This is a genomic window from Microbacterium sp. NPDC056044, from assembly GCF_042267145.1.
Classification (GTDB): Bacteria; Actinomycetota; Actinomycetes; order Actinomycetales; family Microbacteriaceae; genus Microbacterium.
The window spans coordinates 228679-284020 of the sequence record NZ_JBHJWZ010000006.1 but is presented as its reverse complement, the minus strand read 5'-3'; the positions used below and the strand labels follow the sequence as shown (position 1 = coordinate 284020).

The window sequence follows — 55342 nt, the reverse complement described above, 5'->3', positions numbered from 1 at the left end:
GAACTGCTCGATGCGGGGCTGCTCGCGCTCGAGGATCTGCGCGATCTTGCCGGGGACGGCCTCGAGCTCGCGCACGTGGTCGGCGGCCGCGTCGGCGCTGATCGCGCCGCGGACGCGACCGATGTGCAGGGCCATCAGGTACAGCGCCGTGATCTGCGCGACGAACGCCTTGGTCGAGGCGACGGCGACCTCGGGGCCGGCGTGCGTGTAGACGATCGCGTCGGACTCGCGCGGGATCGTCGCGCCCTGGGTGTTGCAGACCGACAGGGTCTTGGCCCCGTGCTCGCGCGCGTACTTGACGGCCATGAGCGTGTCCATGGTCTCGCCCGATTGGCTGATCGAGACGACGAGGGTGTCGGGGCCGATCACGGGGTCGCGGTAGCGGAACTCGTGGGCGAGTTCGACGTCGACCGGGATGCGCGTCCACTGCTCGATGGCGTACTTGCCGACCTGGCCGGCGTACGCCGCCGTGCCGCAGGCGATCACGATGATGCGCGAGACGTCGGCGAAGAGCTCGTCGAGTCCGTCGAGCTCGGGGATGACGACCTCGCCGTCGTGGATGCGGCCGCGCAGCGTGTTGGCGACGGCCTCGGGCTCCTCCGAGATCTCCTTGGCCATGAACGACGACCAGCCGCCCTTCTCGGCGGCGGACGCGTCCCACGTGACCTCGAACGGCTCGACCTCGACCGGAGTGCCGGCGAAGTCGGTCACGGTGACGGCATCGGGCGTGATCGCTACGATCTGGTCCTGGCCGATCGCGAGGGCGTTGCGGGTGTGCTCGACGAACGCGGCGACGTCCGATCCGAGGAAGTTCTCGCCCTCGCCCAGCCCGATCACGAGCGGCGAGTTGCGGCGTGCGCCGACGACGAGGCCGGGCTGGTCCTCGTGCATCGCGAGAAGGGTGAAGGCGCCCTCGAGGCGCGACACGACGGCGCGGAAGGCCTTCTCGAGGTCGCCGGCGCGCCGGTACTCACGGCCGAGGAGCACGGCCGCGACCTCGGTGTCGGTCTCGCTGCGGAACGTGAAGCCGTCCGCGAGCAGCTCGTCCTTGAGCTCGGAGAAGTTCTCGATGATGCCGTTGTGGATGACGGCGAGCTTGTCGTCGTCGGCGAGGTGCGGGTGCGCGTTGCCGTCGGTCGGGCCGCCGTGCGTCGCCCAGCGGGTGTGGCCGATGCCGGTGGTGCCGTCGGCGAGAGGGCGGGCGGCGAGGTCGTCGCGCAGCACCTTCAGCTTGCCGGCGCGCTTGCGCATCCCCAGTTCGCCGTCGCCGTCGATCACGGCGATGCCGGCGGAGTCGTAACCGCGGTATTCCAGTCGCGAGAGACCCGAGATCAGCACGGCCTGGCTCTGGCGCGGGCCCACGTATCCGACGATTCCACACATGCGGTCCATGGTAGGCGGCGGGTTTCGCAAGGAGCCCTTACGAATCGGGATCCCCGTTCGCCTGCCGCCGACGCCATTCGCCATTCGCCGGCCGCCCGCCGCCCGCCGCCGGCAGACCTTCTCCTGAAAACCCATGTGAGTTCCGGTTCACACACCTCACCAGTCGCGTCCGAGCAGCGCTTGCACCGCGCAGAACGCCGTGTGAACCGCAGGTGCAACCGTGTGAACCCCAGGCGCAGCCGTGTGAACCTCAGGTGCAGCCGTGTGAACCTCAGGTGCAGCCGTGTGAACCGGAACTCACATGCCGTGTGGAGAGTATCCCTGCCGCCGGACGCCGTTCGCCATTCGCCATTCGCCGGCCGGGGGCGGTCGTCGCGAGCGACTGATCGACATCGCTGGGCGACGCCACACGGCTCGGACGAGTGCGCGCCGCCCCGGCGGTCAGCGATGCGGGAGGCAGAGCGCCCCGAACGCGGTCTCGAGCCCGGGTCAGAGCTTGCGGAGGAGCACCGTCTCGACCGTGTGGTCCGCCGCCTTCTGCAGCACGAGGTTCGCGCGGTGGCGGGTGGGGAGCACGTTCTCCTCGAGGTTGGGGAGGTTGATCGAGTTCCAGAAGCCGAGCGCGCGTTCCACCGCCTCCTCGTCCGACAGCTGCGCGAAGACGTTGAAGAACGAGTTCGGGTTGCTGAACGCCGCGCGGCGCAGGGCGAGGAAACGGTCGACGTACCACTGCGTGATGTGCGCAGCATCCGCATCCACATAGATGGAGAAGTCGAACAGGTCGCTGACGGCGACGTCGTTCGGGGTGGGCGGCGGCTGCAGCACGTTGAGGCCCTCGACGATGACGATGTCGGGGCGGCGCACGGTCACGACGGCGTCGGGCACGATGTCGTACCGCATGTGCGAGTAGAACGGAGCGCGCACCTCGGGGGCGCCGCTCTTCACCTCGGTGAGGAACGACACGAGAGCGCGGCGGTCGTACGACTCGGGGAAGCCCTTGCGCTCCATGAGGCCGCGGCGTTCGAGCTCGGCGTTCGGGTAGAGGAAGCCGTCGGTCGTGACCAGCTCGACGCGGGGCGTTCCGGGCCAGCGCGAGGTGAGCTCGCGCAGCAGGCGCGCGATCGTGGACTTGCCCACGGCCACCGAGCCCGCGACGCCGACGATGAACGGGGTGGTCGAGTCCGCCTCGCCGAGGAACGCCGACTCCTCGCCGCCGAGCCGCTTCGTCGACTCGGCGTACAGCGACAGCAGGCGCGACAGCGGCACGTACACCTGCGCGACCTCGGCCATGTCGAGGCGGTCGCCGAGCCCGCGGATCTGCACGATCTCGGTCTCGGACAGCGGCTGCGTCATGCCCGATGCCAGCCGCGCCCAGTCCGCGCGGTCGATCTCGCGGTACAGCGACAGGGCGGGCGCTACAGTGGCGGCGTCATCGGCGAACATCGCGCCCATCGTAGTCCGCCTCCCCCGCTACTCTGAACGTCGTGCGCCTCGGAGTCCTCGACATCGGCTCGAACACCGTCCACCTGCTGGTCGCCGACGTCCGCCCCGGCGGCCGGCCTCTCGCCACGACGAGTCAGCGCACCGTGCTGCGACTCATGCGCTACCTCGCGCCCGACGGCTCCATCACCGAGGAGGGCGTCACGGCGCTCGTCGCCGCGGTGACCGAGGCGCGCAGGATCGCGGCGTCCGAACGGGTCGACGAGCTGCTCGCCACCGCGACGAGCGCGGTGCGCGAGGCGAAGAACGGGCCCGAGGTCATCGCACTCATCGAAGAGGCCCTCGGCCAGCCGCTGCAGGTGCTGGGCGGCGAGACCGAGGCGCGCTACACGTTCCTCGCGGTGCGCCGCTGGTTCGGGTGGGCCGCCGGGCAGATCCTGCTCTTCGACATCGGCGGCGGCTCGCTCGAGATCGCAGCCGGGGCCGACGAGCTGCCCGAGCAGGCAGCATCCGTCCCCCTCGGCGCGGGGCGCATGACGGTGCAGTTCCTTCCCGACGACCCGCCCGGCGAGGCCGCCGTCGAGAAGCTGCGCGACCACGCGCGCGCGACGCTCGCCCCGGTGGCGAAGTCGTTCGGCTCGCTCGCCAAGCCCGACCACGTGGTGGGCTCGTCGAAGGCGATCCGGTCACTCGCGAAGCTGGTGGGCTATCCGGTTCCGGGCTGGTCGGGGATCGAGCGGATGCTGCTCCCCCGCGCCGCCCTCGGCTCGTGGATCCCGCGTCTGGCGCGCATCCCCGCGTCCGCGCGGCAGGAGCTGCCCGGCATCACCCCCGACCGCACGTTCCAGATCGTCGCCGGCGCCGTCGTGCTGCACGAGGCGATGCGCGCGATGGACGTGGACGAGCTCGAGGTCTCGCCGTGGGCGCTGCGCGAAGGCGTTCTGCTGCGGTACATCGAGTCGCTCAGCTGGAGCGCGCCGAGCGCTTGACGATCGGGCGGTCGGCAGGTTTCCCCACTCCGCTAGTATTCATACTAATCGTTTATGTGATTAGGAGCCGCGGATGACCGAGCCCGAGAACAGCGCCCCCGTCGAGGAGCGCGTCGACACGCAGCACACGCTCGATCTGCCCTCGGGGCCGCTCGCGTACACCGCGACCGCCGGCACGGTGATCGTCCGCGACGACGACGCCACGCCCCTCGCGAGCATGTTCTACCTCGCGTACGTCGCCGAGCGCGCCGAGAACGCCCCGCGCCGCCCGGTCACCTTCCTCTTCAACGGCGGTCCCGGCTCGGCGAGCCTGTGGCTGAACATCGGCGGCTTCGGCCCGCGCCGCGCCCCCACGTCGACCCCGCACGCGACGCCGCCGGCGCCGTACACCGTCGTCGACAACCCCTACACGCTGCTGTCCGAGAGCGACCTCGTGTTCCTCGACGCCCCGGGCACCGGGTACTCACGCCTGCTCGGCGACACGCGCCCCGACCAGGTGTGGGGCGTCGACCAGGACGTCGACGCGTTCGCCCGCGCGATCACCCGCTACCTCACGATCACCAACAACTGGAACGCCCCGCGCTTCCTGTTCGGCGAGTCGTACGGCACGACACGCGCGTCGGCGCTCGTCCACAAGCTCCAGAACCAGGGGCTCGACTTCAACGGCGTCGTCCTGCTGTCGACGATGCTCAACTGGGCCGAGAACAACCTCGGTCTCGACCAGGAGCACATCAACCTCCTCCCCTCGTTCGCCGCGACGGCCTGGTACCACGGCCGTTCCCGCACCGGCGCGGCAAGCGTCGACGACGCGATCGCCGAGGCGAAGGAGTTCGCGCAGGGCGACTACGCGCGGGCGCTGCAGCTCGGCGACCGCATCTCGGCAGAAGAAGAGGACGCCGTCGCCGAGCGCTTCGCCGCCCTCACCGGCCTGCCGAAGGAGGACGTGCTCGCGAAGCACTTCCGCATCGGCATGGAGCCGTTCCGGTACGCGCTGCTCAAGGACGAGGGCCGCGTCGTGGGCCGCTTCGACACGCGGTTCGTCGCCGACCACCAGTACGTCGTCGGCAACGGCTCGCACGACCCCGCCACCGACGACGCGGCGACCGCGGGCGTCAACAGCGCGCACCTCTCGACGTTCCGCGAGATCGTCGGCGGAGAGCTCGGCTACCGCAGCGACCTGCACTACCGGCACCTCTACAACATGCCGATCTCGCGCGCGTGGGACTGGAAGCACAAGGCGCCCGGCATCGACGCCCCGACGCCCGTCCCCGACGTCAGCCTCGACCTGTCGGCCGCGCTCCGGCGCAACCCGAACCTGCAGGTGGCCGTCATGGGCGGCGTGTACGACCTCGCGACCCCGTTCTTCGGCGCCGAGGTCGACATCGCGAAGCTCTACCTCGCGCCCGCGCTGCGCGGGAACATCGCGTTCCGCTTCTACGAGTCGGGTCACATGACGTTCGTCGACGAGCAGATCGTCGCGCGCATGCACGACGACCTCCGCGTCTTCTACGCCCGCGCGACGGACCACACCCCGGTCTCGTTCGACTGAGCTCTCACACAGAAGGCCCCCTCCTCGGAGGGGGCCTTCTGCTCGTGCGGGCGATGGCATCCGGAGAATGGATGCTGCGCCCCGGGGCGTCAGCCGCGCAGGAACGTCCGCAGGTCCCCGGCGAGCGCGGCGAGGCTCGCGGGGTCGGTGTACATCATGTGGCCGGCGGGGTACCGGCCCTCGGCGATGCGCTCGCGGGGCAGCCCGTACTGCGTGAGCAGGTGCTGCAGCGAGCCCACGGTCGTGAGGGTGTCGAAGTGCCCGGTGCCGAAGAAGAGCCGGCCGGCCGGGTTCGCGCGCAGGTACGCGGCGAGATGCGCGGGGTAGTCGAAGATCGCGAACGGCGAGGGCAGGGCGCTGCCGCCGAAGCGGCCGATGGCCGAGGCCTCGAGGTAGTTCCAGCGCTCGTGCGCGGGCGTGGCGAACCGGTACGGCGCGGACGGCAGGCCGAGCTCGTGCGTGAGCAGCGCGTGCACGGCGGCCGAGAACACCGCGTCGATCCGCACGTCGGCGGCGTCGAGCGGCGGCTGCCACACGCCGGGCGGCGGCCCGGGCAGCGTGTACCGCGCGTCGGTGAGACCGAGCACCTCGCCGCGGTCGGCGAGCAGCAGCGTGCGGTACTCCTCCTTGTCGATGCGCAGGCGCCGGGCGCGCAGTGCGTCGGGCGCGAGCCCCGTGAAGCCGGCAAGCCGATCGACGACGTCGGCGGGCTCCGTGCCCCGGCTCAGCGCCGCCGCGTAGTCGGTGACGGCGAACTCGTGCGCCGCGTCGACGACCTCGTCGAGCGAGAGCCCGGGGTGGGCGCTCAGGCCGTGGTGCCAGGCGACGGCGGCGAACAGGGGTACCGCGGCGACGAAGCCGGCGGCGTTGCCGGCGCGCTGGGTGGTCTCCTGCGCGTTCACGCACTGGCCGAGCATCGCGACGCCGGCGACGTGCGTGCCGCGGTCGCGCAGCGCCGTCGCGGTCAGTGACGCGCGAATGGTGCCGTAGCTCTCCCCCAGCAGGAACACCGGCGACGCCACCCGGTCGTGGCGGTCGAGCCAGCCGCGCACGATCTGCGCCGTGAGCTCAGCGTCGCGGTCGGCGCCCGAGATGAGCGCGGGATCGACGTCGGCGGGCAGCCGGCTGAAGCCGGTGTCGACGGGGTCGATCACGACGAGATCGGCCGCGTCGATGAGCGAGTCGGCACTGGGCTGCAGCGCCGAAGTCAGATCGGGCGCGGCGTCGAGGCGCTCGGGCACGGCCGCGCGCCAGGGCGCGAGTCCGCTCAGGTGCAGCCACGGCGACGCGCAGCCGGGACCGCCGTTGAAGAGGAACAGCACCGGCCGCGACGCATCGACCGGTTCGCGCACGTACGCGAAGGTCCAGGCGTCGCCGAGGGGCGCAGCATCCCGTTCGTCGATCAGTGACACCCGCTCGGCGATCGCGGCGAACGCGACCTCTTCGCCGGCGGCGGTGACGCGGTGCCGGCTGGTGTGCACCGAGACAGCGTCGAGGACGGGCGCCGCGGTCACGCCTCCGCCCCGCCGAGGTGCGTGAGCGCGAGCGCGGCGAGCGCGGCGGCCTGATCGGCGAGCACGGCGTCGTCGAACACGACGCGCGGCGAGTGATTGGGCGCGGCCGTCTCGTGGTCGATGCCGGGCGGGGTCGCGCGGAGGAAGAGGAACGCGCCCGGCACCTCGCGCAGCACGTGGCTGAAGTCCTCGGACCCCATCACCGGCGACGAGGTCAGGAGCACGCGGTCGTCGCCGAACAGTCCGCGGAGCGTGTCGAGGGCTCCGGTCGCAACCGCGTCGTCGTTCACCGTGGGCGGCACGATCGTCTCGACGACGACGTCGGCACCGCAGCCGTGCGCCTCGGCGATACCCGTCACCAGGGGCGGCAGCTCGGCCTGCAGCTGCGCGAGGGCGTCGGCAGACAGCATCCGGATCGATGCCACCAGGCTCGCGTCGTCGCCGATGATGTTGCGCGCACCGCCGCCCGCGCTCAGCTGGGTGACCGTGAGCACCACCGGGTCGAAGACGTCGAAGCGGCGGGTGACGTACGACTGCAGGGCGGTCACGAGCTCGGCGAGCACGGGGACCGGGTCGCGCGTCAGGTGCGGCGCCGAGGCGTGGCCGCCGCGTCCGCGCACGACGACCTCGAGCTCGGCGCAGCCGGCCATGAGCGGACCGGGCTTCGTGGAGAAGACGCCGAACTCGCCCGGGACCACGTGGATGCCGTAGGCGGCGCTCGCACGCCGGCCCGCAGCATCCAGCACGCCTTCCTCCACCATGCGGGCAGCACCGTCGCCGAGCTCCTCGCCCGGCTGGAACATGAACACGACGTCGCCCGCGAGGTCGGCCGCGCGCGCGGCGAGCACGCGGGCGGCGCCGACGAGCCCCGCGACGTGCAGGTCGTGCCCGCACGCGTGCATGGTGTCGCCGGTCGCGCGGTACGGCACGTCGGCGAGTTCGCGGAGCGGCAGGGCGTCCATGTCGGCGCGCAGCAGCACGACCGGCCCCGGCCGGGCGCCCCGCAGCACCGCGACGACCGAGCCGATCGTGTCGGACTCGGTGATCTCGAGGGGCAGGCCGTCGAGCGCGGCGAGCACTCGCGCCTTGGTGCGCGGCAGCTCGAGCCCGAGCTCGGGGTCGGCGTGCAGGGAGCGGCGAAGCGCGACGAGGTCGGGCAGGATCTCGGCGGCGTGACTCCGGAGGTCGGCTGCCGCGGCCGCGACGCTCGCCGCGGGCTCCACGCTCACCCCGCTCACGAGGCCAGCCCCGCGTGCAGGAGGTGGTCGGTGCCGGCGTGCTCGATGCGCGGGATCGCGGCGACGAGCGACTGCGTGTACGGATGCGTCGGGCTCTCGACGATCTGCGCCGCCGGGCCGTGCTCGACCACGCGCCCGCGGCTCATCACTGCGGTGGTGTCGGCGATGTAGCGAACAGCCGCGAGGTTGTGCGTGATGAACAGCACCGAGAGCTCGAGCTCGCGCTGCAGCTCCCTGAGCAGGTTGAGGACCGCGCCCTGCACCGAGGCGTCGAGCGCCGACGTGATCTCGTCGGCCACGATGAGCTTCGGCCGCACGGCGAGGCACCGGGCGATCGCGACGCGCTGGCGCATGCCGCCCGAGAGGTGCGAGGGGTACTGGCCGGCGACGTCGGGCTTCAGCCGCACGAGCTCGAGGAGCTCCCGCACCCCGGCCGCGCGCTCCTTCGCGGTGCCGTCGCCGTGGATCGCGAGCGCTTCGTCGAGCGTCTCGCCGACCGACATGCGGGGATTGAGCGAGGAGTACGGGTCCTGGAAGATCATCTGCACGTCGCGGCTGCGGGCCAGCCGGTCGGCGCGCCCGCGGGCGAAGAGGTCGCGCCCGTCGAGGCGGAGCGACCCCGAGGTGGGCTGCTGCAGCCCGGCGATGGTGCGGGCGACTGTCGACTTGCCCGACCCGGACTCGCCGACGAGCCCGACGATGGTGCCGTGCGGCACGCGCAGCGAGACGTCGTCGACGGCGCGTACGGCGGTGCGCCCGGTTCCGAACACGACGACGAGGTCGTCGATCAGCAGCTCGGCCATCAGACGTGGACCCCTTCCAGCTCCGCGACGGTGACGGTGCGCCCGTCCTGCGGGTTCCAGCACGCGACGCGGCCGCCGTGGTGGGCGACGAGGCCCGGCGTCTCGGTGCGGCACTGCTCAGTCGAGAACGGGCACCGCGGCGCGTACCCGCAGCCGATCACCGGAAGCGACAGGTCCGGCGGCTCGCCGGGAATCGTCGCCAGCGGCTTGGTGGTGTCGGTGTCGAGGTCGGGGAGCGCCTCGGCGAGCGCGCGGGTGTAGGGGTGCGCGAGTAGCTCGGGGGTGGCGAGCAGACGCACGTCGACGTCTTCCACGATGCGCCCCGCGTACATCACGAGGATGCGCTGGCACAGCTCGGCGAGCACCGCGATGTCGTGCGAGACGACGATCGCCGCGGCTCCCGTCTCTTCGCACTCGCGGCGGAGCAGGGCGAGCACGCGCTGCTGCACCGTGACGTCGAGGGCCGTGGTCGGCTCGTCGGCGATGATCAGCCGGGGCGATCCGATCTGCGACATCGCGATGAGCGTGCGCTGGCGCATGCCGCCCGAGAACTCGTGCGGGTACTGCGCGGCGCGGCGCTCGGGGTCGGGGATCGACACCGCGTCGAGCGCCTGCACCGCGGCGGTGTGGGCCTCGGCGCGCGACGCCTTGCCGTGCACCCGCGGCACCTCGGCCAACTGCGTGCCGACCTTCAGTGCCGGGTTGAGGGCGGTGAGGGAGTCCTGGAAGACGACGCCGATGTCGGTGCCGATCTTCGCGCCGGCCTCCTTCTGGCTGAGCCCCTTGAGGTCTGCGCCCGCGAAGCGCAGGCGCTGTGCGGTGACGACGGCGCCGGCGGGAGCCAGTTGCGCCACCGACATCATCGTGACGCTCTTGCCACTGCCGGACTCGCCCACGACGCCGACGATCTCGCCGGGCGCGATGCTGAACGACACGTCTTGCACCGGACGGATCCAGCCCTGCGGGCCGGGGAACGCGACAGTGAGACCCGACACTTCGAGCAGGGGCTCGACCTCGGCGTTGCGCGCCAGCGTGGTGGCGGCCGCCGGGATCGGGGCGCCCTCGACGCGGGGCGCAGGGCCCAGCTTCTTCGGCTCGAGTGCCCGCGCGCGACCGCGTCCGCGCATGTGCGACGCGAACGCCTCGCCGAGCATGCCGAACACGATGCCGGCGGTGACCACCATCACACCGGGGCCGAGCACGGCGGTCGGCTGCTGGTACACCTGGGCGAATCCCTCGCTGAGCAGGCGCCCCCAGTCGTACTCGGGCGGCTGGACGCCGACGCCGAGGAAGCTGAGGCTCGAGAGCGCCAGGAGGCCGCCGCCGATCGAGATCGTGACGTTCACGATGACGGGCTCGGCGATGTTGGGGACGATGTAGCGCGTGAACTGGCGGGACTTCGAGACGCCCATCATGCGGGCGGCCGCGAGGTACTCCGACCCGCCGACGCGGGCCGACAGCGTCTGCGCGAGACGCGCGAACGACGGCGTCATCGTGAGGGCGAGCGCGAGGACCGCGGTCGTGGCACCCGTCCCGAGGAGGATCACGGTGAGCATCGCGACCAGCAGCACGGGGAACGCCAGCCACGTGTTGATGACCGACGAGAACGCGCGCTGGGTGCGCGGGCCCCCGACGATCGGCAGCGCGCCGAGCAGCAGGCCCGCGACCGCACCGATCAGCGTGGCGCTGAGAGCCATCACGAGCGAGAGGCGGGTGGCCACGAGGGTGCGCAGCAGGATGTCGCGGCCGAGGCTGTCGGTGCCGAGCGGGTGCTCGGGGCTCGGCGGCTGGAGCAGCTGGTCAGGATGCGGGGTGTTGGCCTCGACGCCCCACAGCGGCGGCGCGAACACCGCCAGCAGGAGCAGCAGGGCGATCACCGTGAGCGAGATCAGCGCCATCGGCGAGTGCAGGATCCACGAACCGCGACGCGGCGGTCGGGTGGGGGTGGTGGCGCTCACGCGGTCTCCAGGAGGGTGGTGCGGCGGTCGAGCAGAGCGAGCACGACGTCGACGAGCAGGTTGACGATCAGGATGATGACCGCATAGACGATCGCGAGGCCCTGGACGATGCCGTAGTCCTTCGTGACGATGGCCTGCACAAAGGCGCTGCCGAGGCCCGGCCAGTTGAACACCTGCTCGACGAGCACGCTCGCGGTGATCATGGTCGCGAGCAGCGCGCCGCCGAGCGTGAGCGTCGCGGTGAGCATGTTGGGCAGGGCGTGGCGGAAGTAGATCATCCACGACGGCAGGCGCTTGGACCGCCCGGTGCGGATGTAGTCGTCGCCGAGCACGTTGAGCGCCTCGATGCGGGCGATGCGGGCGAGCGCCGCGGAGGCGCCGATCGAGAGCGCGAGCACCGGCAGCACGAACGACTGCGGGCCGTCCATGCCTGCGACGGGGAACACGCGCCAGGTGATCGCGAACGTGATGAGGAGCACGACGCCGATGAGGTACTCGGGGACGGCGGCGAGGAAGCCGGTCACGCCGGTGAACCCGACCTCGACGTCGCGGCGCTTGCCGCCCTGGGTAAGGATCGCGATCAGGAGCCCGAGCGGAATGGCCACGAACAGGATCACGAGGAACGCGACGCCCGCCAGCTGGATCGTGGGAGGCAGGCGGTTCTCGACCAGCTCGTTGACCGAGCGGCCGGTGATGAGCGAGACGCCGAGGTCGCCGCGCAGGAAGATGCCGGTGAGGTAGTTCCAGAACTGCACGATCAGAGGCTCGTTGAGCCCCAGCTGCTCCCGGCGCGCCTCGACCACACTGGCATCCGCGGTCGGCCCGAGGGCCGCGCGCACCGGGTCGCCGCCGGCCGCGCGCAGCACCAGGAACGCGGCGGTGACGATGACGAACAGCGCGACGAACATCCTTCCGATGCGCCGCGCGAGGAACGCGAGCCAAGGGCTGCCGCCGCCGTGGCGGCCACCCCGAAGGGTGGCCACCACGGAGGTCTTCGGTCGCGTCGGGACCACTGACGTCATTCGGTCACTCTGCCACGCGCAGCGCCGTCGGCGAGAGCACGCCCTTCGAGAGCGCGAACTCCGCGCCGTCGCCGTAGATCGTCTCGGTCGACGACCAGAACGGCAGCACCTCGAGGTTCTGGAACAGCGAGTCCTGCGCATCCTGCCATGCGGGGCACGACTCGGCACCGGCGAAGCCCTGCGCCACGCCGACCAGGTCGAAGTACTCCTGGTTGGTGTTGTAGGTCCAGTTCCCGCCGTCCGGCGGGAACTCGCCGCCGAGGATGCCGGCCCAGTCGCTCGGGAGGCTGGTGTAGATCGGCGCCCACACCATGTCCCAGTCGCCACCCGAGAAGATCACGTCGGTGTACGACGGCGACGGGGTCGGCACCGCGTCCACGCCGATCTTCTTGAGTTCGACCTGCATGAGCTCGATCGCGGCTGTCACACCCTGGCTCTCGTTGGCAGGGTAGAGCATGAGCACCTTGAGCGGCACGCCGTCCTTCGCACGGATGCCGTCGGCACCTGCCGTCCAGCCCGCCTCGTCGAGGGCGGCCGAGGCCGCGTCGACGTCGTAGGCGTAGAGCGCCGACGAGCTGTCCATCGCCGTGCACGCCGCGCCGAACTCCGATACCAGCGTCACCAGCTGCTCACCGCGGCCGGACGAGGCGACCTTGCCGACGGCGGCCGAGTCGAGCGCCTGGGCGAGGGCCTGGCGCACGACGAGGTCGTTGCCGACGCGTCCCTCGGCCTGGTTGAAGAACACCAGTCCCGGACGCAGTGGAACATCGAGCGTCTGGGTGTACTCCTGGCCGTCGAGGCGGTCGCGCTCGGTGCCGCCGACCGTGGCGATCTGGACGTCGCCGGTCTGCAGCAGGTTCGCCGACGTCGCGTCGCTCTCGACGATCTGCACCGCGACCTTGGCCGGCAGGCCCTTGGTCTCGCTGGTCACGTCGCCCGGGCCCCACGTGTAGTCGTCGCGGAGCGCGTAGTCGTAGGTCTGGCCCGGCGAGAAGTCCTCGAGCGTGTACGGGCCGGTGCCGTGGAACTCGCTGTCGAGCAGGCTCGGGTCCGCGAGACCGGACGCGCACACGATCGGCAGCGAGCCGATCGTCTCGGCCAGGAAGCTCTGGGCGTTCTCGGCCGTGAAGGTGACGGTGCGCGCGTCGTCGTCGGCGGCGATCGTGAGGCCGGAGGCCGGGAAGTAGACGCCCTTGAACGGCGAGCCGGTCTCCTCCTCTGCCGCGTACTCGAAGGTGCCCTTCACGTCGGAGGCCGTGAGCGGCTCCCCGTCGGCGCAGACGATGCCGTCCTTGAGCGTGAACACCACCTCGGTCGTCGTGGACTCCCAGCTCTCGGCGAGGATGCCCTCGGGCTCCTTGCCGGCCGGGTAGGTGAGCAGCGACTCGTAGCCGAACGCGAGGACGTTCTGCCCGGCGTCGGTCGCGTTGGTGATCGGGTTCAGGCTGCCGGGATCGGTCTGGATCGCGATCCGGACCGTGTCGCCGCTCGCCTCGGCCTGACCGCCCGCACAGGCGGTGAGGACGAGGGCAGTGGCACCGAGTGCGGCGACAGCAGCGATGCTTCGCTTCATGGTGATCCTCTCTGGGTGTCTCTTGCTGGAAGGTGCTGTCTCGACTAATTGATTGCTATCAATACTGTCGATTCGACGTTTCCGGAATGTAACGAAGGGATTGTGATTCGGGTTGTTTCAGGGCGCGGCGTCGCGTCGGGTCTCCGCGAGGCCCGCCGCCCCCATGACGGATTTGAACTCGAGGAACTCCTCGAATCCTCGCGATCCCGCCTCGCGACCCAGTCCGGACTGCTTGTAGCCGCCGAACGGGGCGCCGACGTCCAGTCCGGCACCGTTGATCCCCACGCTTCCGGTGCGCAGGGTGAGCGCGACCTCGAGCGCGTGGCGTTCATCCGACGACCACACCGCGCCCGACAGCCCGTAGTCGCTGTCGTTCGCCAGGGTGATCGCCTCGTCCAGCGTCGCGTATTCGGTGATCGCGAGCACCGGACCGAAGACCTCCTCACGGAAGATCCTCATCTCGGGCGTGACTCCCGAGAAGATCGTCGGGCGCACGTACGCCCCGGGCAGGTCGAGCGGCTCCGCGCCGCCGACCAGCAGGCGCGCGCCGTCGTCCTCGGCCGCGCGGATGTGCGCGAGCACGCGCTCGCGCTGCAGCTCCGAGGCGACCGGGCCGATGGCCGTGCCGGGCTCGGTCGGGTCGCCGGGAACCCAGTGCGCCGCCGCGGCGACGGCCGCAGTCTCCCACTCCTCGCGCATCCCCGCGGGCACGAGCACGCGGGTGAGGGCCGCGCACGTCTGTCCGGTGTTGGCGAAGCAGGAGCGCAGGACACCTTCGACGGATGCTGCGACCGGCGCATCGTCGAGGATCACGGCGGCCGACTTGCCGCCGAGCTCGAGCGCGACCTTCTTGATCGTGCGGGCGGCTTCGCGGGCCACGTGCTCCCCCACCGCGCGGGAGCCGGTGAAGGTCACCATGTCGACGTCGGGGTGGGCGACCAGGGGCGAGCCGACTCCGGCTCCGTCGCCGAAGACGATCTCGACGACACCCGCGGGCAGGCCGATCTCGGTGAGGATCTCGCCGACGATCGCGGCGTTCAGCGGCGCGACCTCGCTCGGCTTGAGCACGACCGTGCACCCGGCCAGCAGCGCGGCACCGACCTTCAGCATGATCTGGTGCAGCGGGAAGTTCCACGGCGTGATGGCCGCGACGACGCCGACGGGCTCGGCGACGACGAGCGAGTTCGACACGGCTTCGCGCTCGACGTGCGCGCGTGCGGCGCCGACGAGGGCGGCGAGGTCGGCGATCGCGACGCCGACCTGAGCGGCGCGGGCGAAGCCGAGCGGCGCGCCCATCTCGGCGGTCAGCGTCTCGGCGAGCCGGTCGCGGTGGCGCTCGAGTCCTTCGGCGAGCGCCTCGACGAGGCGGATCCGCTCCGCCATGGGCGTCGCCGCCCAGGCGGGGAAGGCCGCTCGGGCCGCGGCGACGGCGAGGTCGACGTCGGCGGCGTCGCCGGCGACGACGGCGCCGACGACCCGGCCGTTCGCGGGATCGAGGACGTCGATGACCTCACGACCCGCGGTGGGCCTCCACTCGCCGTTGATGTAGTGGCCGATGATGCTGCTCATGCCGATGCGCCCTCCCGGACGAGATGCGAGCCCGCGGGCAGGGGCGCGGGGCGGGGAACGCCTTCGTGGATCAGGTGCCAGGGCGACGGGAACTCGCCCACCGGCACGTCGATGAGGATCGGCTCGTTGGCCGTGACGGCGTCGGCGAGCACCCCCTGCAGCGAGGCCGGGTCGTGGGCGGTCGCGCTCGCGATGCCGAACGCGCCGGCCAGCGCCGGATAGTCGGGGTTGGTGAGGTCGCTGGCGAAGTAGCGGGCACCGTAGCGGTTCTTCTGAATACGGCGCACGTTGCCGTAGAAGCCGTCGTGGAACACCACGGTGACGAGCCCAAGCCCGTAGCGCTTCATGGTCGACAGCTCCTGCAGCGTCCACGAGAAGCCGCCGTCGCCGTTGACCGAGACGACAGCGCGGTTCGGGTCGGCGGCCTTGACGCCGAGCGCCGTGGCGAAGCCGTAGCCGAGGGTGCCCTGGTAGCCGGGGCCGATGTAGGTGCGCGGCTGGTAGGCCGGGTAGCAGGCGCTGGCGGCGTAGCCGACCTGCGTGAACTCGCTCACGAAGACGCCGTCCTCGGGAAGGACCGAGCGGATCGCGCCGAGGTATTCGCGCTGCGGTGCGATGTCGGCGAACTGCTCGTCGAGCCATACGCGCACGGCGGCGAGCTCGTCGGCGCGGCTCTCGCGCTGCGGCCGGCCGATCTCGGCGGCCAGCGCCTCGAGGGCGAGGCCCGCGTCGGCGTGCACCCGCACGGCGGCGGCACGAGGGCCCTCGAGGTCGGCGGCCTCGGCGTTGACGAGGATGACGGGCGCGCCGTCGGTGTCGACCTGCGTGCCGAACGTCGAGACGAAGCGCGTGCCGACGGCGAGCACGAGGTCGGCGTCGGGGCGCAGGGCCCGCAGGGCGAGGCTGTCGAACGCGAGGCGGTGGCGCGCGTCGAGGGCGCCGCGGCCGTTCTCGGTCATCAGCACCGGCGCCTCGAGGCGCTCGGCGAGGTCGCGGAGGGCCGCCGTCGCGTTCGCCGCGATCACGCCGCCGCCCACGACGATGAGAGGACGACGGGATGCCGCGAGCAGGCGTGCGGCGTCACGGATGGCGTCCGCATCCGGCGTCGTGGGCGCGAAGTCGACGCGGGTCGCGGCGGCGGCCGAGGAAGTGGCGGCGAGCACGTCCGGCGGGACCTCGAGGGCGACCGGGCGCGGGCGGCCGGAGCGCAGCTGACGGAAGGCCTCGGTCACGAGGCCGGGGATCTCGTCGGCGGTGCGGGCGGTGCCGGTCCACTTGGTGACGCGCTCGAGGATGCCGGTCTGGTCCGGGATCTCGTGCAGTGCGCCGAGCCCCTTGCCGATGGCCTGCGAGTCGATCTGGCCGGCGATGAGCAGCGTGGGCGAGTTGGTGGAGTAGCCGGTGGCGACCCCCGAGAGGGCGTTCAGCACACCGGGGCCGGGAACGACCATGGCGACGCCGACGTCGCCGGTGCTGCGGGCGTAGCCGTCGGCCATGTAGGTGGTGGCCTGCTCGTTGCGGGCGCAGACGAAGTCGATCCGGTCGGACCGCGCGTAGAGCGCATCGGCCGCGGCATCGAGCTGCACGCCCGGGATGCCGAACACCGTGTCGACGCCTTGCGCGAGAAGCGACTCGGCGAGCAGATCGCCACCTGTGTTGTCGGCCATGAGATCCTTCCTGATCCGTCCGTGGAGTTGATGCTATTCGTTACAATGATTTAGCGCAAATGAATCAATAGCCTGTTCTTCGCCCCCTGCCGTCGCCGGGATCCCTAGGATGTGACGAGGCAGGGGGCCAGGCCGAACTCACGGAGGACGCATGACATCGTTCGCAGCCGACGCAGAGCCGGAGCGGCCGAGCTTCTCGGCCCTCCGCGAGAGGATCAGCCAGTCGGTCGCCGACGGCCTGGTGCAGGAGATCGAAGACACGATCGCGCGGGAGAACCTCCCCGCGGGGTTCCGCATCGGCACCAAGCAGGAGTTGTGCGATCGCTACCGGGTGGCTTCGGCGACCCTCGCCGAGGCGATGCGGGTGCTGCGCGCCCGCGGCGTCATCGAGGTGCGCCCGGGCCCCGGCGGCGGGCTCTTCGTCGCGAACCAGTCCCCGCTGATCCGCCTCGCCCACAGCGTGCTCAAGCTGCGTGAGGGCGGTGCGACGGTCAACGAGATCGTCGCAGTGCTCGACGCCCTCGACGAGGCGGTGCTGCGCGATGCCGCCCAGCACCGCACCGAGCAGGACCTCGCCGAGCTCGACGCGCTCATTGCCGAACTCGCCGAGGTGTGGGCCGACAACCCGGTCGCGGGCCTGCACTGCAACTGGCGCCTGCACCGGCGCATCGCGCAGATCTCGCCGAACGCGGTGCTGCGCACGTTCTACCTGAACCTCGTCGACTACATCGAGGCCGAGAGCGTCGGCGAGTCCTCGACGTTCGACATCATGGGCTTCCACCCCGACACCGACGAGCGCCTGCAGATCCACCGCGATCTCATCGAGGCGATCCGCACGCGCGACGAGTCGCTGCAGCGCGACGCGATCGTGCGCCACCGCACCCTCGGCCGCTGACCCGGGCCCGACGCGAACCGCGGCCCAGGACCCGGGCCTCGGCTCAGCGACCGACGTGGCGGAGGGCCAGCAGCGCGAGCGCCGCGGCCTGATCCGCGAGCACGCCGTCGTCGAACACGGCGCGGGGCGAGTGGTTCATCTCGGCCTCGGCCGGATCGATCCCGGCCGGCGTCGCCCCCAGGAACACGAACGCCCCCGGCACCCGGTTCAGCACGAACGAGAAGTCCTCGGACGCCATGATGGGCTGCCCCAGCATCTCGACCCGGTCGGCGCCGAACTCCTCGCGGAGGGTGGCCGCAGCATCCGTCGCCCGTTCCTCGTCGTTGACGGTGACCGGGTACACGACGTCGAACCGGGTCTCGGCGCGGCAGCCGTGCGCTTCGGCGATTCGTGACACGAGCGCGGGCAGCTCGGTGCGCAGGCGCTCGACGGCCTGTGGCGAGAGTGTGCGCACGGTGGCGGCGAACTCGGCGTCGTCGGGGATGACGTTGACGGCGTCGCTCGCCCGGAGCTTCGTCACCGACACCACGACGGGGTCGAAGACCGAGAAGCGCCGGGTCACGTGCGTCTGGATCGCGAGGATCGCCTCGGCCAGCACCGGCACCGGGTCCAGCGCCTGGTGCGGGCGCGAACCGTGTCCGCCCCGCCCGATGATGCGGGCGCGGAAGAGGTTCGCCCCGCCCATGAGCGGGCCGGGTCGCGTGGAGAAGACGCCCGGTTCTCCGGGAAGGACATGGATGCCGTACGCCGCCGTCACCGCGACGCCCGCGGCCTCGAGCACGCCGGCGTCGATCATCTGCGGCGCCCCGCCGCCCGCCTCTTCGCCGGGCTGGAACATGAACACGACCGATCCCGCGAGCTCCGCCCGCCGCGCGCAGAGGAGCCGCACGGCGCCGACGAGCCCGGCGATGTGCAGGTCGTGGCCGCACGCGTGCATCGCGCCGTTCGTCGACGCGTATTCGAGGCCGGTCTCCTCCTCGACGGGCAGGGCGTCCATGTCGGCGCGCAGCAGCACCGACGGCCCGTCGTGGGCGCCACGGAGCACCGCGACGACCGACCCGAAGCCCTCGGGACCGACGGTGATCTCGAGCGGCAATCCCTCGAGCGCGGCGAGCACCGCGGCCTGGGTGCGCGGCACCGCGAAGCCGGGCTCGGGGTGGCGGTGCAGGTCGCGGCGCAGGGCGACGAGGTCGGAAAGCAGGCGCGCGGCGTCCGCGCGCAGCGAGGCATCGGTCACGCGTGCACCGCCCAGCGGTCGGCGATCGTGACGTCCTCGCCGTCGCGGCGGAACACCTCGCGACCCTCGATGTAGACGGCCTCGGCTGACGAAGACGCGTCCAGCGGGTCGCCCGACCACACCACGACGTCGCCGTCGAGCCCGGGCGAGAGCGCGCCGACGCGGTCGTCGAGGCCGGCGATCTCGGCGGCCGACGAGGTGATCGCGGCGAGCGCCTGGTCCCACGTGAGTCCCGCGCGCACGGCCACGGCGGCCTGGAGCGCGAGCGCGTCGATCGGCACGACGGGGTGGTCGGTGCACAGCGCGACGCGCACGCCGGCGCGCGCGAGCGCGACGATGTTCGACACCGACGCCTCGCGCGCCTCGACCTTGCCCCGGCTCGAGAGCACCGGGCCGAAGATCACCGGCACGTCGCGCTCGGCGAGGTCGGCTGCGAGCTTGTGGGCTTCGGTGCCGTGGTTCAGCACGATGCGCAGCCCGAACTCGTCGGCCAGGCGCAGCGCGGTGGCGATGTCGTCGTGCCGGTGCACGTGCTGGTCCCACGTGAGCTCTCCGGCGAGCGCGGCGGCGAGCGACTCCTTGCCGAGATCGCGTGTGAAGGGCTCGCCCGCTGCGGCCTCGGCATCCCGTTTCGCGGCGTACTCCCCCGCCGCGATCAGGGCGCGGCGGATCACGAGCGCGACGCCCATGCGCGTGCGCGGCAGCTGGTTGCGGCCGCCCCACGTCGTCTTCGGGTTCTCGCCGAGCGCGGACTTGACGCTCACCGGGTGCTTGACGACCTGGTCGTCGACGGTGCGCCCGCCCCACGTCTTGATCGCGACGCTCGTCCCGCCGATCGGGTTGCCCGAACCGGGCTTGACGACCGTCGTGGTGACGCCGCCGGCGAGCGCGTCGCGGAACGCGCGATCCTCGATGTTGACCGCGTCGATGGCGCGCACCGCCGACATGTCGGGGTCGCTCAGCTCGCTGCCGTCGGCGCCCGCGGGGCCCTCGCCGTCCTCGTGGACGCCGAGGTGCGTGTGCGCGTCGACGAAGCCGGGGAGCACCCAGCGGCCCGCCGCATCGACGATCTCCGCTCCGTCCGGCACGACGATCCCGTCGGCCGCGCCGACGGCCTCGATGACGCCGTCGCGCACCACCACCGTGCCGGGGTCGAAGACCTCGCCGGTGCCGGTGACCACGCGCCCGCCCTGGAATGCAACGACCCTCACGCCTCTTCCTTCCCGGCGCGCTCCCGCGCCACGATCAGCTGCGCCAGCGCCTCCTCGACGGCGTCGAGGTCGACGCCGTCGAGCCCGCGTCTCGGGTCGACGCGCACCACCACTCCATCCTCGACGAGCCCCGGGTCGTGCAGGTCAACGACGGGCCCGTCGATCCACGCCCACGGCAGCCCGCCGGCATACGCGCGGATCGCGTCGAGCTTGTCGAACTGCACGGGCAGGAATGGCCACGGCTCCTCGGGCAGCTCGAGCGCGGCCGCGAAGGCGGTGTGCGCGTTGTGCCCCCATTCGGAGGCCCACACGATCTCGTACTTTTCGGAGAGGCGATGGATGCTGCGGACCGCCGCATCCGGGATCGCGACCTCGCGCACCCACCGGCCCCACGCCGACACCTCGTGCACGGTCACCGGCACGTCGGTCTCGCCCTCCAGCACCACCACGTCGCTGATGCCGAGCACGACGAGCGGCCGGTCGCCGCGCGGCGCGCGCGCTTCGTACTTCGCCACGGCAGTCCCGTCAGTCCTCGACGGCCTCGGCCAGCAGCGGCGCGTCCGCGGCACCCTCGAAGTAGTTGCCGCCCTCGATGCGCACGACGGCGTCGGCCTCGTCGAAGATGACGCCGGCCGGGTCGCCGCCGTCGGCGACGAGCCGGTTCTGTTTGGCCATCATGCGGCGCACCATCGCGACGCCCTGGTCGGTGGTCGTCAGGTGGTCTTCGCCGTGGAGCGAGATCGCGCCCTGCGACTTCTGGGCCTCATAGTCGCCGGGCAGGCGCTGGTGCTCGAGGTCGGTGAGGTCCTTCCACGCCTTGCCCTCGTGGGTGGAGCGGAGCTTGCGGAGGAAGTCGGGGTCGGTGTCGCGCGCGATCGTGAAGATGCGGAAGCTGGTGTCGTCCTGCGGCACGACCCAGCCGATCATGTTCGTCTGACCGGACGAGAGCTTCGGGCTCGCGACCACGCGGAGGTTCGGGAACATCACCTCGGTCACGCGGCGCAGCTGCCGTCCGTCGCCGAGGTCGCGGTGCTGGATCGAGCGCACGCCGGTCGGCGTGTACTCGTACGACACGACCGGGATGAGCGCCATCTCGGGCGTGAACTGGTTGCCGCTGAACCGCGCGTGCAGGATCGGCACGTGGAACGGGTCCATCACGTTCTCCCAGTGCTGCAGCCAGTTGAAATCGAGCTCGGCGGGGCCGCCGCCGCCCACGCCGTTGTCGTCGACGATGAGCTGCTCGTCGTCGGCGAGGTTCTCGAACGTGTCGTACTTCGGCAGCACCGGCTTCTTCTCGGGCGGGCCCATGTACGCCCAGATCAGGCCGTACTGCTCCTCGACGGGGTACCAGGGCTGGCGCACGCGGTCGCGGTGCAGGCCGAGGTCGGGTTCGCACGGCTGCTCGAGGCAGTGGCCCTCGGTGTCGAACACCCAGCCGTGGTAGCAGCAGCGGATGCCCTCCTCCTCGACGCCGCCGTAGAAGAGCGACGCGCCGCGGTGGATGCAGCGCGGGTGCAGCAGGCCCGGCGCACCCTTGCGGGTGCGGAAGAGCACGAGCTCCTCGCCCAGCACGCGCACCATGACGGGGCGGGTCGTGGCGTCCTCGACCTTCGCGACGGGCTGCCAGTAGCGGCGCAGCACCTCGCCGTAGGGGGTGCCGGGGCCGACCTGCGCGAGGTCGTTGAGCGGGGCGCCGAGGCGCAGTCCGTAGGCGGTTCCGGTGTCCATGTGCTCTCCTTCGGGCGGTTCCGGGTCAGATGTCGAGGACGAGGGTGGGCTGCTTCGACCGCGAGACGCAGATCATCATGGTCTCGTTGGCGAGGCGCTCGTCGGGGGCGAGGATGCTGTCGCGGTGCTCGGCCTCGCCGTCGATGATGCGGGTCTCGCACGTGCCGCAGACGCCCTCGAGGCACGAGCTCGGCACGCCGATGCCCGCGCGTTCGAGCGTCTCGAGGATCGAGCAGTGCGACTCGACGGTGACCCGCAGCCCCGAGCGGCGGGCCTCCACGTCGAACGTGGAGCCGTCCTCGACGTCGGCGAACACCTTCGGCACGAAGCGCTCGACGTGCAGCGTCCCCCGCGGCCAGTCGAGCGAGAGGTCCTCGAGCGCGTCGAGCATGCGCGCGGGTCCGCACGCGTAGACGACAGTGCCGTCGAGGGGCGCGCCGATCCAGGCCGCGAGCTCGAGACGCGGGTCGCGGTCCGCGGCGACAACAGTCACCTCCGGCCCGCAGAGCAGGGGTTCGCGCACATAGGCCATGTGGTCGAGCGAGCGCCCGAGATACGCGAGGCGCCAAGGGGAACCGGATGCCGCGACCCGCCGGATCATCGGCAGCACCGCGGTGATCCCGATCCCGCCGGCGACGAACACCGTCTCGGGCGCGTCGACGAGTGCGAAGTTGTTGCGCGGGAGGCCGGCCGAGACGCGCTGGCCCGGGCGCAGGTCGCGGTGGACGTAGCGCGATCCGCCGCGGCTGATGTCCTCACGCAGGATCGCGACGTGCCAGGTGCGGCGGTCGGCGGGGTCCGAGCAGAGCGAGTACTGGCGCTCGACGTCGTTCGGCAGGCGCAGGTCGATGTGCGCGCCGGGCTCCCATTCCGGGAGTTCCGAGCCGTCAGGCCGCTCGAGAGCCAGCAGCAGCACGTCGTCGGCCTCCCACCGCATGCCGCGCACGATCAGCTCGATCTGCGCATCCGGTCGCTCGTCCTCGGGCATCCGGCATCCTCCTGACGCGTAATCAAAACAATGGTTATTATGATTTTGATAGTAGCGCACCGAGAGAGCGAGAAACGATGTCCGAACTGCGAGTGAGAGCCGATCTGGCCGCGGTCCCCGCCTACAAGCAGGGACGATCCGCCGACGCCGACAGCACCCGCACGGTGTACAAGGTCTCGTCGAACGAGAACCCCTACGCCCCGCTCCCCTCGGTCGTTGCCGCAGTGGCCGACGCGCTCGCCGGCATCAACCGCTACCCCGAGTCCGCAGCATCCGATCTCACCGCACGCATCGCCGACCGCTTCGGCGTGTCGGGCGAGAACATCGTGTTCGGCGCCGGCTCCGTCGAGAGCGTGTCGCAGCTGATGCGCGCGACCGCGGGACCGGGCGACGAGGTGCTCTTCGCGTGGCGCTCGTTCGAGGCTTACCCGATGCTCGCGCGCGCCGCGGGCGCCGAGCCCGTGCAGGTGCCGCTCACGGCCGACCACCAGCACGACCTCGAGGCGATGCTCGCCGCGATCACCGACCGCACGCGCCTCGTGATCGTCTGCAACCCGAACAACCCGACGGGCACCACGATCGGCGATGCCGAGCTGCGTTCGTTCCTCGACCGGGTGCCGTCCGATGTCGCGGTGCTCCTCGACGAGGCATACGTGCACTTCAACCGCCGCGCCGACTCGCCGGTCGGCATCGAGTACTTCCGCGCGTACCCGAACGTGGTCGTCGCCCACACCTTCTCGAAGGCGTACGGACTCGCAGGCGTGCGCGTCGGCTACGCGATCGCTCCCGCCGCACTCGCGGCCGCGATGCGCAAGGTCGCGGTGCCCTTCGGCGTCACCTCGCTCGCGCAGATCTCGGCCCTCGCGTCGCTCGAGGCCGAGGACGAGCTGCAGCAGCGCGTCGACGGCCTCGTCGCCGCGCGCGAGCGCGTGGTCGCGGCGCTGACCGACGAGGGCTGGTCTCTTCCCGAGACGCAGACGAACTTCCTGTGGTTCCCGCTGGGCGAGAGCACCGCCGCAGCCATGGAGGTCTTCGACGAGCACGGCCTCCTCGTGCGCGGCTTCCCCGGCGAGGGCGTGCGCGTCACGATCGCCGAGTCCGAGGCGAACGACCGGATTCTCGCGGTGGCCGCCGACCTCGTCTCGCGAGGCCTCGCCGGCCGCTGACAGGCAGAGGCGCAACGGCGGGACGCGGATGGATGCTGCGTCCCGCCGTTCGCGTCACCCCTCGAGCTCTTCGGTGTACGCGGTGTAGAGGCCGTACACGGCGACGCCTGCGAGGTGCCAGTCGCGCGGACCCTCCGGGCCGAACGCGACGACGCGTGGGGCGTCGATCTGCACCGGGTCGATGCGGCGGTGGTCGCTCATGCCGTCGACCATCGCCATGATCGCCACGGCGAGGTCGCGCTCGGTGAGCCCGTCGCGCATGCGCAGCCGGAACGCGGCATTGAGCTGGCTGTAGACCTCCGCCATGCGGGTGAGGTAGCGGTCCTCGATCTCGGACAGGAGGGCGCGGATCTCGGCGCCGCCGGGCACGGAGTCGCCGCTCACGAGGGCTGCCGACATCGTGCGGTACGCGCGCCACGCGACGGTGCCTTCGACGGCGGCCATGTTGTGCGACACGGCGAAGCGCAGCGCCTCGCGGAGCGCGATCCGCCGCCCCTCACGGGTGCTCAGCACGTCCGGATCACCGGCGACCGCCTGTTCGAGGTGACGGAGCGTCTCGCCGTCGAACCCGGTGTCGAACGCCGGGTCGGCCTCGAACAGCGCGCGCACGAGGTCGGCGACGAACGCGACGCGGTCGGGCCAGATGCGGAAGACGGTGGAACGGGGCACGCCGGCCGTGCGGATCAGGTCCTCGAGCTCGATATTGGCGTAATCGAGCAGCAGGCCCTCTGCTTTGACACGGTCGACGGCCACCTCGAGCATGAGGGCTCGCGTTTCGCCGGCAGGCCGCCGCGATCGGGATTCGGGTTGCTGCATGAGTTGATTATCGTCCTCGGTGCGCTGTCCGGTAGGCCCCGTCGCCTCCGCAGAAACTCGCGGTGCCGGGTCCCCAGAACCCGGCACCGACCAGATCGAACGCAACAGCATGGGGCCGCCGGTCGGATCTGTGTGCACCAGCCCCCCGACTTCGTGCACATCTTCCACACTAGAGACTGGAAGTCTCATATCTCAAATCCGATCGGGAATGCGTCTTCCGTCGGCTCTTCCGCCGGAGAAATCCGCGGTCGGCCGCCACGATGACCGCCAGTGTCCGGTCGTCCGTCGATCACTGGGCGAAGAAGAGTCGCTCAGCGCACGACGGCGGTCACGGTCTCCAACCGCGCGAGCACTTCCTGGCTGATCGAACCGAGGAGGAAACGCGCGAGAGCCCCACGCCCGTGCGAGCCGACGACCGACAGCCGCGCCGAGGCGGCGAGGTCGTTGATGATGTGCGAAGGGTAGCCGCGCTCGACCCGTCGCACGATCTCGAGGTCGGGGTAGCGCGAGGCGAGGCCCGCGAGGGCGAGGCCGAGCGCTTCGCCGGTGAGCTTCTCCATGTTCTCGAGGTACTGCACCGGGTAGGCGCCCATGTTGCGGGGCACCTCGAGCGGCGTCCACACCGCGACGGCGATGAGCGGTTCACCGAGCCGGTCCGCTTCGGCGGCGGCGAAGGCGACGGCCTTCTCCGACACCGGGGATCCGTCCACGCCGACGAGCACCCCGGTCCGGCCCGCGACGTCGAAGTCGGGCACGACCACGACGGGCGAGTGCGCGCCGGCGGCGATGCGCAGACCGTGAGCCCCGCGATGCGCGCGAGAGCCCGACCCCTGGTAGTCGCTGCCGATGACCAGCAGCGCGGCGTCGGTCGAAGCATCCAGCAGTTTCGCCACGGGGTTGCCCCGTTCGACCCGGGTGCGCACGTCGAGGCCTGTCGACGCGATTCGGGATGCCTCGGCTTCGGCCAGCTCGGTCGCCTGGGCGAGCGCGGCATCGACGAGGGAGTCCTCCCCCACGGCGCCGACCGCACCGCCGAGAACCGCGAACAGCTCGAGCGGCTGCCGCCTCTCGGCCGCGCGCTGCGCCGCCCAGTCGACCGCACGACGTGTGACCGCAGCATCCGTGATTCCGACGACGATCGCTTCACCCACGATGGCTCCTCTCGGATGCCCTCAGGCTAGCCCCACCCCCCGAATCCGGCGCAGGCCCGCGAGCCGTGACAAACCCACCGCCCCGACGCGGAACGCGGCGGACCCGAAGGTCCGCCGCGTTCCGATCTGCGGAGGGCTCAGAGCGAGAGGCGCTCGCGAACGACGCCGGCGAGCTGGTCTGCGTGGCGGCGGGCCTCATCCTCGGAGGACGCCTCGACCATCACGCGCACGAGCTGCTCGGTGCCCGACGGGCGCAGCAGCACGCGGCCCGAGAGGCCCAGCTCTGCGGAGGCGCGGGCAACCGCATCCTGCACGCCCTCGTCCGTGGCGGCGCGGGAGCGGTCGACGTCCTTCACATTCACGAGCACCTGCGGGTACACGGTCATGATCGACGCGAGCTCTTCGATCGTCTTGCGAGTGCGCGCCATCTCGGCGACCAGGTGCAGGCCGGTGAGGAGGCCGTCGCCGGTCGTGGCGTAGTCGCTCATGATGACGTGACCGGACTGCTCGCCGCCGAGCGAGAAGCCCCGCTCGTTCATGCGCTCGAGCACGTAGCGGTCGCCGACAGCGGTCGTCTCGACGTGGATGCCGTGGGCCGACATCGCGCGATGCAGGCCGAGGTTGCTCATCACCGTGGCGACGAGGGTGTCGTCCTTGAGCCGCCCGCGGCTCTTCATCGACACGGCGAGGATCGCCATGATCTGGTCGCCGTCGACGACGTTGCCGTTCGCGTCGACCGCGAGGCAGCGGTCGGCGTCGCCGTCGTGCGCGATGCCGACGTCGGCGCCGACGCGCACGACGTGCTCGGCGAGCTGGTCGAGGTGGGTGGAGCCCACGCCGTCGTTGATGTTCCAGCCGTCGGGGTCTGCACCGATGACGGTGACCTTGGCACCCGCGTCGGCGAACGTCTGCGGCGAGACGCCGGCGGCCGCGCCGTGGGCGCAGTCGAGCACGACGTGGATGCCGTCGAGCCGGTGGGGCAGCGAGCCGAGGAGATGCACGACGTAGCGGTCTTCGGCGTCGGAGAACCGGCGGATGCGGCCCACGTCGGCGCCGGTCGGCTGCAGCTTGGGGCCCGACATGGCGGACTCGATGCGCTCTTCGACGACGTCGGGCAGCTTCACGCCGCCTCGGGCGAAGATCTTGATGCCGTTGTCGGGAGCCGGATTGTGGGATGCCGAGACCATGACGCCGAAGTCGGCATCCATGTCGGCGATCAGGAACGCCGCTGCGGGAGTCGGCAGCACGCCGGCGTCGAAGACGTCGACGCCCGACGAGGCGAGGCCGGCCTCGACCGCTGCGGAGAGGAACTCGCCGGAGACACGCGGGTCGCGGGCGACGACGGCAGTCAGCCGCTTGCCCGCCGCGCGACGCGCCTCGGCGGAACGGCCCTGGCCCAGGACGACGGCGGTCGCCTGGGCCAGGGACAGTGCGAGATCGGCGGTGAGGGGGCCGTTGGCCAGCCCCCTCACCCCGTCCGTGCCAAAGATCGGCATACGGAGTGGAAGCCGATCAGCGCTTCGAGTACTGCGGCGCCTTGCGGGCCTTCTTGAGACCGGCCTTCTTGCGCTCGATGACGCGGGCGTCGCGCGAGAGGAAGCCGGCCTTCTTGAGGGTCGGGCGGTTGTTCTCGACGTCGATCTCGTTCAGCGCACGGGCGATGCCGAGGCGGAGCGCACCGGCCTGGCCCGAGGGGCCACCACCCGAGATGCGGACGATGACGTCGTACGCACCCGTGAGGTTGAGGACCGTGAACGGGTCGGTGATGAGCTGCTGGTGGAGCTTGTTCGGGAAGTAGTCCTCGAACGCACGGCCGTTGACCGTGATGGTGCCGGAGCCCGGGACGACGCGCACGCGGGCGATGGCCTGCTTGCGGCGACCGACTGCGGCGCCCGAGACCGAGAGCACGGGGCGCTCGGCGGCGACGACGGTCTCGTCGACGGTGGACTCGGTGGAGTAGCTCGTGGGGGTTTCTTCGATGTTCGCCATCAGTGTGTCCTGTTCTGTGCGGCGCTTACTGGGCGACCTGGTCGAAAACGTACGCGGTGGGCTTCTGCGCGGCGTGCGGGTGCTCGGCGCCGCGGTACACCTTGAGCTTCGACAGCTGGTTGGCGCCGAGCGTGTTCTTCGGGAGCATGCCGCGGACGGCCTTCTCGACGGCGCGGACGGGGTTCTTCTCGAGGAGCTCCGAGTAGGTGACCGACTTGAGGCCGCCCGGGTAGCCCGAGTGGCGGTAGGCCTTCTTCTGCTCGAGCTTCTGGCCCGTCAGCGCGACCTTGTCGGCGTTGATGATGATGACGAAGTCGCCCATGTCGACGTGGGGGGCGAAGGTCGCCTTGTGCTTGCCACGCAGGAGCGCGGCAGCGTGCGAGGCGAGGCGGCCGAGGACGACGTCAGTCGCGTCGATGACCAGCCACTCGCGCTGAGCTTCGCCAGCCTTGGGGGTGTAAGTGCGCGTCACAGTAGTGCTGCTTTCTTGATTCGAACGGAGAGGTTCGTGAATCCCACTCCGGGGTGGTTCGCCTCCCGATGAGAGGATGAACACGCCAGTGGAGGGCTCACGTTCGCGGTGCCGGGTCAGCTGAGCCGGACACCAAAGATCAATAGTACGCGACACGGATGCCTCGGCCAAACCGGCGCTCTACACCGCGGGCCTCTCCCTCTCGGTGTCGCCACGCCGATCGTCTTCAGATGGCCTCCACGTCGGACCGCTACGTTGGGAGCCACGCAGCCGACTTCTGTCTCGCCACGGAGGAACCCATGACTCAGCGCCCGCTCGGCGTCACGCTCGTCGCCATCATCGCCTGGATCTCCGGCTTCCTGCAGATCATCGGGTCGATCTTCGTGATCATCGCCGGTCTCTTCATCACGTGGCCGGCGATCCTCGGGTGGATCAGCCTCATCATCGGCATCGTGACGCTCGCCGTCGGTGTGGGACTCTGGCGCGGCAACCACGCCGCCCGCACGATCGCGACGATCGTATTCATCGCCAACATCGTTCTCGAGGTGCTCGGGATGTTCAACGGCGAGGGCCTCTGGTCGGCCGTGAGCGGCAGCATCCTGTCGATCATCGGGCTGATCCTGCTGTACACGCGATCGGCGCGGCAGTACTTCGGGAGCTGACGGCCTGCCGGCTGGGGAGCACGGCGAGCACGGGAGGCGCGACGCTATCGTGAACCCATGTCCGCCGCGTCGACGTCGCTCGAGCGCACCTACCGGTACCTGCGGATCGGGGTCGCCGGCACCGTCGTCGCCATCTTCGTGGCCATCGCGCAGGCCGCCGCGACGTATGGCTGGCTGAGCTCGGTCAGCGACTACTTCTACACCCCCGCCCGCGATGTGTTCGTCGGGTCGCTGATCGCGGTCTCGCTCGCACTGTTCGCGCTCTCGGGGCGGGGCGCCGAGCGCGCACTCCTCGACGCCGCGGCGCTGTTCGCGCCGCTCATCGCACTGGTGCCGACGACGGTGGTCGCGGGGTCCGTGCCAGGCATCGACGTACCGTGCACCGGGCGCTGCTTCCCGCCGGCGTACGAGGCGGACGTCGCGAACGGCGTCGTGGTCTACCTCGTGCTCGGCGGGCTGGTGCTGCTGGTCGCACTGCTGCTCGGCGCCCTCGGACAGGTCTCACTCACCGCCGTGTGGCCGTCGCTCGTGATCGCGGCCGTCGTGGTCGCGGCGACAGGGCTCACCTGGGCGTTCGCGCGCGACGCCTTCCTGCAGAACGCGCACTTCGTCGCGACGACCGCGTTCTTCGCGCTGTTCGCGGCGGTCGCGGTGCGCAACGCCTTCCCCCGGCACGGCCCGCCGCCGGCGCCGGTGTTCCGGGTGCTCTACACCGCGATCGCGGTGGGACTCGTGCTCGTGCTCGTGGCGTACGTGGTGCTGCTGCCGCAGGCGAGTGCGTCGGGTGCGCCCATCGTGCTCATCGTCGAGGCGATCGCGCTCGGGCTGTTCTTCGCGTTCTGGGTCGTGCAGGGCATCGAGAAGTGGAGCGACCCGAACCCTACGATCGTCGCGGGCTAGGAAGCCGCCGCGGCGGCCTCGGGGTCGGCGATCTCGACGACGCGACGCACCCCGGGAGCCGGGTGCGCGGTCACGAGGATCGGGAGGTGGTCGCTCAAGCCCTGGGGCAGCGTGCGCACGCGATCGATCTCGAACCCGATCGACGTCGCGAAGTCGTAGTGGCCGCGGAAGAAGCGATAGCGCGTGTACGTGCGCGAGTCCGACAGGTTCAGCTCGTAGCCCTGCTCACGGATGTGCTGGCCCAGCCGCTCCTTGAAGACGGGATAGTTGTAGTCCCCGACCATGAGCGCCGGCAGCCCCTCACCGAGCTGCTGCAGCTCGCCGAGGGCCGTTCGGATCTGGTGCCGCCGCAGCGAGTTCAGTGCCGTCAGCGGCGCGGCATGGAAAGAGGCCACGATCACGTCGGTGTTCTCGTCGATGTCGTGCAGCCGCACGCCCAGCAGCCGCTCCTCAGCGGGCTTCAGGACGCGGTCGTGCAACGACTTCTTGAGCGCCAGCGCCCGCACCTCGACGGCGCGGTACGTGTTCTGGCGGTAGTACACGGCGAGCCCGAGGCGGTTGCGCTGCGTCGAGTCGGCGAGCCGCAGCCCGGAGATCTCTTCCGGGATGTCGGACGTGTCGGCTTCCTGCAGGCACAGCACGTCGGCGCCATGCCGCTCGACCAGGTGGGCGAGTTCCCCCGCCGCCCGATGCTTGCGCAGGTTGTACGAGATGACCTTCATGACGTCGACAGCCTATGCCGTGCACGTTTCGAACGGATGGCCTTGACAGGAAGCTCGTATGTACGAAAACCGGACGCTGCGGCTCTTGAGTAGTGTGCCTGTTCACGGCATCCGAGCGTGAACCCGCACCCCGATCCTGGAGGACCCGATGACCGCCGCATCCCCGAAGACCGTCCGCGCCGAACTCGCCGAGGCGCTCGCGGCGAGCCGCGCCGCCCGCGAGGGGGCCGAGCGCGAGCTGCACCGCAGTGTCGCCCTGCGCTCGCGGGCCGCCGAGGCCCTCGAGCGCACGGCCCGCCGCCCGGGACTCGACGAGTCCGAGCGCGCGGTCCTCCGCGCCGAGTACGCCGCCGCCGACCGCATCGTCGTCCAGCGCCGCGCCGCCGTCGACAAGGCGCAGGAGTTCGAGCGCGCAGCATCCGTCGTCGCCGGCGCGTTCGAGGCCGAAGCCGCCTCGGCGAGCCCGCTCGCAGCGGCTCTGCTGCAGCTCGTCGGCTCGAAGCGCAGCAGCACGGCCCGTCGCGGCGCGCTCGCGACCGGACGCACCGCGCCCGCCGCCCGCGTGCGCAGCCCGCGCCCCCGCAGCGCCTGACCCGACACGCCGGGGTGCCGCGCGCCCCGCCGCGGGTCTCGTAGGCTCGCCTTCGTGCCCCCCTCGCGACGGACCCTCACGATCCTGGCGATCACGGGCGCCGTCGCCGTCGCCGCGGTGGTCGCTACCGTGGTGCTCCTGAGCGGACAGGCTGCCGACGCGCCCGCCCCCGGCACGAAGATCGTCGCCTCCGAGTTCTCGAAGGCGACGGATGCTGCGGCCCGCGCCGCCGACGGCAGCCCCGAGCACGCCGCCGCGGCGTATCTGAGCGCGCAGCCCACGGCGGTCTGGCTCACGCCGGAGGGCGACCCCGCCGACGTCGTCGGCGAGCGCATCGCGAATCTCGCGGCCGAGGCCCGGTCTCAGTCCGCCCGCGTCGCCGTCGTCGTGTACGGACTCCCGGAACGCGACTGCGGCGGCCACTCCGCCGGCGGGCTCGACGCCGATGCCTACCTCGACTGGACGCGCGCGATCGGCGACGCGCTCCGCGAGGCCGCCGACACCGCGCCCATCGTGATCCTCGAGCCCGACAGCCTCGCCCTCGCGCCCGAGTGCGGCAACGTCGACGAGCGCGTCGACCAGCTGAGCGCCGCAGTCGGAGCGCTCGCCTCCGACTCCACCTGGATCTACGTCGACGGCGGGCACTCGAACTGGCTGCCCCCGACGGAGATGGCCGGCCTCATCGACCAGGTCGACCGCGCCTCCCGCACGGACGGCGGCCGCAGCATCCGCGGATTCGTCACCAACGTGTCGAACTACGAGGCCACCGGCGACGAGACCGCGTACGCCCACGACGTCGCGGGGCACCTGGACGGCCTCCACGCGATCATCGACACCGGCCGCAACGGCGCCGGCTCGACCGGCGACTGGTGCAACCCGCCCGGGCGCCTCGTCGGCGAGGCAGGCGGCACGGTCGGCGACGACGTCGTCGACACGAACCTCTGGATCAAACCGCCGGGCGAGAGCGACGGCACGTGCAACGGCGGGCCCGCCGCAGGGCACTGGTGGCCCGCAGCCGCGGTCGAGCTGACACGGGATGTCACGGCGGATTGATGCCGGACCAGGCATTACCGGTTGTGTGTAGCATCAGGAGTGCTTTGCGCATGCGTCGGGGGCCGCGGCTGGGGTCGGTTCTCGATGCATCACCGATTCCACCGTCCGAGAAAGATCGCACGTATGAGCACCCCTTCTGACGAGCTGAAGACAGCGGTCATCATCGAAGACGACAAGGAGATCCGCCACGTCCTGGCGGAGGTCCTCGAATCGTCCGGGTTCTCGACGGTCTCGGTCGGCAACGGCATCGACGGCGTGCGGGCCGTCCTCACGTACAAGCCGGTGCTCACGACCATCGACGTCAACATGCCCGGCATCGACGGCATCGAGGCCGCCAAGCGCATCCGCGCCCAGTCCGACACCTACATCATCATGCTCACCGGCATGAACGACGAGGCCGACGTCATCGCCGGGCTCGGCGCGGGCGCCGACGACTACCTGCTCAAGCCCTTCCGCCCGCGCGAGCTGCGCGCCCGTGTCGAGGCCCTGATGCGGCGCCGCGCCACCGACGCCGAGCGCGCCGTCGCGGGCCCTTCCGCACCCGCCGCGCCCTCGCAGGGAAGCGTCGGCCCGTCCTTTCCGGGCGCCCGGCCGACGACCACCGCCATGCCGATCGTGCCCGCGATCGAAGACCGCGACCTCGCGACACCCGCGAACGTCATCGTGCCGGCGGGCGCAGCATCCGCCTCCCTCGCCGGCGAAGCCGACGACGAGTGGCTGAGGCACCGCGACCTGCGGCTGCACCCCGAGAACCGCATCGTGCTCATCGGCGGCGATGAACTCGACCTCACGCGCACCGAGTTCGACCTGCTGGCGACGCTGCTCGAGTCGAAGCGGCGCGTGCGCAGCAAGGCCGACCTGACGCTGGTGCTGCGCGGCGAGTCCTACGTGACGAGCTACTTCGTGGGTGACGCCGACAAGCGCGCGGTCGAGGCCCACATGACGAACCTCCGCCGCAAGCTCGGTGAGAGCGCCGCGAACCCGCGCTACATCGAGACCGTGCGCGGCGTCGGCTACCGCCTGACCTCCGAGGCCTGACCCGCACCCGACGCCCCGAGACACCGAAAGAGGCATCCGCTCGCCCCACACGAGCAGATGCCTCTTGTCGTTGTTGGTGAGGGGCCCGCCTCCCCAAAGGCGGGGCCCTCACCTCCTCCCCCGCGCCGTGCTCCCCAGCTGCGGCGCTTCCCCAGTTCTGATCCGATTCGGGTTTCGGGTCAGACCTTGTATCCGTGGTGACGACGGATGAGCTTGAAGAACATCGACAGCGTCTGCAGCACCGTGACGACGCCGACGATCGGCCAGCCGATCCAGAGGACCGTGGACTGCACCATGACGGGCAGCATCATCCAGATCGCGACCATCGCGACGATCACGGCGACCGCGAGGATGAGCGGCGTCCAGTGGCCGAAGCCGCCGCCGCGTTCGGCCTTGGCCTGCATGGCCCAGTTGTCGACCTTCTTGCGCGACAGGAACCGGGTCCACGACCGCAGGAAGTGGCTGCAGCGGATCCACATGTAGATCTCGGCCGGCACGAGCGTCAGCCCGAACAGCACGTCGCGGGCGTTGCGGTTGTGCATCGTCAGCGCCATGCGGGTGTTCAGCGCGATCGCGACCACGGGCGGCAGCAGCCACCAGTACGAGAAGACGAACGCGCCGATCGACAACGACGCCGCGAGCAGCGTGATGAACGCGATGCGCACGAACATGTTCATGAGCATGTCGAAGTGCTCGAGCCAGCGGACGCGCAGGTTCGGGTGGAACGGCTGACCCTTGGTGTCGCCGCGCTGGCCCGGCCACATGAGCTCGATGGCGCCGTAGGTCCACTTGACCTGCTGCGCGTCGAGCCCCCGCAGGGTCGTCATGCCACCGACGTCGGCGCGGGCGAACGGGCTGATCTTGGTGAGGTAGCCGGCGCTCTTGATCTGCAGCGACAGCAGCGAGTCCTCGACCTCGGAGTCCTTGACCCACGGGGTCATCTGGTGGTTGCTCTTCATCACGTCGCGCAGAGCCTGCGTCGAGAAGATGGAGAACTGACCGCCGAGCACCGCCATGTTGCGGCCGCGGAGCAGGTTGTGCAGGTTGAAGGCCGCGAACTGCGAGCGCTGACCGGTGGTGAGGAACTTCGCGAGCCAGCCCTTGATCGGCTTGTCATCGATCGAGTAGATCGCCGAGATGCCGCCGATGCGGGTGTCGCTGGTGGCCTCGGCCTCCAGGTACTCGACGGCCTTGCTGTCGGCGACGGTGTCGCCGTCGACGCCGAGCAGGTAGTCGTAGCCCTCGACCAGCGTGTAGCCGTAGTTGAGCGCGCCGACCTTCTTGTCGGGGTTCTTGCCGATGTCGTGGACGAAGACCTCGGTGAACTGCTCGCCGAGCTCGGTGACGACCTCGTGCGGGCCGGCGTACTGCGACGCGAGCTTGACCGTCGAGTCCGACGTGTTGTTGACGACGACGTGGATGACGTCCGGAACGCGGGTCTGGCCGAGGAGCGACTCGATGACCTGGGCGATCGACTCCTCCTCGTTGTACGCGGGGATGACGCAGCCGATGGTCGAGCGGTGCACCGAGGTGTCGTCGAGCACGGCCTCGAAGTCGTCGGCGAATCCGTGGGTGTGAGCGTGCGGGACCGTCGTCATGTCCTCCAGCGATGCGGTCGCGTCACTGCGGTGCGTCCGCTGGCTGCGGGTGAGGGGGACGATGTCGGTCACGTTCGTCGCCTTTCGGATTCTCAGCCGGTGTCTCCGGCACATGAAGAGCTTCTCCCGCCGACCGCAAGACGCAACCGAGACACCGCGAAGGCAACCGCAAGGTTTGCGCAAGGCATCCGCAAGACAGCGTCTGCCCGCTTTCGGCTCGGCATCGGAACGCGGCGCGACCGGGTCCATAGAATCGCCGTATGGCTACGGGGGCTGCACGACCGACGCTCGTCGTGGGCGCGCCCGCCGGCCGCACCCGCTCGATCTGGCTGACGCAGCTCGTGCTCGCCGCCAGCGTGCTCATCACGGCGATCCTCGTGATGACGCTGCAGCCGTCCCTGTTCGGCCGCTGGAACTTCCTCCTGGGCACGTTCGCGGTCGCCGTGCTCACGATCGCCACCCTGGCGCTGCCGTGGGCGCGCCTGCCGCAGGCCGCCGTGCTCGCGGTCCCCTTCGCCGACGCGCTCGCCATCGGGCTGATGTCCAGCGGCACGGAATTGCGCCTCGGGTACCTGTGGGGCTTTCCCGTGATGTGGGTCGCGATGCATTTCCGGGCGACCGCGCTCGCGGCGCTCCTCGCCGCCATCGGGCTCATCCTCCTGCTCGATTCGACGATCTCGACGGGCACCATCGCGGCGCTCCGCGTTTTCGTCGTGCTGCTGTCGCTGACGTTCATCGGCATCACCGCCCACCTGGCCCTCCGCCGCACCCGGTCGCTCCGCCGGCTGCTCAAGCGCCAGGCCGATCGCCTCACCGCGACCTACACGCGCCGCGCCGACCAGGAGCGCCGCACCAACGAGATCCTCAACGGCGTCGACACCGGCATCGCGCGCATCTCGGACGACGGCTCGGTGCTCGCCGTCAACGACGCGTACTCGCGCCTGTACGGCCTCGACCCGCTCGACGCCACGCTGCCCGCCAGCTCCGTCGAGTACACCGGCCGGCGCGGCATGCCGGTGCCGTTCTCGGAGCGGCCGTTCGCGCGCGCCTCACGTGGCGAGACCTTCACGGATGCCTCGGTGTGGCTGTTCACCGCAGAAGGCGAGTGGCGCGCGCTCTCGGTGACCGCGAAGCGCCTCGCCGCCGGCGGCGACGAGGGCTCCAGCATCCTGCTCCTCGTCCATGACGTGACGGCCCTGACCTACGCCCAGCGCGAGCGCGAGCGGTTCACCGCCATGGCGTCGCACGAGCTGAAGCACCCGCTCACCGTGATGATCGGCAATGCCGAGCTCGCCCTGGAGCTCGACGACCTCAGCCCGCGCACGCGCGAACGGTTCGAGTCGATCGTCGCGGCGAGCGACCGCATGCTGACGATGATCCAGAGCCTGGGCACGACCTCGAAGCGCGGCTTCTCCGGCCGCGACGAGGTGGACGACATCGACCTGCGCCAGATCCTGCTCGAGTCGGTCGCCTCGTTCCGCCCGACGGCGGCGTCGGGCGACATCTCGGTCGACGTGTGGGCCGACGACGCGCTGCCGATCACGGCCGACGGGTTCCGGCTGCGGCAGGTCGTCGACAACGTCGTGAGCAACGCGATCAAGTACACGCCCCGCGACGGCCGTGTGCGCATCACCGGCGCCGTCGAGCACCACCAGGTCGTGCTGTCGGTCGCCGACACCGGCATCGGCATCGCCGCCGAGGATCTTCCCCGCATCCTCACGCCGTACTTCCGCACCGAAGAGGCCAAGAAGAAGTCCGGCGGGACGGGGCTCGGCCTCGGCATCAGCAACGACATCGTGCTCGCCCACGGCGGCACGCTCTCGATCGACAGCGAGGCGGGAGCGGGGACGACCGTCACCATCCGCCTGCCTCTGGCCGGCGAACTCGCCAGGGACTCCGCCGCTCGCGCCGGGGACCCCGCCGCGGGACCGCAGGCCCGGCGCGACACAGAAGGACCAGAATGACCGACCTCATCGCCGGATACGGCGTCGACCTCGGCATCGCGCAGGCGGTGATCACCACCCTCGCGACGATGCTCACGATCGGCATCGCGTTCCTCGTGCGGCCCGGGCTTCCCACGCTCTACTGGAGCATCGCCTTCACCCTCGCCATGCTCGCCACCTACGGCGTCGTCGCGGGCGACGTCACCGGCCTCGAGGGACTGCGCCGCGCGTCGCTCGGCGCGCTGATGGGCGCGCCGGCGTTCCTGTGGTCGGGCTTCCGCGCGGCATGGGGCCTGCGCCCGCACGTGTGGGCCGGGGCCGTCATGGCGGTGGTCTCGGCGTTCTCGCTCGCGCTCGTCGACGACCTCGCGTGGTTCACGGTGGCGTACCGCGCCGTCTTCTTCGCCGCATCCGTTTTCGCGGGTCTCCTCGTCCTCGACTGGGCGCGTGCCGCGTCGCGGCGCAGCGACCGCCTGCTGCTGCCGCTCGTCATCGTGTCGATCGCGTTCTTCGTGACCGGCGTGGGCACATGGATCGCGGGCTTCGTCTTCCCGCCGTCGGGCGGCGACGACTTCGAGCTGGTGCGGCTGATCTCATCGGTCGGGATGCTGGTGTACGTGGCGTGCGCGCTGGTCGCCGTGGTCGGTACCACGGCGCGCGACAGCGGGCTGGGCCGCGCCGCGAACATCTCGACGGCGTGGCAGCAGTTCGAGCGCACCGCCGGCGACCGCCTCGCGCGGGCGCAGCGGACCGCGGAACCGTGGTCCGTCATCTACCTCGGGCTCGATGATGCGGCCGACATCCGCCAGACCGCCGGCGCTGCGGCGTTCGCGACGCTGTCGGAGCGGCTCGAGGACGAGGTGCGCGCCACGTTCCCTGCCGAGTCCGACGTGGGATCCCCCTCGGCGGGCGCCGTGGTGGTGCTCGTGCCCCGGCCGGACGCCGCGGTGCGCGACCTGCTGCGCGCGACGCTCGAGCGTGTGACCATGCTCGACGTGCACGGGGCGCTGCCGATCCGGCCGACCGCGAGCGCGGGCTGGGCGCCGGTGTCGGTGCTCGGCTACGACCTCGACACCCTCGTGTACACCGGCCGGGAGGCGGCGAGGGTCGCGAGCGGAAAGGGCGGCGACCGATGGGAGCGCGTGGGCGCCACCATCGTCAACCGCCTGATCAGTCAGTCAGAGCTACCGTGAGCGTGTCGGTCGCCGTCTGCTTGGCGTACTCGCTCGAGGTCGGCGTCGTCTGCACCAGGAAGTCGTAGCTGAACTGCAGCGTCACGTACGTCGCCTCGGCGGGCACCAACCCGACGTTGAACGTCTGCGAGTAGCTGTACGGGTCGAGCACGAGGTAGCCCGGGCTCACCGTCGCCGCGTCGACCTGCGGAGCGAGCGCGTCCAGTACGCCGGTAGGGCTGTGCGGCACCGCCGTCATGGTCGCGCGCTGCAGGTAGACCTTCTGGCCGTCGTCCGGCGTGACGGTCGTGATCAGCGAGATGCTCACGGGCTTGACCGCGTCGGGCGTCCACTGGTCCATCGACAGCGTCGACCAGTAGTCGATCGTCGCCGCGACCGCGCCTGCGGTCAGCGCGCGCTGTGTCGCCCCGCCCGACAGGTCGTTGGGCACCGGCGTCGGAACCGCGGTCGACGTGGGGGTCGGCGTGCTGCCGCCCGCGCCCTCTTCCCACGGTGCGGGCCCGCAGCCCGCGAGCGCCGCCATGCCGGCGATCGAGATCGTCACGACTCCGGCGAACCGGCTCCACCTGCGCATAGAACCCCCGTGTCGCGCCGGAAAACGTCCGGTCAGTCTAGCGGGGGCGCTCTCACTCGCGGTCGCGCCGCGCGCGCGTCTGCTCGGCACGCTGCGCGAGCAGATCGTCGGCGGGGTAGCCGACCTCGGTGAGCGTGAGCCCGCGCGCCGCCAGCACCTTCACCTCGGGCACGCGCTCCTGCGCGTCCCGGATGTCGACGACGTCGTCCACGTCGAGTCGCCCCTCGCCGACGGCGACGCACGCGCCGACGAGCGCCCGCACCATGCTGTGGCAGAACGCATCGGCCTTGACGTTCGCGACGAGAACGCCGGCATCGTCGCGGTGCCAGTCGAACTCGAGCAGGGTGCGGATCGTCGTGGCCTCTTCACGCGGCTTGCAATAGGCGGCGAAGTCGTGGAGTCCGATGAGCGCGCGGGCCGCAGCATCCATCGCCTCCACATCGAGGGCCGCGCGCACCGACGTGGTGCGATGGCGCTCGAGCGGGTCGTAGCCGGTCACGGTGTCGCCGATGCGGTACTCGTAGCGGCGCCACACCGCCGAGAAGCGGGCGTCGAATCCGGCCGGGGCGACGCGCGAGCCGGTGACCGCGACGTCGGAGTAGGCGCCGACCACGCCCGTCATGCGCGCGGCGAGGGCGGCGGCGCGGTCCTCGGCGGTGGGGACGCCGGCCGACGGGCGCGCGTGCCGCGCGAGCATGCGCTGCTGCTGGGCCTCGCCGAGGTCGACGTGCGCCGCCTGTCCGGTGGCATGCACGCCGGCGTCGGTGCGACCGGCGACCACGAGCCGCGGGTCGCCGCCGAGCACGCGCGCGAGCGACGACTCGAGCGTCTCCTGCACCGTGCGCAGCCCGGGCTGGCGCGCCCACCCACGGAAATGCGTGCCGTCGTAGGCGATGTCGAGGCGGATCCGCACGGGCTCCAGCCTATTCCGGCGGCAGGAACTCACCGAAAAGCCGATTGAACTTCCGGTTCACACCGCTCCCCCGCCTCGCGTGCAGGAACTGTGTGAACCGGAAGTTCATTGTGGTTCTGAGAGCATGCCTGCGCCGGAGGGGTCGAGCACTGCGCCGGAAGGGCCGAGCACTGCGCCGGAGGGGCCGAGCACAACGGCGGCGCCGCCGCGCCGGCCGGCCGCGCCGTGTCATGCCCAGACGCGCCGCGTACGCCCGAGCGCGCACCGCCCGCCCTGAGGTGCCCAGACGCGCCGCGTATGATTGCCGTTTCCGCACCTTCGTTCGCGAGAACCCATGACGTCGACTGCGCCCTCCGCCGCCCCGCCCGCCCGCTTCGCCGGGCTGGACGGCATGCGCGCGATCGCGGTGCTGCTCGTGGTGGTGTACCACCTCTTCCCACCGGGGATGCTGCCGGGCGGGTTCGTCGGGGTCGACGTGTTCTTCGTGATCAGCGGCTTCCTCATCACGAGCCTGCTGCTGCGCGAGCGGGCGGCGACTGGGCGGGTCGCGCTCGGCCGGTTCTGGCAGCGGCGGGCGCGACGACTGCTCCCCGCCCTCGCGGTGGTGGTCGCGGTGTGCTCGGCGCTCGCGTGGGTCGTCGGCGGCGACGTGCTCGTCGACCTCGACGACCAGGTGCTCGGAGCCGCGACCTTCAGCTACAACTGGGTCTCGGTCGCGGGCGGCGGCGGGTACTTCGCCGCCGCGACGCCCGAGCTGTTCCGCAACTTCTGGTCCCTCGCGGTCGAGGAGCAGTTCTACGTGCTCTGGCCCCTGATCTTCCCGCTGTTCCTGCTGCTGCCGCGCACATGGGCGCGCACGGCGGCCGCCTTCGCGCTGGCCGCGGCGTCGGCCGTGTGGATGGGCGTCACGGTCGCGAGCGGCGGCGACATCACGCGCGCCTACTTCGGCACCGACACGCACGCGTTCGGGCTGCTGCTCGGCGTCGGCCTCGCGTTCCTGCTCACTCCCCTGTTCCGGACGACGGATGCTGCGCCCCCGGCGGCGCTCGTCGCCACCACCAGCGACGGTGCACACGGCCCCCATTGGCGCGCGGTGCCCGGCGCGCCGGCCGGGCCGCTCGCGGTGCCGCGGCCGCGCTGGATCGCCTCATCGGTGGCGCGGAACGTGACCGGGGCCGCCGGCGTGCTCGCGCTCGCGGGCCTCGTCGCGCTGGCGATGGTGCCTCAGCGCGAGTCGGTCGCGACGTTCCCCGGGGCCCTGCTCACCGCGAGCATGCTCAGCGCCGTCGCCATCGTCGCCGGCGTGTGGCCGGGATCGTGGTTCGGGCGTGCGATCGACGTGCGGCCGATGCGCTGGATCGGCGACCGCTCCTACGGCATCTACCTGTGGCACTGGCCGCTCCTCGTGCTCGCGGTCGCAGCGTTCGCGCCCGACGCGACCGTCGCCACGGCGCCGATCTGGATCGGCCTGGGCGTGCTCGCGGCGACGGCCGCGGCATCCGCCCTCTCCTTCCGCTACATCGAGACGCCGGTGCGCCGGCACGGGTTCCGGGCGTCGGCGGGCATGCTCCGCGCGCGGCTGCGCGGCGGACCGGGCGCCCGGCTGCGGACCCTCGGCGTCGCGCTCAGCGGCGCGCTCGTGCTCGCCGGCGCCGGCGCCGCCATCGCCGTCTCGCCCGACGAGACCAGCGCCGAGGCCGCGGTCGCCGCGGGCCGCGCCGCCCTCGAGCAGGCGCTGCGCGAAGCCCCTGCGCCGATCTCCCCCGCTCCTTCGGAATCGGATGCCGCATCCGCCGCCGCGACCGAGATCCCGGGCGATCAGATCAGCGCCGTGGGCGACTCCGTCATGCTGGCGTCCGCCGGCGGCCTCGTGGAGCGCCTGCCGGGCATCGACGTCGACGCCGAGGTCTCGCGCTCGCTGTGGGCGGGGCGCGAGATCGTCGACGAGCTCGACGCCGCCGGGCAGCTGAGGCCGTACGTCGTCGTCGCCCTGGGCACGAACGGCGCGATCGACGCCTCGGAGCTCGAGCACCTCGCCGACACCGTCGGACCGAAGCGGGGCCTCGTTCTCGTCAACGCGTACGCGCCGCGAGACTGGATCCCCGGCGTCAACGCCGAGCTCGACGCCTTCGCCGACGAGCGCCGCAACGTCATCGTCGCCGACTGGTCGGGCGCCATCGCGCCCCACGAGGACCTGCTCGCCGGCGACCGGATCCACCCCGGCTCCGCCGGCGGGCGCATCTTCGCCGACACCGTCGCGGCCGCCGTCGACGAGCTCGCCGACGAGCGCCGCGCTTACGCCGCCGACCTCGCCGCCCGCCTCGCCGACTCCTCAGCGCCGACCTGACGCCCTGAGCGTCGCTCTCCCCCTGCCACCTGCGTCGGCGCCCGGCCGCAGCATCCGTCCCGCAGGTCCGCGCGCCCGGGAACGCAGCGAGGCCCGTCGCCCAGGGGGTGACGGGCCTCGCGGTGCAAGGGGTGCCGGGCTGCTGCGCCCGGCGTATCCGAATTACTCGGACTTCTCCTCTGCGGGGGCCTCGACGGCCTCCTCGGCAGCAGCCTCAGCGGCGGCGCCCTCTTCCTGCGACTCGGCGCCGGCCTCGGCGGCCTCGTCGGCGGCGGGGGCCTCCTCGGCGGGAGCCTCCTCGGCCGGAGCAGCCTTCGCGGCGGCAGCCTTCTTGGCCGACGGCTTCTTCGTCACGGGCTCGAGGACGAGCTCGATGACAGCCATGGGCGCGTTGTCGCCCTTGCGGTTGCCGACCTTCGTGATGCGGGTGTAGCCGCCCTCACGGTCCGCGACCAGCGGAGCGATCTCGGTGAACAGGACGTGCACGACTTCCTTGTCACCGATGACCGACAGCACGCGACGACGCGCGTGCAGGTCGCCGCGCTTCGCGAACGTGATGAGACGCTCGGCGAGCGGACGCAGGCGCTTGGCCTTGGTCTCGGTCGTCTTGATCGACTTGTGGGTGAACAGCGCGGCGGCCAGGTTCGCAAGCAGCAGGCGCTCGTGGGCGGGGCCGCCTCCGAGGCGGGGACCCTTGGTGGGCTTGGGCATTCTCAGTTACTCCAGGATGAAATTCGGTCAGGGGGATGCGGATGCCTCGGCACGAGGCATCCGATCACACGGTCTCGTCGTCGTAGCCGCCGTAGAAGTGAGCGCCGTCGAACCCGGGGACCGAGTCCTTCAGCGACAGGCCGAGCGAGACGAGCTTGTCGCGCACCTCGTCGACCGACTTCTGACCGAAGTTGCGGATGTTCATGAGCTGCGTCTCCGAGAGGGCGACGAGCTCCGACACGGTGTTGATGCCCTCGCGCTTGAGGCAGTTGTACGAACGCACCGACAGGTCGAGGTCCTCGATGGGCATCGACAGCTCGTTCGAGAGGACGGTCTCGACCGGCGCCGGGCCGATCTCGATGCCCTCGGCCTCGACGTTGAGCTCGCGGGCCAGGCCGAAGAGCTCCGTCAGGGTGCGACCGGCCGAGGCGACGGCGTCGCGCGGGGCGATCGAGGACTTGGTCTCGACGTCCAGCACGAGCTTGTCGAAGTCGGTGCGCTCACCGGCACGCGTCGCGTCGACACGGTACGAGACCTTGAGGACGGGCGAGTAGATCGAGTCGACCGGGATCTGGCCGGCCTCGGCGTACTCGTTGCGGTTCTGCGTCGCCGAGACGTAGCCACGGCCACGCTCGATGGTGAGCTCGAGCTCGAACTTCGCGGTGTCGTTGAGCGTCGCGATGACGAGCTCGGGGTTGTGCACCTCGACACCGGCCGGCGCCGAGATGTCGGCGGCGGTGACCTCACCGGCGCCGGTCTTGCGCAGGTACGCGGTGATGGGCTCGTCGCGCTCGCTGGAGACGACCAGCTGCTTGATGTTGAGGATGATCTCGGTGACATCCTCCTTGACACCGGGAATGGTGCTGAACTCGTGGAGGACGCCGTCGATGCGGATCGACGTCACGGCTGCGCCGGGGATGGACGACAGGAGGCTGCGACGCAGCGCGTTGCCGATCGTGTAACCGAAGCCGGGCTCCAGCGGCTCGATGACGAAACGGCTGCGGAACTCCCCGATCTTCTCCTCGGTCAGAGTGGGACGCTGTGCGATGAGCACTATGTGTTCCTTTCGATCACGTGCCCGCTATATGACACGTGCGGTGGGTGAGGTGTTGAGTTTTGCTCGGGATGCTTCGGCCGACGCGCGGGCGGCGGTCGCAGCATCCGTAAGAAACGTGCCGGAGCCGGGGCACCGGAATCGGTGCCCCGGCTTACGGGATGTCAGACGCGGCGGCGCTTGGGCGGACGGCAGCCGTTGTGGGCCTGCGGCGTCACGTCCTGGATCGAGCCGACCTCGAGGCCGGCAGCCGTGAGCGAGCGGATCGCGGTCTCGCGGCCCGAGCCCGGACCCTTCACGAAGACGTCGACCTTCTTGACGCCGTGCTCCTGCGCCTGGCGGGCAGCGGACTCCGCGGCCATGCCGGCGGCGTACGGCGTCGACTTGCGCGAGCCCTTGAAGCCCACGCCACCCGACGACGCCCAGCTGATGACGGCGCCCGACGGGTCGGTGATCGAGACGATCGTGTTGTTGAACGTCGACTTGATGTGGGCCTGGCCCAGCGCGATGTTCTTCTTCTCCTTGCGGCGCGGCTTGCGCGCGGCGGACTTGGCCTGTGCCATGTGCTTGCTCTCCTAAACCCTGGGGGCCGCGCCTTAGCGCGCCTTCTTCTTGCCGGCGACGGTGCGCTTCGGGCCCTTGCGGGTACGCGCGTTCGTCTTCGTGCGCTGCCCGCGCACCGGGAGGCCGCGGCGGTGGCGCAGGCCCTCGTAGGAACCGATCTCGACCTTGCGGCGGATGTCGGCGGCAACCTCGCGACGGAGGTCACCCTCGACCTTGTAGTTGCCTTCGATGTAGTCGCGGAGCGCGACGAGCTGGTCGTCGGTGAGGTCCTTGACGCGGATGTTCTCGTCGATCTCCGTCGCGGCGAGGATCTCGTTCGAGCGGGTACGGCCGACGCCGTAGATGTACGTGAGGGCGATCACCACGCGCTTGTCGCGCGGGATGTCAACGCCGGCAAGACGTGCCATGCGATTCTCCTGAGAGTTGGTGGAGGTGTGGAGCAGTGTCGGTGCCCGGGCCTCCGGCCCGAGGTGTCCCCCGCGCGATGCGGGTTCTGACGCTGCCTGTGTTCGTATTCAGTTGTGGGATGACGGATGCCGCGGCTCGCGGCATCCGTCCAGACCTGATGTCAGCCCTGGCGCTGCTTGTGACGCGGGTTGCTCTTGCAGATCACCATGACGCGACCGTGGCGACGGATGACCTTGCAGTGGTCGCAGATGGGCTTGACGGAGGGGTTGACCTTCATGATTTCTTCTCTTCGCTGTCTTCACCGGGCAGGCCGGAGCCTGGGGTGTTACTTCTCGACCGGCCTAGCGGTAGCGGTAGACGATGCGCCCGCGGGTGAGGTCGTAGGGCGACAGCTCCACGACGACACGGTCCTCGGGGATGATGCGGATGTAGTTCTGCCGCATCTTGCCGGAGATCGTCGCGAGGACCTTGTGGCCGTTGCTGAGCTCAACGCGGAACATCGCGTTGGGCAGCGCCTCGGACACGACGCCCTCGATCTCGATGACACCGTCTTTCTTCGCCATACGCTCGCTAACACTTGTGCAGACCGGTCGATCTGCGGTGGATGGGATTCGGTGCGGCGACACGCCAATACAGGCGCAACGCACCAAAGATCAAGCATACGTGATAGAGGATGCCTCGGCAACCTGGCCCAGGCCTCTCACAGCACGCAGCAGAGAACGGATGCCGCGGGCCGCGGCATCCGTCCTCTGAAAGGCTTACTGGAAGAGCGTCGCGAGCGAGCCGGCCGGGGGCAGCTGCGAGTTCGCGATGACCTCGCCGTTGACGGTGATGGTCGGAGTGCCGATGCCTGCGGAGCCGGGCTGGATCGGTGTCTCGGCGGTCATCGCGGTGACGAAGCCGGCGTAGGTGCCGTCGTCGACGCACGAGTCGATGCCCGTCACGCCGACGCCCGACGCGATGTCGAGGATCTCTTTGTTCGTGAGGCCCTTCGAGCCCTCGGAGGGCTGGCCGGCGAACATCGCCTGCAGGAAGGGCAGCGACGCATCGGCGTCGGCGACGGCCACGCAGTAGGCGGCGTTCGCGGCCCGGGTCGAGTACTGGGTGCCGCTCGACTGGCCGTCGAGGATCGAGATCGGGTGGATGTCGAGCGTGATGCTGCCGTCGTCGACCATTCCCTGGATCTCTGCGCCGTACACCTGCTCGAACTGGTTGCAGACCGGGCACATGAAGTCGACGTAGGTGCCGAGGGTGTCTTCACCCGTGCCGACGCTGATCGCGCCGGTTTCGGCGTCGATGTTCGCGGCCGACGGGGTGTTGACCTCGGTCGGCAGCGGCTTGGGCGCCGCCGCGTTGTTCAGGGTCACCACGAGCACGGTGACGAGCACGAGCGCCACCACGACCCCCAGGGTCACCCAGATCGCGAACCAGTTGGTCTTGCGTGCGGTCTGTGCCATGTCGAGCCTCCTAGGCGATCTCGCGCGGGGTGACGCCGAACGGCGCAAGGCCGGCGGCTCCCCCGTCGGGCGCCGTCAGCACCCAGATTCCGTCATCGTGCACGGCGACGCTATGTTCCCAGTGGGAGCCGGCGGTGCCGTCGATCGTGGAGACCGTCCACCCGTCGTCCTCGACGAAGGTGGCCTGGTCGCCGATCACGACCATGGGCTCGATGGCCAGCACGAGCCCGGGACGCACCTCGGGACCCGGATCGGCGACGCGGTAGTTGAACACCGACGGCGACTCGTGCATCTTGCGGCCGATGCCGTGGCCGACGTACTCGCGCAGGATGCCGTACGTGCCGGACTCCGGGGAGTTCGCCTCGATGTGCGCCTGGATCGCCGTGCCGACCTCGCCGATGTGCTTCGCGGTCGCGAGCGCCGCGATGCCCGCCCACAGGGACCCCTCGGTCACGTCGCTGAGGCGCTGACGCTCGGCGACGATCTCGGGGCGCGTGTCGTCCGGCAGGACGAACGTGAACGCCGAGTCCCCGTTCCAGCCCTTGAACTCGGCGCCGGCGTCGATCGACAGGATGTCGCCGGGGGCGAGGACCCGGTCGCCGGGGATGCCGTGCACGACCTCTTCGTTGACCGAGGCGCAGATCGTGTGGCGGTACCCGCGCACCATCTGGAAGTTGGACTTCGCGCCTCGGCCGGTGATGAGAGCGGATGCTGCGGCATCGAGCTCCGCCGTCGTCACGCCCGGAGCGATCAGGCTGCGGGCAGCGTCGAGCGCCCCGGCCGTGATGAGGCCCGGCTCGACCATCGCCCGCAGTTGCGCGGGCGATTTGTAGATCGAACGGCGAAGTGCCACGGGATCAGGCGACGGGGACGCGGGCGAGCCCGCGCGCCTCGAGCGCGGAGACGATCCGCTCGGTGATCTCGTCGAGCGTGCCCACGCCGTCGACGCTGTCGACGATGTCGCGCGCCTCGTACACGCCGATGATCGGAGCGGTCTCGCGCTCGTAGATCGCCAGGCGGTTCGCGATGACCTCTTCGGTGTCGTCGGTGCGGCCCTGCTCCTGCGCGCGGCGCGCGATGCGCGAGATGCTCTCGTCGCGGGGCACGTCGAGCAGGATCACGGCGTCGAGCTCTTCGTCACGGCCCTCGAGGAACTCCTCGAGGTGCATGACCTGCGCCACGTTGCGGGGGTAGCCGTCGAGCAGGAACCCGCCCTCGGCGTCGGCCTGCGACAGACGCTCGCGCACCACGGCGCTCGTCAGCTCGTCGGAGACCAGGTCGCCCGCCTCGATGATGGCCTTGACCTGGGTGCCGAGTTCGGAGCCGTCGGCGACGGCGGCGCGGAAGACGTCGCCCGTCGAGATGGCCGGGACGCCGAACGCCTCGGCGATGCGGATGCCCTGCGTGCCCTTGCCTGAACCCTGGGGGCCGACGATAAGAAGTCGCGTCATCGGAGGAGCCCTTCGTAGTGGCGCTGCTGCAGCTGCGCGTCGATCTGCTTCACCGTCTCGAGACCCACGCCGACGATGATGAGGATCGAGGCGCCGCCGAACGGGAAGTTCTGGTTGGCGCCGACCGTCGCGAGGGCGATGAGCGGCAGGAGCGCGATCAGACCGAGGTAGATCGAGCCCGGGAGGGTGATGCGCGTGAGCACGTAGTCGAGGTACTCGGCCGTCGGGCGGCCGGCGCGGATGCCCGGGATGAAGCCGCCGTACTTCTTCATGTTGTCGGCGACCTCGACCGGGTTGAACGTGATCGCGACGTAGAAGTACGTGAAGCCGACGATGAGGAGGAAGTACAGCGCCATGTACAGCGGGTGGTCGCCGCGCACGAGGTACAGCTGGATCCACGCGACCCAGGCCGGAACCTCTTCACCCGCCTGCGGCTGGTTGAACTGTGCGATGAGCGCCGGGATGTACAGCAGCGACGAGGCGAAGATGACGGGCACGACGCCGGCCATGTTGACCTTGATGGGGATGTACGTGTTCGTGCCGCCGTAGGTGCGGCGACCGACCATGCGCTTGGCGTACTGCACCGGGATGCGGCGCTGCGACTGTTCGACGAAGACGACCAGCGCGACGACGACGATGCCGACGGCCAGGACGAGGAGGAAGACCTCGAAGCCGCGGGACTGCCAGATCGCCCACATCGAGGCGGGGAAGGCGGCGGCGATCGAGGTGAAGATGAGCAGCGACATGCCGTTGCCGATGCCGCGCTCGGTGACGAGCTCGGCGAACCACATGATGAGGCCGGTGCCGGCGGTCATCGTGATGATCATGAGCAGCTGGGCCCACCACACGTCGTTGGTGAGGAGGTTCTCGCACTCGGGGATGCCCGTGGTGCCGAACAGCTGGCCGCTGCGCGCGACCGTGACGAGCGTGGTCGACTGGAGGAGCGCCAGCGCGATCGTCAGGTAGCGGGTGTACTGCGTGAGCTTCGCCTGGCCCGCCTGGCCCTCCTTGTAGAGGGTCTCGAAGTGCGGGATGACCACGCGCAGGAGCTGCACGATGATCGTCGCCGTGATGTACGGCATGACGCCGAGCGCGAAGATCGACAGCTGCAGGAGCGCTCCGCCGGAGAACAGATTGACCAGCGAGAGCAGGCCCTCGGTCCCTGCCGACGACCGCAGACACGACTGCACGTTCGGGAAGTCGACGAACGGCGCAGGGACGTGCGCGCCGAAGCGGTACAGGGCGATGATCGCCAGGGTGAATGCGATCTTCCGCCGAAGGTCGGGTGTGCGGAAGATCCGCGCGATGGCGCTGAACAAGAGGATTCCTCCAGAAGGGGCTTCGGCACGCAGACGTGCCGACGTCCAGGGTAACCCAGTGGGGGCCGGAGCAAGCTCCGGCCCCCACTGTGCGCGTATTACTTGACGGCGCCGCCCGCGGCGACGATCTTCTGCTCAGCCGAAGCCGAGACCTTGTCGACCGACACGTTGAGCTTCACCGAGATGTCGCCGGTGCCGAGCACCTTGACCTTCTCGTTCTTGCGCACCGCACCCTTGGCGACCAGGTCGCCGATGGTGACGTCGCCGCCAGCCGGGTACAGCTCCGCGAGCTTGTCCAGGTTCACGACCTGGTACTCGACGCGGAACGGGTTCTTGAAGCCGCGGAGCTTCGGGGTGCGCATGTGCAGCGGCATCTGCCCACCCTCGAAGCCGACCTTGACCTGGTAGCGAGCCTTCGTACCCTTGGTACCGCGGCCCGCGGTCTTGCCCTTCGAGCCCTCACCGCGACCGACACGGGTCTTCGCGGTGTTGGAGCCGGGGACCGGACGCAGGTGGTGCACCTTCAGCACGCCCGGGCGCGAGGCCGGGACGTCCTTCTTGGCGGCGGCCTTCTTGGCGGGCGCCTTCTCAGCCTTGTCGGCCTTGGCGGCGGCAGCCTTCGCGGGGGCCTTCTTCTCGGCGGCAGCCTTGGGAGCAGCAGCCTTCTTCGGGGCCTTCTCGGCCTCGACGGCGTCGTTCTTCTCAGCCATTAGTCGATCTCCTCAACCTTCACGAGGTGCGCGACGGTCCGGACGTAACCGCGCGTCTGCGCGTCGTCGGGACGGACGACCGAGTCGCCGATCCGCTTCAGACCGAGCGAACGCAGCGTGTCACGCTGGTTCTGCTTCTCGCTCACCTTGGACTTGACCTGCGTAACCTTCAGGCGCGCAGCCATCAGACACCTGCCTTCGCAGCGGCCGCGGCCTCAGCCTCGGCACGGACGAGACGGGCGGGGGCGACCTGGTCGAAGTCGAGACCGCGACGCGCGGCGACCGCACGGGGCTCCTCGAGCTGCTTCAGGGCCTCCACCGTCGCGTGGACGATGTTGATCGTGTTCGACGAGCCGAGCGACTTCGACAGCACGTCGTGGATGCCGGCGCACTCGAGGACCGCGCGCACCGGGCCACCGGCGATGACACCGGTACCGGCAGCGGCGGGGCGCAGCAGCACCACACCGGCAGCGGCCTCACCCTGCACGGGGTGCGGGATGGTCGAGCCGACGCGCGGCACGCGGAAGAAGTTGCGCTTGGCCTCTTCGACACCCTTCGAGATCGCCAGGGGCACCTCACGGGCCTTGCCGTAGCCGACGCCCACCACACCGTTGCCGTCGCCGACGACGACGAGCGCGGTGAAGCTGAAGCGACGACCACCCTTGACGACCTTCGACACGCGGTTGATGGTGACGACGCGCTCGAGGAACTGGCTCTCGTTGCGGTCGCGACCACCGCGGTCACCGCGGGTCTGGTTGCGCTCGCGACCACCGCGACGCGGCTCGCGCTCGCGCTCGGCGGGCGCTTCAGCAGCCGGGGCCTGGGCCTCGGCAGCAGCCTGCTCGGTCACGATGTTCTCCTTGTTGTCACTCACAGGTTCAGACCTCCCTCGCGGGCGCCGTCGGCGATCGCCGCGACACGGCCGGCGTAGCGGTTGCCGCCACGGTCGAACACGACGTCCGAGACGCCGGCGGCCTTCGCGCGCTCGGCGAGAAGCTCGCCGACCTTGCGGGCCTTGGCGGTCTTGTCAGCTTCGGACGCACGCAGGTCGGTCTCGAGGGTCGAGGCCGAGGCCACGGTGTGGCCCTTGCTGTCGTCGACGAGCTGCACGAACACGTGACGCGACGAACGCGTGACGACCAGGCGGGGACGCTCGGTGGTGCCGACGACCTTCTTGCGAAGGCGGGCGTGACGACGCGCGCGCGCGTCGGACTTCGACTTCACAGCCATGGTTACTTACCAGCCTTTCCGGCCTTGCGCCGAACGACCTCGCCGGCGTAGCGCACACCCTTGCCCTTGTACGGCTCGGGCTTGCGGATCTTGCGGATGTTGGCCGCGGCCTCGCCGACGGCCTGCTTGTCGATGCCCGCGACCGTGAGCTTGTTGTTGCCCTCGACGGTCAGCGTGATGCCCTCGGGCGCCTCGACGAGGACGGGGTGCGAGAAGCCGAGAGCGAACTCGACCGCCGTGCCCTTCTGCGCGACGCGGTAACCCGTGCCGACGACCTCGAGACCCTTGGTGTAGCCCTGGGTGACACCGATGATGTTGTTGTTGATGAGCGTGCGGGTCAGGCCGTGGAGCGAACGCGAAGCGCGCTCGTCGTCGGGACGGGTCACGACGACCTGGCTGTCCTCGACCTTGACTTCGATGGGACGGGCCACGGAGAGCACGAGCTCGCCCTTGGGGCCCTTGACGGCGACATCCTGGCCATCGACCGAAACGGTCACGCCGGCGGGGATGTCGATCGGAAGACGACCGATACGCGACATGTCAGATCACCACACGTAGGCGAGGACTTCCCCACCCACGCCCTTCTGCTCTGCCTGACGGTCCGTGAGAAGACCGGAGGAGGTGGACAGGATCGCGACGCCGAGGCCGCCGAGGACGCGAGGGATCTCGGTCGACTTCGCGTACACGCGGAGGCCGGGCTTCGAGACGCGCTTGATGCCGGCGATCGACCGCTCGCGGTTCGGGCCGTACTTCAGCGTCAGGGTGAGGGTCGAGCCGACGCGGGCGTCGCTGACCTCCCACGCGGAGATGTAACCCTCCTGCTTGAGGATCTCGGCGATGTGGGTCTTGAGCTTGGAGCTCGGCAGCGACACGGAGTCGTGGTGCGCCGAGTTCGCGTTGCGCAGACGGGTCAGCATGTCTGCGACCGGGTCTGTCATTGTCATTTCTTGATTCCTTTGTTCACGAGGTATCGGCTGGCGTTACACGCCAGACGACCTTCCATGATCTGCCATATTCAGTTGTCGGATCCGGATGCCTCGACCCGGGCGCGAGCGCCGGGTCGAGGCATCCGTTTCAGGAATTACGCCTGCGCGTCGTCCGACTTGAACGGGAAGCCCAGTGCGCGCAGGAGTGCGCGGCCCTCGGCGTCCGTCTTCGCGGTCGTCACGATGGTGATGTCAAAGCCGCGGACGCGGTCGATCTTGTCCTGGTTGATCTCGTGGAACACGGACTGCTCCTGGAGACCGAAGGTGTAGTTGCCGTTGCCGTCGAACTGCTTGCCCGAGAGGCCGCGGAAGTCGCGGATACGGGGCAGGGCGAGGTTGACGAGACGGTCGATGAACTCCCACGCGCGGTCGCCGCGGAGGGTGACGTGCGCGCCGATGGCCTGGCCCTCACGCAGCTTGAACTGCGCGATGGACTTGCGGGCCTTGGTCACGACCGGCTTCTGGCCGGTGATCTTGGTGAGGTCGTCGACCGCGCCATCGATCACCTTGCTGTCGCGAGCTGCCTCGCCGACACCGGTGTTCACGACGACCTTGACGAGGCCAGGGATCTGCATGACGTTCTCGTAGCCGAACTCGTCCTGCAGCGCCTTCTTGATCTCGGCGTTGTACTTGGCCTTCAGACGAGGCTGGATTTTGCCAGTCTCGAGGGCGGTGGTGCTCATATTCAGAGGTCCTTGCCTGACTTCTTCGCGTAGCGCACGCGAACGTTGCGCTTCACGCCGTCCTTGGTCTGCTCCTCGACACGGTGACCGACACGCGTCGGCTTCTTGGTCGAGGGGTCGACGATCTGGACGTTGGAGATGTGGATGGGGGCTTCCATCGTCTCGATGCCGCCCGTCTTGGTGCCGCGCTGCGACTGACCGACACGGTTGTGCTTCGTGACGTAGTTCACGCCCTCGACGATGACGCGGTTCTGCTCGGACAGGACCTCGAGGACCTTGCCCTGCTTGCCGCGGTCGCCGCCCTTGTCCTGCTTCTTGCCCGTGATGACCTGAACCAGGTCACCCTTCTTGATCTTGGCCATGGGGTCAGATCACCTCCGGTGCGAGCGAGACGATCTTCATGAACTTCTTGTCGCGAAGCTCACGACCGACCGGTCCGAAGATGCGGGTGCCGCGGGGCTCCCCGTCGTTCTTCAGGATGACGGCGGCGTTCTCGTCGAACTTGATGTACGAACCGTCGGCACGACGGGTCTGCTTGACGGTGCGGACGACGACGGCCTTGACCACGTCGCCCTTCTTGACGTTGCCGCCCGGGATCGCGTCCTTGACGGTGGCCACGATGATGTCACCCACGCCCGCGTAACGGCGGTTCGAGCCGCCGAGAACGCGGATGGTGAGCAGCTCCTTGGCGCCCGTGTTGTCGGCGACCTTGAGGCGGGACTCGTTCTGAATCACTTGGCCTTCTCCAGGATCTCGACCAGACGCCAGCGCTTGGTGGCGCTGAGCGGGCGGGTCTCGTTGATGAGGACGAGGTCGCCGATGCCGGCGGAGTTCGTCTCGTCGTGCGCCTTCACCTTGGAGGTGCGGCGGATGACCTTGCCGTAGAGCGGGTGCTTCACGCGGTCCTCGACCTCGACGACGATGGTCTTGTCCATCTTGTCGCTGACGACGTAGCCACGACGGGCCTTGCGGTAACCGCGGGCGTCGGCGTCGCGAACGTCGTGCTCGCCGTGCTCGACCTCGGCGGCCTGCTTCTTGTCAGCCATCACTCGGCCTCTTCCTTCGCGGCCTCGTCAGCGGCATCCGCCTTCTTGGCCTTCGTCTTCTTCGCCTTCGTCGCGGTCTCCAGCGGCGCGGGCGTGGCACGGATGCCGAGCTCGCGCTCACGGATCACGGTGTAGAGCCGCGCGATGTCGCGCTTGACCGCACGGATGCGGCCGTGGCTCTCGAGCTGGCCGGTGGCCGACTGGAAGCGCAGGTTGAACAGCTCTTCCTTGGCCTTGCGCAGCTCCTCGACGAGGCGCTGGTCTTCGAACGTGTCGAGCTCGCTCGGGGCGAGCGTCTTGGTGCCGATCGCCATTACGCGTCGCCCTCCTCGCGCTTGATGATGCGTGCCTTGAGCGGCAGCTTGTGGATGGCACGGGTCAGGGCCTCACGAGCGAGTTCCTCGTTGACGCCGGCGACCTCGAAGAGGACGCGACCCGGCTTGACGTTTGCGACCCACCACTCGGGCGAACCCTTACCGGAACCCATGCGGGTTTCGGCCGGCTTCTTCGTGAGCGGACGGTCGGGGTAGATGTTGATCCACACCTTTCCGCCACGCTTGATGTGACGCGTCATGGCGATACGAGCGGACTCGATCTGACGGTTGGTCACGTAAGCGGGCGTGAGGGCCTGGATGCCGAACTCACCGAACGACACCTTGGTGCCACCGGTGGCCTGGCCCGAACGGCCGGGGTGGTGCTGCTTGCGGTACTTGACCTTGCGGGGGATGAGCATTACGCCGACGCTCCTTCTGCCACGGGGGCCTCGTTGCGGCGCTCGCCGCCACGCTCGCCGCGGTCGCCACGCGGGCCGCCACGACGGTCGTCACGACGACGGTCCGACTTCGGCGCGTTGGCCTGCTCGCGAGCGAGCTCCTTGTTGGTCAGGTCGCCCTTGTAGATCCAGACCTTCACGCCGATGCGGCCGAAGGTGGTCTTCGCCTCGTAGAAGCCGTAGTCGATGTTCGCGCGCAGCGTGTGCAGCGGCACACGACCCTCGCGGTAGAACTCCGAGCGGCTCATCTCGGCGCCGCCGAGGCGGCCGGAGACCTGGATGCGGACGCCCTTGGCGCCGGCGCGCTGAGCGCCCTGCAGGCCCTTGCGCATCGCGCGACGGAACGCCACGCGAGCGGTGAGCTGCTCGGCGATGCCCTGCGCGACGAGCTGAGCGTCGGCCTCGGGGTTCTTGACCTCGAGGATGTTCAGCTGGATCTGCTTGCCGGTGAGCTTCTCGAGGTCGGCGCGGATGCGCTCGGCCTCGGCGCCGCGGCGACCGATCACGATGCCCGGGCGGGCGGTGTGGATGTCGACGCGAACGCGGTCACGGGTGCGCTCGATCTCGATGTTGCTCACGCCGGCCCGGTCGAGCTGGGTCTGCAGGAGCTTGCGGATGCGGATGTCCTCGGCGACGTAGTCGGCGTAACGCTGGCCGGGCTTCGTCGAGTCCGAGAACCAACGCGACACGTGGTCGGTCGTGATGCCGAGGCGGAAGCCGTACGGGTGGACTTTCTGTCCCATTACTTGCTCGCCTTCTTGCTCTTGGCAGCCGGCGCCGTCTCAGCGACCTCGGGGGTCGAGAGCACGACGGTGATGTGGCTGGTGCGCTTCTTGATCTGGAAGGCGCGACCCTGTGCGCGGGGCTGGAAACGCTTGAGCGTCGTGCCCTCGTCGACGTACGCGTTCTTCACGTACAGGTCCTGCTCGTCCAGGTACTCGCCATCCTTGTCCGCCTTGACGCGAGCGTTCGCGATCGCGGCGGCGACGAGCTTGTAGATCGGCTCGCTCGCACCCTGCGGTGCGAACTTGAGGATGGCCAGGGCCTCCTCAGCCTGC

At 70.4% G+C, this 55342-nt stretch carries 60 protein-coding genes (2 of these 60 running past the window's edge); 12 read left to right on the top strand and 48 right to left on the bottom strand.

Features of this window, described 5'->3' with window-relative positions:
* On the bottom strand, window positions 1-1383 hold the 5' portion of the coding sequence (gene glmS / locus ACFC1I_RS18410) for a glutamine--fructose-6-phosphate transaminase (isomerizing) (RefSeq protein WP_376012722.1). 468 nt of this gene lie to the left of the window's left edge; the window shows 1383 of its 1851 coding nt (coding positions 1-1383); its start codon is at window positions 1381-1383; its stop codon lies beyond the left edge, outside the window.
* Window positions 1384-1872: 489 nt separating this feature from the next.
* Window positions 1873-2826 carry a type I pantothenate kinase gene (gene coaA / locus ACFC1I_RS18405; RefSeq protein WP_376012719.1) on the bottom strand — a complete coding sequence of 318 codons (954 nt, stop codon included), beginning with the start codon at window positions 2824-2826 and terminating at the stop codon, window positions 1873-1875.
* Between the two features lie 41 nt (window positions 2827-2867).
* On the opposite strand from coaA, the gene ACFC1I_RS18400 reads away from it, so the two are divergent.
* Window positions 2868-3812, top strand: a complete 945-nt coding sequence (locus tag ACFC1I_RS18400; RefSeq protein ID WP_376012716.1) for a Ppx/GppA phosphatase family protein — start codon at window positions 2868-2870, stop codon at window positions 3810-3812.
* Between the two features lie 73 nt (window positions 3813-3885).
* The gene (locus ACFC1I_RS18395) at window positions 3886-5361 is read left to right on the top strand and encodes a S10 family peptidase (RefSeq protein WP_376012713.1); all 1476 of its coding nucleotides are present in this window, start codon (window positions 3886-3888) and stop codon (window positions 5359-5361) included.
* Window positions 5362-5450: 89 nt separating this feature from the next.
* Here ACFC1I_RS18395 and ACFC1I_RS18390 read toward each other — a convergent pair whose 3' ends face one another.
* From ACFC1I_RS18390 to ACFC1I_RS18355, 8 genes are all read right to left on the bottom strand, one after another.
* Complete coding sequence (locus tag ACFC1I_RS18390; RefSeq protein ID WP_376012710.1) at window positions 5451-6875, bottom strand: hypothetical protein; 1425 nt, start codon at window positions 6873-6875, stop codon at window positions 5451-5453.
* A complete protein-coding gene (locus ACFC1I_RS18385) occupies window positions 6872-8113 on the bottom strand; it encodes a M20 family metallopeptidase (RefSeq protein ID WP_376012707.1) in 1242 nt (413 codons plus the stop codon). The genes ACFC1I_RS18390 and ACFC1I_RS18385 overlap by 4 nt, the downstream gene beginning before the upstream one ends.
* Window positions 8110-8916: an ATP-binding cassette domain-containing protein gene (locus ACFC1I_RS18380; RefSeq protein WP_376012704.1), complete on the bottom strand. Its 807-nt coding sequence runs from the start codon at window positions 8914-8916 to the stop codon at window positions 8110-8112. The genes ACFC1I_RS18385 and ACFC1I_RS18380 overlap by 4 nt, the downstream gene beginning before the upstream one ends.
* Window positions 8916-10874 (bottom strand): dipeptide/oligopeptide/nickel ABC transporter permease/ATP-binding protein, encoded by a 1959-nt coding sequence (locus ACFC1I_RS18375; RefSeq protein ID WP_376012701.1) that lies wholly within the window; start codon window positions 10872-10874, stop codon window positions 8916-8918. The genes ACFC1I_RS18380 and ACFC1I_RS18375 overlap by 1 nt, the downstream gene beginning before the upstream one ends.
* Entirely contained in the window at window positions 10871-11896 is a 1026-nt protein-coding gene (locus ACFC1I_RS18370; protein ID WP_376012698.1) for an ABC transporter permease, read from the bottom strand. The genes ACFC1I_RS18375 and ACFC1I_RS18370 overlap by 4 nt, the downstream gene beginning before the upstream one ends.
* Window positions 11897-11900: 4 nt before the next feature.
* Window positions 11901-13469 carry an ABC transporter substrate-binding protein gene (locus ACFC1I_RS18365; RefSeq protein WP_376012695.1) on the bottom strand — a complete coding sequence of 523 codons (1569 nt, stop codon included), beginning with the start codon at window positions 13467-13469 and terminating at the stop codon, window positions 11901-11903.
* A 117-nt stretch (window positions 13470-13586) separates the two neighbouring features.
* The gene (locus ACFC1I_RS18360; protein ID WP_376012692.1) at window positions 13587-15038 is read right to left on the bottom strand and encodes an aldehyde dehydrogenase family protein; all 1452 of its coding nucleotides are present in this window, start codon (window positions 15036-15038) and stop codon (window positions 13587-13589) included.
* A complete protein-coding gene (locus ACFC1I_RS18355; protein WP_376012689.1) occupies window positions 15035-16705 on the bottom strand; it encodes a thiamine pyrophosphate-dependent enzyme in 1671 nt (556 codons plus the stop codon). The genes ACFC1I_RS18360 and ACFC1I_RS18355 overlap by 4 nt, the downstream gene beginning before the upstream one ends.
* 151 nt (window positions 16706-16856) lie before the next feature.
* Here ACFC1I_RS18355 and ACFC1I_RS18350 point away from each other — a divergent pair, with 151 nt between their 5' ends.
* Window positions 16857-17600 carry a FadR/GntR family transcriptional regulator gene (locus tag ACFC1I_RS18350; RefSeq protein ID WP_376012686.1) on the top strand — a complete coding sequence of 248 codons (744 nt, stop codon included), beginning with the start codon at window positions 16857-16859 and terminating at the stop codon, window positions 17598-17600.
* 43 nt (window positions 17601-17643) lie between these two features.
* Here ACFC1I_RS18350 and ACFC1I_RS18345 read toward each other — a convergent pair whose 3' ends face one another.
* Genes ACFC1I_RS18345 through ACFC1I_RS18325 form a run of 5 tightly spaced genes read right to left on the bottom strand, consistent with a single transcriptional unit; the run spans window position 17644 to window position 22764 of the window.
* Window positions 17644-18837: a M20 family metallopeptidase gene (locus tag ACFC1I_RS18345; protein ID WP_376012683.1), complete on the bottom strand. Its 1194-nt coding sequence runs from the start codon at window positions 18835-18837 to the stop codon at window positions 17644-17646.
* Window positions 18834-20048, bottom strand: coding sequence for an amidohydrolase family protein (locus ACFC1I_RS18340; RefSeq protein ID WP_376012680.1), 1215 nt, complete (start codon window positions 20046-20048; stop codon window positions 18834-18836). Before ACFC1I_RS18340 ends, ACFC1I_RS18345 begins: the two co-directional genes overlap by 4 nt.
* Window positions 20045-20563 (bottom strand): hypothetical protein, encoded by a 519-nt coding sequence (locus tag ACFC1I_RS18335; RefSeq protein WP_376012677.1) that lies wholly within the window; start codon window positions 20561-20563, stop codon window positions 20045-20047. The genes ACFC1I_RS18340 and ACFC1I_RS18335 overlap by 4 nt, the downstream gene beginning before the upstream one ends.
* A 10-nt stretch (window positions 20564-20573) precedes the next feature.
* Window positions 20574-21776 carry a Rieske 2Fe-2S domain-containing protein gene (locus ACFC1I_RS18330; protein ID WP_376012674.1) on the bottom strand — a complete coding sequence of 401 codons (1203 nt, stop codon included), beginning with the start codon at window positions 21774-21776 and terminating at the stop codon, window positions 20574-20576.
* Window positions 21777-21801: 25 nt separating this feature from the next.
* Window positions 21802-22764 (bottom strand): PDR/VanB family oxidoreductase, encoded by a 963-nt coding sequence (locus ACFC1I_RS18325; protein ID WP_376012671.1) that lies wholly within the window; start codon window positions 22762-22764, stop codon window positions 21802-21804.
* Window positions 22765-22841: 77 nt separating this feature from the next.
* On the opposite strand from ACFC1I_RS18325, the gene hisC reads away from it, so the two are divergent.
* Complete coding sequence (hisC, locus tag ACFC1I_RS18320) at window positions 22842-23930, top strand: histidinol-phosphate transaminase (RefSeq protein ID WP_376012668.1); 1089 nt, start codon at window positions 22842-22844, stop codon at window positions 23928-23930.
* Between the two features lie 54 nt (window positions 23931-23984).
* On the opposite strand, the gene ACFC1I_RS18315 is transcribed toward hisC, so the two are convergent.
* From ACFC1I_RS18315 to rplM, 5 genes are all read right to left on the bottom strand, one after another.
* The gene (locus ACFC1I_RS18315; RefSeq protein ID WP_376012665.1) at window positions 23985-24746 is read right to left on the bottom strand and encodes a hypothetical protein; all 762 of its coding nucleotides are present in this window, start codon (window positions 24744-24746) and stop codon (window positions 23985-23987) included.
* 311 nt (window positions 24747-25057) lie between these two features.
* A complete protein-coding gene (locus ACFC1I_RS18310; protein ID WP_376012662.1) occupies window positions 25058-25897 on the bottom strand; it encodes a universal stress protein in 840 nt (279 codons plus the stop codon).
* 137 nt (window positions 25898-26034) lie between these two features.
* On the bottom strand, window positions 26035-27393 hold the full coding sequence (gene glmM, locus ACFC1I_RS18305; RefSeq protein ID WP_376012659.1) for a phosphoglucosamine mutase: 1359 nt from the start codon (window positions 27391-27393) through the stop codon (window positions 26035-26037).
* 16 nt (window positions 27394-27409) lie between these two features.
* Entirely contained in the window at window positions 27410-27886 is a 477-nt protein-coding gene (gene rpsI, locus ACFC1I_RS18300) for a 30S ribosomal protein S9 (RefSeq protein ID WP_056371198.1), read from the bottom strand.
* 25 nt (window positions 27887-27911) lie between these two features.
* Window positions 27912-28358: a 50S ribosomal protein L13 gene (gene rplM / locus ACFC1I_RS18295; RefSeq protein ID WP_109210436.1), complete on the bottom strand. Its 447-nt coding sequence runs from the start codon at window positions 28356-28358 to the stop codon at window positions 27912-27914.
* A gap of 299 nt (window positions 28359-28657) precedes the next feature.
* Here rplM and ACFC1I_RS18290 point away from each other — a divergent pair, with 299 nt between their 5' ends.
* Together ACFC1I_RS18290 and ACFC1I_RS18285 are read left to right on the top strand one after the other, a co-directional pair.
* Window positions 28658-29020, top strand: a complete 363-nt coding sequence (locus ACFC1I_RS18290; RefSeq protein ID WP_376012654.1) for a hypothetical protein — start codon at window positions 28658-28660, stop codon at window positions 29018-29020.
* A gap of 57 nt (window positions 29021-29077) precedes the next feature.
* Window positions 29078-29920 (top strand): hypothetical protein, encoded by an 843-nt coding sequence (locus ACFC1I_RS18285; RefSeq protein ID WP_376012651.1) that lies wholly within the window; start codon window positions 29078-29080, stop codon window positions 29918-29920.
* Here the strand turns inward: ACFC1I_RS18285 and ACFC1I_RS18280 are convergent.
* Window positions 29917-30642 (bottom strand): endonuclease/exonuclease/phosphatase family protein, encoded by a 726-nt coding sequence (locus tag ACFC1I_RS18280; protein ID WP_376012648.1) that lies wholly within the window; start codon window positions 30640-30642, stop codon window positions 29917-29919. The genes ACFC1I_RS18285 and ACFC1I_RS18280 overlap by 4 nt on opposite strands.
* Before the next feature lie 148 nt (window positions 30643-30790).
* Between ACFC1I_RS18280 and ACFC1I_RS18275 the strand changes: the two genes are divergently transcribed.
* The 3 genes from ACFC1I_RS18275 (at window position 30791) to ACFC1I_RS18265 (ending at window position 33325) form a co-directional block, all read left to right on the top strand.
* Window positions 30791-31234, top strand: coding sequence for a hypothetical protein (locus tag ACFC1I_RS18275; protein ID WP_376012645.1), 444 nt, complete (start codon window positions 30791-30793; stop codon window positions 31232-31234).
* Window positions 31235-31288: 54 nt separating this feature from the next.
* Window positions 31289-32287: a glycoside hydrolase family 6 protein gene (locus tag ACFC1I_RS18270; RefSeq protein WP_376012642.1), complete on the top strand. Its 999-nt coding sequence runs from the start codon at window positions 31289-31291 to the stop codon at window positions 32285-32287.
* Between the two features lie 123 nt (window positions 32288-32410).
* The gene (locus ACFC1I_RS18265; RefSeq protein WP_376012639.1) at window positions 32411-33325 is read left to right on the top strand and encodes a response regulator transcription factor; all 915 of its coding nucleotides are present in this window, start codon (window positions 32411-32413) and stop codon (window positions 33323-33325) included.
* A 179-nt stretch (window positions 33326-33504) separates the two neighbouring features.
* Here the strand turns inward: ACFC1I_RS18265 and ACFC1I_RS18260 are convergent, their stop codons facing one another.
* Window positions 33505-34923 carry a glycosyltransferase family 2 protein gene (locus tag ACFC1I_RS18260; RefSeq protein ID WP_376013105.1) on the bottom strand — a complete coding sequence of 473 codons (1419 nt, stop codon included), beginning with the start codon at window positions 34921-34923 and terminating at the stop codon, window positions 33505-33507.
* 260 nt (window positions 34924-35183) lie between these two features.
* Here ACFC1I_RS18260 and ACFC1I_RS18255 point away from each other — a divergent pair, with 260 nt between their 5' ends.
* Both ACFC1I_RS18255 and ACFC1I_RS18250 read left to right on the top strand, forming a co-directional pair.
* Window positions 35184-36887, top strand: a complete 1704-nt coding sequence (locus tag ACFC1I_RS18255; protein WP_376012636.1) for a sensor histidine kinase — start codon at window positions 35184-35186, stop codon at window positions 36885-36887.
* Entirely contained in the window at window positions 36884-38059 is a 1176-nt protein-coding gene (locus tag ACFC1I_RS18250; RefSeq protein WP_376012633.1) for a hypothetical protein, read from the top strand. Before ACFC1I_RS18255 ends, ACFC1I_RS18250 begins: the two co-directional genes overlap by 4 nt.
* On the opposite strand, the gene ACFC1I_RS18245 is transcribed toward ACFC1I_RS18250, so the two are convergent.
* Together ACFC1I_RS18245 and truA are read right to left on the bottom strand one after the other, a co-directional pair.
* Entirely contained in the window at window positions 38037-38633 is a 597-nt protein-coding gene (locus tag ACFC1I_RS18245; protein ID WP_376012630.1) for a hypothetical protein, read from the bottom strand. The two genes, ACFC1I_RS18250 and ACFC1I_RS18245, sit on opposite strands and share 23 nt — an antisense overlap.
* Window positions 38634-38685: 52 nt before the next feature.
* Entirely contained in the window at window positions 38686-39546 is an 861-nt protein-coding gene (gene truA / locus ACFC1I_RS18240) for a tRNA pseudouridine(38-40) synthase TruA (RefSeq protein WP_376012627.1), read from the bottom strand.
* Between the two features lie 334 nt (window positions 39547-39880).
* On the opposite strand from truA, the gene ACFC1I_RS18235 reads away from it, so the two are divergent.
* Entirely contained in the window at window positions 39881-41893 is a 2013-nt protein-coding gene (locus ACFC1I_RS18235) for an acyltransferase family protein (RefSeq protein WP_376012624.1), read from the top strand.
* Window positions 41894-42055: 162 nt separating this feature from the next.
* Here the strand turns inward: ACFC1I_RS18235 and rplQ are convergent, their stop codons facing one another.
* The 24 genes from rplQ to rplV form a co-directional block, all read right to left on the bottom strand.
* On the bottom strand, window positions 42056-42604 hold the full coding sequence (gene rplQ, locus ACFC1I_RS18230; protein WP_376012621.1) for a 50S ribosomal protein L17: 549 nt from the start codon (window positions 42602-42604) through the stop codon (window positions 42056-42058).
* Between the two features lie 64 nt (window positions 42605-42668).
* Window positions 42669-43658, bottom strand: coding sequence for a DNA-directed RNA polymerase subunit alpha (locus ACFC1I_RS18225; protein ID WP_116194480.1), 990 nt, complete (start codon window positions 43656-43658; stop codon window positions 42669-42671).
* A 164-nt stretch (window positions 43659-43822) separates the two neighbouring features.
* Window positions 43823-44221, bottom strand: a complete 399-nt coding sequence (gene rpsK, locus ACFC1I_RS18220) for a 30S ribosomal protein S11 (protein ID WP_018171470.1) — start codon at window positions 44219-44221, stop codon at window positions 43823-43825.
* Between the two features lie 33 nt (window positions 44222-44254).
* The gene (gene rpsM, locus ACFC1I_RS18215; RefSeq protein WP_023954076.1) at window positions 44255-44629 is read right to left on the bottom strand and encodes a 30S ribosomal protein S13; all 375 of its coding nucleotides are present in this window, start codon (window positions 44627-44629) and stop codon (window positions 44255-44257) included.
* A 161-nt stretch (window positions 44630-44790) separates the two neighbouring features.
* Complete coding sequence (gene rpmJ, locus ACFC1I_RS18210) at window positions 44791-44907, bottom strand: 50S ribosomal protein L36 (RefSeq protein WP_005050492.1); 117 nt, start codon at window positions 44905-44907, stop codon at window positions 44791-44793.
* 64 nt (window positions 44908-44971) lie between these two features.
* On the bottom strand, window positions 44972-45193 hold the full coding sequence (gene infA, locus ACFC1I_RS18205; protein ID WP_018171468.1) for a translation initiation factor IF-1: 222 nt from the start codon (window positions 45191-45193) through the stop codon (window positions 44972-44974).
* A 195-nt stretch (window positions 45194-45388) separates the two neighbouring features.
* The gene (locus ACFC1I_RS18200) at window positions 45389-46087 is read right to left on the bottom strand and encodes a DsbA family protein (protein ID WP_376012616.1); all 699 of its coding nucleotides are present in this window, start codon (window positions 46085-46087) and stop codon (window positions 45389-45391) included.
* A 10-nt stretch (window positions 46088-46097) separates the two neighbouring features.
* Window positions 46098-46940: a type I methionyl aminopeptidase gene (gene map / locus ACFC1I_RS18195; protein WP_376012613.1), complete on the bottom strand. Its 843-nt coding sequence runs from the start codon at window positions 46938-46940 to the stop codon at window positions 46098-46100.
* A gap of 4 nt (window positions 46941-46944) precedes the next feature.
* A complete protein-coding gene (locus ACFC1I_RS18190) occupies window positions 46945-47538 on the bottom strand; it encodes an adenylate kinase (RefSeq protein WP_376012610.1) in 594 nt (197 codons plus the stop codon).
* Window positions 47535-48857, bottom strand: coding sequence for a preprotein translocase subunit SecY (gene secY, locus ACFC1I_RS18185; RefSeq protein ID WP_376012607.1), 1323 nt, complete (start codon window positions 48855-48857; stop codon window positions 47535-47537). The genes ACFC1I_RS18190 and secY overlap by 4 nt, the downstream gene beginning before the upstream one ends.
* A 98-nt stretch (window positions 48858-48955) precedes the next feature.
* The gene (gene rplO / locus ACFC1I_RS18180) at window positions 48956-49567 is read right to left on the bottom strand and encodes a 50S ribosomal protein L15 (RefSeq protein WP_052676893.1); all 612 of its coding nucleotides are present in this window, start codon (window positions 49565-49567) and stop codon (window positions 48956-48958) included.
* Entirely contained in the window at window positions 49567-49752 is a 186-nt protein-coding gene (rpmD, locus tag ACFC1I_RS18175) for a 50S ribosomal protein L30 (protein ID WP_018171461.1), read from the bottom strand. Before rpmD ends, rplO begins: the two co-directional genes overlap by 1 nt.
* Complete coding sequence (gene rpsE, locus ACFC1I_RS18170) at window positions 49752-50441, bottom strand: 30S ribosomal protein S5 (protein ID WP_203582301.1); 690 nt, start codon at window positions 50439-50441, stop codon at window positions 49752-49754. The genes rpmD and rpsE overlap by 1 nt, the downstream gene beginning before the upstream one ends.
* Window positions 50438-50797: a 50S ribosomal protein L18 gene (gene rplR / locus ACFC1I_RS18165; RefSeq protein WP_376012603.1), complete on the bottom strand. Its 360-nt coding sequence runs from the start codon at window positions 50795-50797 to the stop codon at window positions 50438-50440. The genes rpsE and rplR overlap by 4 nt, the downstream gene beginning before the upstream one ends.
* Before the next feature lie 2 nt (window positions 50798-50799).
* Complete coding sequence (gene rplF / locus ACFC1I_RS18160; protein ID WP_376012600.1) at window positions 50800-51336, bottom strand: 50S ribosomal protein L6; 537 nt, start codon at window positions 51334-51336, stop codon at window positions 50800-50802.
* A 6-nt stretch (window positions 51337-51342) separates the two neighbouring features.
* Window positions 51343-51741: a 30S ribosomal protein S8 gene (gene rpsH / locus ACFC1I_RS18155; protein WP_045301501.1), complete on the bottom strand. Its 399-nt coding sequence runs from the start codon at window positions 51739-51741 to the stop codon at window positions 51343-51345.
* A gap of 137 nt (window positions 51742-51878) precedes the next feature.
* The gene (rplE, locus tag ACFC1I_RS18150) at window positions 51879-52466 is read right to left on the bottom strand and encodes a 50S ribosomal protein L5 (protein WP_376012597.1); all 588 of its coding nucleotides are present in this window, start codon (window positions 52464-52466) and stop codon (window positions 51879-51881) included.
* Between the two features lie 2 nt (window positions 52467-52468).
* Window positions 52469-52828, bottom strand: coding sequence for a 50S ribosomal protein L24 (gene rplX / locus ACFC1I_RS18145; RefSeq protein WP_203582298.1), 360 nt, complete (start codon window positions 52826-52828; stop codon window positions 52469-52471).
* Between the two features lie 4 nt (window positions 52829-52832).
* Window positions 52833-53201, bottom strand: coding sequence for a 50S ribosomal protein L14 (rplN, locus tag ACFC1I_RS18140; protein WP_376012593.1), 369 nt, complete (start codon window positions 53199-53201; stop codon window positions 52833-52835).
* The gene (gene rpsQ, locus ACFC1I_RS18135) at window positions 53198-53512 is read right to left on the bottom strand and encodes a 30S ribosomal protein S17 (protein ID WP_056371390.1); all 315 of its coding nucleotides are present in this window, start codon (window positions 53510-53512) and stop codon (window positions 53198-53200) included. Before rpsQ ends, rplN begins: the two co-directional genes overlap by 4 nt.
* Window positions 53512-53826: a 50S ribosomal protein L29 gene (gene rpmC, locus ACFC1I_RS18130; RefSeq protein ID WP_045301493.1), complete on the bottom strand. Its 315-nt coding sequence runs from the start codon at window positions 53824-53826 to the stop codon at window positions 53512-53514. Before rpmC ends, rpsQ begins: the two co-directional genes overlap by 1 nt.
* The gene (gene rplP, locus ACFC1I_RS18125) at window positions 53826-54245 is read right to left on the bottom strand and encodes a 50S ribosomal protein L16 (protein WP_018171451.1); all 420 of its coding nucleotides are present in this window, start codon (window positions 54243-54245) and stop codon (window positions 53826-53828) included. The genes rpmC and rplP overlap by 1 nt, the downstream gene beginning before the upstream one ends.
* A complete protein-coding gene (gene rpsC / locus ACFC1I_RS18120) occupies window positions 54245-55027 on the bottom strand; it encodes a 30S ribosomal protein S3 (RefSeq protein ID WP_159846877.1) in 783 nt (260 codons plus the stop codon). Before rpsC ends, rplP begins: the two co-directional genes overlap by 1 nt.
* Window positions 55027-55342, bottom strand: partial view of a 50S ribosomal protein L22 gene (rplV, locus tag ACFC1I_RS18115; protein WP_045301488.1) — the 3' portion only. 83 nt of this gene lie beyond the right edge of the window; the window shows 316 of its 399 coding nt (coding positions 84-399); its start codon lies off the right edge, out of view; the stop codon is at window positions 55027-55029. The genes rpsC and rplV overlap by 1 nt, the downstream gene beginning before the upstream one ends.

Coding starts and splice junctions, on each gene's coding strand:
- ACFC1I_RS18355 (WP_376012689.1), bottom strand. CDS start 16,705: ATGGCCGACAACACAGGTGGCGATCTGCTCGCCGAGTCGCTTCTCGCG.
- rpsI (WP_056371198.1), bottom strand. CDS start 27,886: ATGGCGAACATCGAAGAAACCCCCACGAGCTACTCCACCGAGTCCACC.
- rplX (WP_203582298.1), bottom strand. CDS start 52,828: ATGGCCAAGATCAAGAAGGGTGACCTGGTTCAGGTCATCACGGGCAAG.
- ACFC1I_RS18200 (WP_376012616.1), bottom strand. CDS start 46,087: ATGGCACAGACCGCACGCAAGACCAACTGGTTCGCGATCTGGGTGACC.
- rpmD (WP_018171461.1), bottom strand. CDS start 49,752: ATGGCTGCGCGCCTGAAGGTTACGCAGGTCAAGTCCAAGGTGAGCGAG.
- ACFC1I_RS18330 (WP_376012674.1), bottom strand. CDS start 21,776: ATGGACACCGGAACCGCCTACGGACTGCGCCTCGGCGCCCCGCTCAAC.
- rpsC (WP_159846877.1), bottom strand. CDS start 55,027: ATGGGACAGAAAGTCCACCCGTACGGCTTCCGCCTCGGCATCACGACC.
- hisC (WP_376012668.1), top strand. CDS start 22,842: ATGTCCGAACTGCGAGTGAGAGCCGATCTGGCCGCGGTCCCCGCCTAC.
- ACFC1I_RS18365 (WP_376012695.1), bottom strand. CDS start 13,469: ATGAAGCGAAGCATCGCTGCTGTCGCCGCACTCGGTGCCACTGCCCTC.
- rpmC (WP_045301493.1), bottom strand. CDS start 53,826: ATGGCGATCGGCACCAAGACGCTCGCCCCGAGCGAGCTCGACACGTTC.
- rpsK (WP_018171470.1), bottom strand. CDS start 44,221: ATGGCACAGGCCAAGTCCGCCGCGCGCAAGCCGCGCCGCAAGGAGAAG.
- ACFC1I_RS18250 (WP_376012633.1), top strand. CDS start 36,884: ATGACCGACCTCATCGCCGGATACGGCGTCGACCTCGGCATCGCGCAG.
- ACFC1I_RS18280 (WP_376012648.1), bottom strand. CDS start 30,642: ATGAAGGTCATCTCGTACAACCTGCGCAAGCATCGGGCGGCGGGGGAA.
- ACFC1I_RS18255 (WP_376012636.1), top strand. CDS start 35,184: ATGGCTACGGGGGCTGCACGACCGACGCTCGTCGTGGGCGCGCCCGCC.
- rpsH (WP_045301501.1), bottom strand. CDS start 51,741: ATGACAATGACAGACCCGGTCGCAGACATGCTGACCCGTCTGCGCAAC.
- ACFC1I_RS18350 (WP_376012686.1), top strand. CDS start 16,857: ATGACATCGTTCGCAGCCGACGCAGAGCCGGAGCGGCCGAGCTTCTCG.
- ACFC1I_RS18260 (WP_376013105.1), bottom strand. CDS start 34,923: ATGACGACGGTCCCGCACGCTCACACCCACGGATTCGCCGACGACTTC.
- ACFC1I_RS18190 (WP_376012610.1), bottom strand. CDS start 47,538: ATGACGCGACTTCTTATCGTCGGCCCCCAGGGTTCAGGCAAGGGCACG.
- infA (WP_018171468.1), bottom strand. CDS start 45,193: ATGGCGAAGAAAGACGGTGTCATCGAGATCGAGGGCGTCGTGTCCGAG.
- ACFC1I_RS18380 (WP_376012704.1), bottom strand. CDS start 8,916: ATGGCCGAGCTGCTGATCGACGACCTCGTCGTCGTGTTCGGAACCGGG.
- ACFC1I_RS18245 (WP_376012630.1), bottom strand. CDS start 38,633: ATGCGCAGGTGGAGCCGGTTCGCCGGAGTCGTGACGATCTCGATCGCC.
- rpsQ (WP_056371390.1), bottom strand. CDS start 53,512: ATGGCTGACAAGAAGCAGGCCGCCGAGGTCGAGCACGGCGAGCACGAC.
- ACFC1I_RS18315 (WP_376012665.1), bottom strand. CDS start 24,746: ATGCAGCAACCCGAATCCCGATCGCGGCGGCCTGCCGGCGAAACGCGA.
- ACFC1I_RS18235 (WP_376012624.1), top strand. CDS start 39,881: ATGACGTCGACTGCGCCCTCCGCCGCCCCGCCCGCCCGCTTCGCCGGG.
- rplF (WP_376012600.1), bottom strand. CDS start 51,336: ATGTCGCGTATCGGTCGTCTTCCGATCGACATCCCCGCCGGCGTGACC.
- rplP (WP_018171451.1), bottom strand. CDS start 54,245: ATGCTCATCCCCCGCAAGGTCAAGTACCGCAAGCAGCACCACCCCGGC.
- rplR (WP_376012603.1), bottom strand. CDS start 50,797: ATGGCTGTGAAGTCGAAGTCCGACGCGCGCGCGCGTCGTCACGCCCGC.
- rpsM (WP_023954076.1), bottom strand. CDS start 44,629: ATGGCACGTCTTGCCGGCGTTGACATCCCGCGCGACAAGCGCGTGGTG.
- ACFC1I_RS18285 (WP_376012651.1), top strand. CDS start 29,078: ATGTCCGCCGCGTCGACGTCGCTCGAGCGCACCTACCGGTACCTGCGG.
- glmM (WP_376012659.1), bottom strand. CDS start 27,393: ATGCCGATCTTTGGCACGGACGGGGTGAGGGGGCTGGCCAACGGCCCC.
- ACFC1I_RS18275 (WP_376012645.1), top strand. CDS start 30,791: ATGACCGCCGCATCCCCGAAGACCGTCCGCGCCGAACTCGCCGAGGCG.
- ACFC1I_RS18370 (WP_376012698.1), bottom strand. CDS start 11,896: ATGACGTCAGTGGTCCCGACGCGACCGAAGACCTCCGTGGTGGCCACC.
- coaA (WP_376012719.1), bottom strand. CDS start 2,826: ATGTTCGCCGATGACGCCGCCACTGTAGCGCCCGCCCTGTCGCTGTAC.
- rplO (WP_052676893.1), bottom strand. CDS start 49,567: ATGGCTGAGAAGAACGACGCCGTCGAGGCCGAGAAGGCCCCGAAGAAG.
- rplQ (WP_376012621.1), bottom strand. CDS start 42,604: ATGCCCAAGCCCACCAAGGGTCCCCGCCTCGGAGGCGGCCCCGCCCAC.
- ACFC1I_RS18395 (WP_376012713.1), top strand. CDS start 3,886: ATGACCGAGCCCGAGAACAGCGCCCCCGTCGAGGAGCGCGTCGACACG.
- ACFC1I_RS18290 (WP_376012654.1), top strand. CDS start 28,658: ATGACTCAGCGCCCGCTCGGCGTCACGCTCGTCGCCATCATCGCCTGG.
- rpmJ (WP_005050492.1), bottom strand. CDS start 44,907: ATGAAGGTCAACCCCTCCGTCAAGCCCATCTGCGACCACTGCAAGGTC.
- ACFC1I_RS18360 (WP_376012692.1), bottom strand. CDS start 15,038: ATGAGCAGCATCATCGGCCACTACATCAACGGCGAGTGGAGGCCCACC.
- rplE (WP_376012597.1), bottom strand. CDS start 52,466: ATGAGCACCACCGCCCTCGAGACTGGCAAAATCCAGCCTCGTCTGAAG.
- ACFC1I_RS18325 (WP_376012671.1), bottom strand. CDS start 22,764: ATGCCCGAGGACGAGCGACCGGATGCGCAGATCGAGCTGATCGTGCGC.
- ACFC1I_RS18265 (WP_376012639.1), top strand. CDS start 32,411: ATGAGCACCCCTTCTGACGAGCTGAAGACAGCGGTCATCATCGAAGAC.